Source organism: Pseudoalteromonas sp. UG3-2 (assembly GCF_037120705.1).
Lineage (GTDB): Bacteria > Pseudomonadota > Gammaproteobacteria > Enterobacterales > Alteromonadaceae > Pseudoalteromonas.
The window spans coordinates 749729-807062 of record NZ_JAWLJU010000001.1; the positions used below are offsets into that span (position 1 = coordinate 749729).

The window sequence follows — 57334 nt, forward strand, 5'->3', positions numbered from 1 at the left end:
AATCAACAACTTCACCTAGCAAACGATTTATCGCGTCGCTGTATGCCTGGCCAGCATCTGACTCTTGGTCCAGTACCACTGGTTGGCCAGAGTTTGAGGCGTTTAGTACGGAAGTCGACTCAGGAATAACCCCAAGTAGATCGATTGCAAGAATATCTTTAACGTCTTCAACTGATAGCATTTCACCACTATCAACACGTTCTGGATTATAGCGAGTAAGCAATAAGTGCTCTTTCACTGGCTCTAAGCCCAGTTCAGCTCGCTTCGATTTACTTTGTAAAATGCCCAAAATGCGGTCTGAATCGCGCACCGATGACACTTCTGGGTTGGTAGTAACAATTGCTTCATCAGCGAAATACAATGCCATCATGGCACCGGCTTCAATACCCGCAGGAGAGTCACAAATGATGTAATCAAATTCATCATTCATTTCTTTTAGCACTCGCTCAACCCCTTCTTTAGTGAGGGCGTCTTTATCACGAGTTTGTGATGCCGGCAAAATGTAAAGCTTTTCAACACGCTTATCTTTAATCAGCGCTTGGTTTAAATTCGCTTCACCATTAATTACATTAACAAAATCATACACCACGCGACGTTCGCAGCCCATGATAAGGTCAAGGTTTCTCAGACCAATATCAAAATCGACTATGGCTGTTTTATAACCTTTGAGCGCCAGTCCTGTACCAATTGCTGCACTAGACGTGGTTTTACCAACACCGCCTTTACCTGAAGTTACGACAATAATTTTTGCCATCTGATTTATCCTTTGACCAAAGCTGTAATTTTTAATGATTCATCTTGTTGTGTTATTTGAGCAGCTTGACCCCAGTATTCGCCTTGCAGCGAATCACTGATCCAATAACTCCCATTTATAGACACCAATTCTGCCTCAAGCTTTTGACAGAAAATACTGGTGTCTGGCTGGCCTTGAGCACCGGCTATGGCGCGGCCTCTCAATGTGCCATATATATGAACATTGCCATCAGCAATCACCTCAGCACCATGACTGACGGCACCAAGTACAATTAAGTCGCGGTCTTTTGCGTAGATTTGCTGTCCGCTACGTACCGTGCCATTCACAATCTGAGCAGGTAAATAGACTTGCTTTTCAACCACTTCAGATGACTGAGTAGGCGCTGGGGCATTGGATTGGACGTCACGTGAATAATTTAATACCGACAATCCAGCTTGTTTGGCTAAGTCATGTTGACTCTGAGTGCCACTACAAACCCCCACTGGATTTAATTGTAAATCTTCTAGGGCCTGCTTCAACTCTTTGAATTCTACAGCTTGCTCCTGAACATCCGCTAAATTAACCACAATCGGAGCACCTTGGAAAAACTTTGGCGCTTGCGATATTTTACTGTCTAGTTCTTGTCGTAATTTGGCGATATCAAAAGAAAACAACTGCAATACAGAGAGTGTAAATAGATTTCCTTTTAGTTCGAATGTTTGTTTTGCCATTTATGCACTCAAATTTTTATACAACTCGCTCTAAAGCCTTATCAGCTTTGCCATAGAGCGTAGTAAAACTTTCCACAACTTACTATTAGCATGGTATAGTGAGCGCCACTGATTAGCAAGATTTTATAGGGTTATAATGCTTACAGCTGTATATAAAAGTCCAAAAAAAGCGGATACCTACCTTTTTGTCACGAAAAGAGACGATTTCTCCGATGTCCCCGAACCTTTGTTAAACACTTTTGGCAACCCCATTTACGTCATGATGGTGAACCTTGCTAAACGCCAAAAGCTGGGTATTGCCGATCTGGATACAGTTAAGCAGAAGTTAACCGATGATGGTTTTTACTTACAGCTTCCCCCACACACAGAAAACTTGCTTGATGAATTTAAAAAGCAAAATGGAGTAACCGACGCGTGATAAAAAAAATTTCTCTATTAGTGGCCTCTTTGTGCCTGTCGACGTCAGTATTTGCCAATACCCAAGCCAAATTCGATAGCTATTTAAGTGCCTTAAAAAAAGAAGCCATCGAAAAGGGTTATAGCCAAGAGCTGGTAGACCAAGCCTTCGCCACCGCTAAGTTTAAGAAAAAAGTAATTAGCAACGACAAATCACAACCGGAAGTGGTTGAAACGCTAGAGACCTATCTTCCTAAACGAGTTCCAGAGTGGAAGGTAAGCCAAGCGCGAAAGTTGTATAAAAAGCACCAAGATTTACTAGAAAAAGTCGCCAAAGAATATGGTGTGCAAGCCCGCTTTATTGTCGCCCTTTGGGGACTAGAAAGTAACTTTGGCCGTATCCAAGGTGGCTACCCAGTGATCAGTGCCTTAGTGACGCTGGCATTCGATGGCCGCAGAGAGGCTTTGTACAAACGCCAACTGTGGGCCGCGTTAGACATTTTACGCGATGGCCATGTTAACCTCGATAACTTCAAAGGTTCTTGGGCCGGCGCCATGGGTCAAACCCAGTTTATGCCCACCTCATTTAATGCCTATGCGGTCGATTATGATAACGATGGTCGTAAAGACATTTGGACCACTGAAGCCGATGCCTTTGCCTCCATTGCCAACTACCTTAAAAGCGTAGGTTGGAATGACAACTTAACCTGGGGTCGTCAGGTACAACTACCAGAAAACTTTGATAGCAAGTACGTTCTAAAACGTGGTACTAAAAATCATAAACAGTGGCTAGAATTTTGGGCCAAATCAGAGCGTACACTAGAGCAGTGGCAGCAATTAGGATTACGCCGCATGGATGGCACCGATCTACCAAAAGTAAACATCACTGCCGCATTAGTGATGCCTGATGACATCAATGGTCGTATGTATCTTGCTTATGATAATTACAAAGCACTGATGAATTGGAACCGTTCATATTATTTTGCTACCAGTGTTGGCTATTTATCTGACCGCATTGGCTATCCGAAAATTAAATAATGGCTATCGCCAATATCAATAAGCGCAATAATAGAAAAAAGGCAGTGTATCTCTACGCTGCCTTTTTGGTTGGGCTAATGTAATACCAATTACGACGTGCGTAACGGGTAAAGTGCAAAATTTAATAGTAAGAAAGCGGTTCGACCTTACCCCAAAACACGCGATAAGAAAAAACCGTATAGGCAATGAGCGTCGGCACTACCACCACCACACCATACAATAAAAAGGTAAGAGCAGAAGGGTCGGCAACGGCTTCAAAAATCGTCAGCTTGCCAGGCACTACATAGGGGTAAAAGCTATACACTAGGCCGAAAAAGCACAATAAAAAGATAAATGCTGAAATCATAAAGGGTAACCAAGCACCGGTTTGAGGCGCTTTAGGTAGCTTTTGTAGTACTAGTTCTAATATAACGAATAACACGACGCATATGATGGGTGCGGGAAGTACCACTAAGGCCAATGGCAAATCAAACCAACGGCCATAAATCTGCTCGTTGATCATGGGGTTGATCACCGACACCAAAAGCACACCCAGTAAAGCAACCCAAGCAAAGCGTCGGCACCAGCCAATGGCACTTTGTTGTAACTGACCTTCACATTTCATAATTAACCAAGCCGAGCCAATTAAGCCATAAGCGCACACCACGCCAATACCACTAAACAGTGCAAAAGCGTGGGCTACAAGAGTGTTTTCAAAACCCAGCACATATAACCCGAGCATGTACCCTTGCGCGAAGCCAGTTAGCAGTGAACCAAACTTAAAGACTTTGTCCCAACGTCGCTGGCGTTTAACTCGCGCTTTGGCCCTAAAGTCAAATGCCACTCCACGCATGATCAAGCCAAACAGTAAAAACACCACAGGCAAATACAGCGCTTGTAAAATCATGCTATGGGCTTCGGGAAAAGCGATAAATGCCAATCCCACAGCCAATACGAGCCAAGTTTCATTGGCATCCCAAAACGGGCCAATAGAGGCTATCATGGTGTCTGCCGTATCACGGTCGTCCAGTGGAATAAGCATGCCTACCCCTAGGTCATAACCATCCAAAATGGCATACACCAATACCGCTAATGCCATCAAACCGGCATAAATCAACGATAAATATTCGGCATTAAACACGCGCCACCTCCTTATTTACTTCATTCATTTCATACTCTTCGACTTCAACCGATTTATTGGCAGTATGAAATAGGGTGCGAATATAGGCGTACAGCAACACCGCATAAATACTCAAATAGCCAATTAAGGTAAACAACACGTTGCCACTAGGTAGGGTGGTGACGGCCTCTTCGACTCGCAGAACACCACTGACAATATAAGGCTGGCGACCAACCTCAGTGACATACCAGCCTGCTAATGTCGCAATCCAACCTGAAAATGTCATTGCTACCAGCACTTTTAACTGCCAATCAGGCAGTGCACCTTTACGGTATAAAGTGAAACGAGTCAGCAATGCAACCGCTATCATTAGCATGCCCATGCCAACCATCACCCTAAAGCTGTAAAACACCGGTTTAACCGGTGGATGCTCACCTTTAAATTCATTGAGTCCTTTAATCTCACCATCCATTTCATGAGTCAGGATCAGACTCGCTAGGTTAGGGATCCCGATGGCATAGTCGTTACGACGCTCTTCTTCGTTCGGCACAGCAAACAACAAAAGTGGTGCACCACGCTCGGTTTCCCAAACGCCTTCCATTGCCGCGACTTTTTGCGGTTGATGTTCCAAGGTATTAAGACCGTGTAAATCGCCAACAAACGCCTGCACAGGGGTAAGCAAAGCCGCTACGGTTAATGCCACTTGCAGGGTTTTCTTCGGAGCATGTTTGTCGTCTTGTTTAAGCATCCGATAAGCGCTGACTCCAGCAATTAAGAAAGAGGCCGTTAACGCACTGGCTAACAACATATGCATCAAACGGTAACCAAACGAGGGGTTAAAAATGATGGCAAACCAATCGGTGGGGTAAACGACTCCATCTCTTAGTTCAAAGCCCGTTGGTGTTTGCATCCAGCTATTTAGAGATAAGATCCAAAACGCCGAAAGGGTAGTGCCAACGGCCACAATAATGGTGGCCAAAGTGTGTATTTTTGGCGGCACTCGCTTCATGCCAAACAGCATAATTCCTAAGAAAGTCGCCTCCATAAAAAACGCGGTGAGTACTTCGTAGCCCAGAAGTGGACCGGCGACATTACCAACCTTTTCCATAAAGCCTGGCCAATTGGTACCAAACTGAAATGACATGGTAATGCCACTGACCACGCCAAGAGCAAAAGTCAGTGCGAAAATTTTCACCCAAAAACGATAAGCACGTAACCACACTGGGTGTTGTGTCAGGTCATACTTAATTTTAAAAAACGCGAGAAACCATGCCAAAGCAATGGTAATGGTGGGAAAAAGAATATGAAAACTGATATTGGCCGCAAATTGAATTCGCGACAACATTAATGTATCAAGCATGACGCACCCCGCTTGTTAAGATTTACGTAATAATTTGTCCTTTAAATCTATTACCTTACTCACTGAAGAGCCGAGCTTCATTAATTGCTGCAGTTGCTCAGGAGAGAGTCGTTGAAGCTCTGCCGACCATTTGGTTACGGTTTCCAGCAAGTCGTGAATGGTTTGCATTTGCTCTTGGGCATAAATCTCTTCTGGCGAGTTTGCCGTATCTAAAATTTGATCCCGCAACAGCGATAAGGTAGGGTCGATTTCACGTTTACGACGCTCCTCAAACACCCGATTTGCTAAGTCCCAGATAGAGCCATTAGGTGAGTAGTATTCTTTTCGGTCGCCTGGAATATGGTGCACTTTAACCAGTTGCCACGACTGCAACTCTTTAATGCCCATACTGACATTGCCACGAGATATTTTCAGTGCTTCGGCTATTTCATTGGCAGTTAACGGCGCTTCGTTAATCACCAACAAACCAACCATTTGACCGATAGTACGATTAAATCCCCAACGGCTACCCATTTCCCCGCAGTGGAGAACAAAATTTTCTATTTTTGGTGACAGGTTCATTGTTTTAAACTTTCAGTAATTTTTGAAACTTTAATATAAGGCCGGTATTGATTGAGATCAAGCATTAATTGTATTCAGGGGCATTTGTTTTATTCTTAGTCGCAAGTAAAAAAGTCCCTAGTATCAACACAAATGATGATCCCGCCGAAAATATTTTGTGTTTAAATGGTGGAGCTGGCATTAAGCTAGAGTAACTAACTGAAAACACACGGATCAAATAATGATAAAATACCTTTTATGCGCTCTGCTTTTGGTTCCGACCATAGTATGTGCACAACCACCTAGCACCATTTTAATTTCCATTGATGGCTTTCGCTGGGATTACATTGAAAAACACAACGCCAAACATATTGGCAAGCTTGCCTCTGAAGGGGTGCGCGTAAACAAGCTAATTCCTCAATACCCAAGTAAAACGTTTCCTAACCACTTGTCTCTGATCACGGGTCTTAAACCCATCAATCATGGTTTAGTTGATAACCACTTTTGCGATAACCAGCGTCAGCAATGTTATAAAATGGGCCGTGGCAAGATTGATTCAAGTTGGATTCAAGGAGTGCCGCTATGGAACCTAGTTAAAATGCACGGTTATAAATCCGCTGCGTATTTTTGGCCTGAGTCAGACGCTAGGATCAATGGCATGACACCTGATTACTATTATCACTATGCCAAAGAAGCGGATTACCAAAACCGGTTAGACCAAATTGTCAGTTGGTTACAATTACCACAAGCGCAGCGACCTCTGTTTATTGCCAGTTATTTTTCTCTGGTGGATACCAAAGGTCATGAGTTTGGCCCTGAACATCCACAAACCAAAGCGGCAGTTCACTATATCGATGAGCTCATTGGAAAATTTGTCAGTAATTTAAAATCCAAAGGCATTAGCGCCAACCTCGTGCTAGTCTCTGATCATGGCATGGCTAAGGTCAATGAAGCAGACACCATCGCTATTGAACCATTAGCTATTCCAAAGGGGTGGATGGTGAAAAACAGTGGTACCCGAGTGTCATTATACACCCTTGGCCAACCTAATTTGGATGTCAAAGAGTTGCTGCAACAATTGCGCGACAAAGCACAAGGCCGATATCAGGTATTAGAGAAGTCGCAGCTAGCAAAGCTGTACCAAGGTAATTCACCACGAGTTGCCGACATCGTACTACAAACCCAAGCCCCCAGAGTGTTTAGCCAAACCGGTGAGCTCCACTATCAAGGCACTCATGGCTTTGAATCCAATAATGATATGGCGGCTTTTTTTGTCGCTAAAGGACCAGCGTTTAAGTCTGGAATGGTGATAGAAAGTGCAAGTAATTTAGAGCTCTACCCAACGCTTGCCAAAGTGATGGGATTAACGCCCGTTAACTCATTAGATAGTGACGGCAAGAACTTGCTACAGCTAATTAAATAACGGTTTTGCTGGTGTTCGCTAATGCCAGTGCAATGGCGAACACCAAAGTACTTATTACTTTTTGTTAGACGTGCGAATAAAGCGCTTGGCCAAAGCCGTCACTATGTACACCAGTACTAACGAGTTAAGTACTAGCAAGGTGTCTTTATCACTTATAAATAACCATATAGCAGCCAGAGCTAAAATAGCAATGGTAAAATGACCTACTAATGGATTGCTTTTCTTTTTCATCAAGGTGTCGTGTCGTTCACTTTGCCGTTATTTTACACCGGTTCCATCTGACAAACCAACATTGTTGGTTAAAAACTAACAACTTTGCATTCAGTCTGTATAATAGAGACAAACTTTCGCATTAGCTTAACTGGTCACACCAGATTTGATGTAGATTAATCTATGCCGATACTGCCTCGGCTACACTAGACATGATGGACTAAAGAGAAATTTAAGTGAGTAAAATCAACAAAGCCAAGCATTGGTTAGATCTTAAAAAATTAATACTCATTCTGGCCACCTTGTGTGTATTAACGTCATTATTTAATGCGTTATTTGCAACCTATCAAGTGCAAAAGGAAACAATGATCAAGGATACACTTGAGTCTAACCACGCTTATGCAGCAAAATTGGCCGATGTCACCGATCTTTTTTTGCAATCAGTTTTGGCGCAGCTCAGTAATTCAAGTCAATTAGTAGCTAATAACTTTACTAATAAAGAGGCGGTTAATACTGAGCTTAAACAGTTACTCCAGCGCACCAATAGCTTTGACTCTATAGTGCTGGTTGATGCCAAAGGGCAGATCATCGATGCCTTGCCTGCGTCACTAGACGTCACTGGGACGTTACTCACCAATGAAGTGCTCACCTCGCCACTGCGAGATCAAACTCCAAAAATAATCGGCCCATTTGTCTCACCTGCTGGCAACTTAATGGTCAGCCCAACATACCCTATTTTTTCATCGCAGCAGGAGTTTTTAGGTTTTATTGCCGCAGGAATTTACCTCAAAGGAGATAATATTTTAGGGAAACTGTTGGCCAGCCATCACCATCGCGACGAAACGTACGTGTATGTCACAGGACCCAATGGTAAATTAATTTACCACCACGATGAAACCCGCATTGGCGAAGACGTGTCAGTCAATCAGGTAGTGCAAAAATTAAAAGCGAACCAGTTTGGCGCAGAAGAAATAAAGAATACTTTAGGCGTTGATATGCTGGCAGGATTCGCACCTATAACTACTAGCCAGTGGGGGGTAGTGGCACAACGACCATTACAAATCACCATGTCGCAACTAAACCACACCATGATACATGTGATTAAAACTACCGCACCGTTCACGGTCTTATTATTAATTTGCGTGTTAGGCTTAGGCACCTTAATCGCAAAACCACTCTGGCGAATGGCCAAAATAACTGAGCAAGTACAAGACGGCCGTAATACTACTTTCCCTAGTGTACCAACGTGGTACTATGAAGCCGCTTGGTTAAATCAGGCCATGCAACATAGCGTAAAGAGTCTTGGCGAACAAATTCAGCGCTTTGATGATGAACGCCAGCAAGATCAGCTAACGGGCCTTTATAACCGTCGAGGTATGGAGAAGTGGTTAGCCTCGGCAGCTGAGCATAACATTGCCTTTAGTATCATTGCCCTTGATATTGACCACTTTAAGCAAGTTAATGATAGCTTTGGCCATGATGTCGGTGATGTGGTGATCAAAAAACTCGCTGAATTGATGCGCCAGAATGCTCGTGGCGATGATCATTTGTGCCGTTCCGGTGGTGAAGAGTTCTTGATGTTTTTGCCTCGAGTGGACTTAGAACAAGCCATTAAAATAGCCGAGCGTTTACGAGTGTGCACTGAGCAAACACAGTTTGATGTTGCCGGACATATCACTATTTCGTTAGGCGTTTCCCATTGGCCACTGTGCTCGGAGGATATGCTTCATGCCTTAAAGCTTGCAGATCGGAGCTTATACCAAGCCAAGGCCAATGGTCGTAACCAAGTAGAGCAAGCCGTTGCTGCCAATCACCAAGTTGCTTAGCCGCCGTGAGCACTTAGAATATAATGGCAAAAGCCGTGAAATGTGCGCCGAAAATGGGTAATATGCTGCCCGTCTAATTTTATTTTATTGGAGTTGTACTTTTCATGGCCAACACCTTGAAAGTTCCTCATACCTTAGTGTTGCTACTGGGTATGATGTGTATTGCCCTTATTTCTACTTGGGTTGTTCCCCAAGGTTTTTTTGAGACCGCCACCACCGACTCAGGTCGCCAGGTGGTATTAGCCGGAACCTATCACTTAGCTGAGCAAACCGTAGGCTTAACCCCATGGGATTTACTTAAAGCCATTCCACGCGCTTTTGCAGCAGCCCAAGACGTTATCTTTTTTGTCATGATCGTAGGTGGTGTGTTGGCGATTGCCAGAGCCACAGGCACGGTGGATGCATTAATAGGGCGGCTACTAGAAAAGCATGGCGATAAACCACAAAAGCTGATTTTTATGGTGGTCTTTTGTTTTGCCATTGCCTCAAGCACCATCGGCACCGCAGGGGAATACATTCCGTTTGTGCTTATTTTAGTGGCCTTGTGTAAAGCCATGAAACTCGATGCCATGACCGCCGTCGGTATGATCATTGCCGGTTACGGCATTGGCTATGGCGTGTCTGCATTTAACCCTTTCACGGTATTGATAGCGCAACAAATTGCTGAAGTGCCAGTGTATTCGGGAATATGGCTGCGCTTTGCTATTTTCTTGCCTTTCGTTCTAATTGGTTTTCACCATGTTTGGCAGTATTCCAAGCGCGTACAAGCTAACCCCGAAAAGTCGATGATGACAGACGTCACTTGCCCGTTGGCAGGTCAAGCACAACCCAGTTATCCAACTCTTAATAATCGTCATAAGTTGATTTTATCCTCCTTTATTATCACTTTAGGGGTTGCCGTTTGGGGTATAGCCACCAAAGGCTGGTACTTATATGAGTTGGGTGGTGTGTTTATCGCATGGGGAATAGTCATCGCCATATTAGGTAAGCTCAGTGCTGATGAAGCGGCAAACCGCTTTATTGAGGGCGTGTCTGACCTGGTTACTACTGCCATTTTAATTGGCGTAGCCCGTGGCATCGCATTGATTTTGGAAGATGGACAAATACTTCATACCATTGTTAATGGCTTATCAACTCCACTTTCATATGTTGCTGCAGAAATCTCAGCAGTGGGTATGTTGGTGATTCAAACCTTATTAAATATGTTTATCCCATCCGGTTCTGGTCAGGCTTATGTCACTATGCCATTGATGGTGCCAGTTGGCGACTTAGTGGGTGTACCACGACAAGTTGCAGTACTGGCGTACCAATTCGGCGATGGCTTTTCAAATATGATTGTGCCCACCAATGCGGTACTGATGGGTATTCTTGGTATGGCTGGCGTGCCTTACACACATTGGTTTCGATTCTGTATGCCATTGATGTTTAAGTTAATGCTTGCTGCTGCCACAGTACTGGTACTGGCCGTGATGTTCGGGTACGGTTTAGACGTGCAACCGAAAATAACGTAACCCCCCCGGCAGCTGTAATGCTCTTTACAGCTGCCTGTTAGCTGCTGATCTAAAATAATTTTCATTACTTATCTTACGTGTTTATTGATCTGCGTTTGTATAGCTAGTAGCTTAATAGTCTAAACTAAACGATTAAAGCAAAATTCCGTTATGGTTATACGAACAGCTCACTATGTCATTATCATTTAATCAGTTTTACAACTTAACCAGTAGCAAGCAAAGATATCAATTTGCATTGCAAACCCTTTACAACAGGTTTCAGGCTAGGCACTGTTTTGTGGGCCAGTTTGTCGATGATGACCGCCAAGTAAACACCGTAATGTACTACCGTGACGGCAAAATAGTAGACAACATCACCTATGATTTGCAAGGCACACCCTGCATGGACGCCAAGCAAAGCCAAGGAGTGTGCGCAATATTCGATTGCTTGCAACAGCGTTATCACGAAGATGAACTACTCAATGTGTTGAACATTGAAGGTTACCTTGCTGTTACCTTGAGAGCGCTCGATCATACGCCAATTGGCATTTTAGTGTGTTTATTCGATGAACACACAGCCATATCCAGTGAAGACAAAGCGTTTTTCCAAGAGCTCGGTCACCTGGTAGCCACAGAATTAAATCACAACCTTGAACTTGCCAAACAAGATAGACTGGTAAAACAACTTGCTAAAGGCGAAGAAATCGCACAACTATGCACTTGGTCGTGGCAACTTAAACAAGACAAACATTACTTTTCTAGCCATTTTGCTCAGTTAGTGAAAACGCCGAATTGCGAGGCTTCTTTATCTACGCTGTTAAATGCCTTGGTGGCTGATGACAAGTCTCGTTTACAAGGCGCGCTGGAACGCATTGCCTCAGGTGAGTGTCGGCATATAGATTTGCGTGTCGCCCTTACCACAGCAGATGAGCACTCTGGTTTATTGCACATTAATGGGCAAGTTGAAAACGCCGATGATAATTCAAAAGAGCCCGTTTTCACTGCCACCATCCAAGAAATTAGCTATCTTGCAGCATTAACAAAGCAACTTGAACTCACTAATGTGGTGTTTGAGCATGCCACAGAAGCCATCATGATCACTAACAAGAATAATAAAATTATCATGGTTAATAGGGCGTTTGAGCAGCTCACAGGCTACACAGGTTTTGAGTTGTATGGTCAAGACCCTGGTGTCTTATCCTCTGGCCAGCAAGATAAAACCTTTTATCACAGCATGTGGCAATCACTGATGCGAACTGGGCATTGGAAAGGTGAGATCCATAACCGCCGTAAAAATGGCCAGATCTACCCAGAAGAACTTACCCTGAGCGTGGTTAAAGATGAACAAGGCAACATAGTCAATTACGTTGGCATCTTTCGTGATATCACTGACTGGAAACGTAACGAGGCTCAGCTTACCTTTTATGCCAATCACGAGCCACTCACCGCGTTATTGAACCGCCGAAGCTTTATGCAGCGTTTAGAAGAGCAAATCTCCGAGGCCAGAAGTCAAGGTGGTAGTTGTTCGCTTATTTTTATCGGTTTAGACCGCTTTAAAGAAGTAAATGATGTGTTTGGTCCTGAGGTAGGCGACAAAGTGCTGGTATCTGTGGCCAAGCGACTAAAAAATGCCGTACGACAAAATGACATTAGTGCTCGTTATGGTGGCGATGAATTTGCTATTTTACTGACTAATAGCGATGTTGATAATGGTCTAAGCATCGCCAAAAAACTCTCGCATAAGCTGTCTCTGCCTTATGTCTTCAATGACATTACCATCGAAATTACCGTTTCAACGGGCGTGGCACAACTTGAGCCTGGCTCGAAAATAACGGCGGTAAATTTGCTTCGAAATGCCGCCCACGCACTTAATAGTGTAAAGAAAACAGAGCGAGGGCGAGTGGCGCTCCACGACGTTTCAATTCAAAATGCCTACCTGAACAAAATTAAGCTTAAAGACAAACTTAAAAAAGCGATAAAAACACAATCGCTTAGTGTTCATTATCAACCAATTGTTGATGCCAAGAGTAACCAGATCAGCAAATTCGAAGCCTTAGTTCGCTGGTTTGACGATGAGTATGGCTTGGTTTCGCCTGGTACCTTTATTCCCATTGCCGAAGAGTTTGGCCTGATTCATCTGGTTGGTCAGTTTGTCTTGGAGCGTAGCTGCAAAGATCTGGCCATGCTCCATCGCGCCGGATTTACCCATATTGGTTTTTCAATTAACCGCTCGGTTAGTGAATTTAAAACCTCGACCAACCAAGTCAAGCTTATCACTAAAGCCATTGAAACAGCAGGTATTGATTACTCTGCAATCACCATAGAGGTGACCGAATCTTTAGCATCAGACCGCTTAACTTGGAAAAAGCTCAATGAGATACGCGAGCATGGGGTAAAACTTTCTTTGGATGACTTTTGTACGGGCTACTCATCGTTGAGTAATCTAATTGAAAACCAAGTCGATTACTTAAAGATAGACAAAAGCTTTATTGATAGCTTACTGACCGACCGCAGCAAGCAAGTGATGGTGGATTGCTTGATTGATCTTAGTGACAAGCTAGGGATCCATGTTATTGCCGAAGGGGTTGAGCACTACAACCAACTGCAGCAGCTCAGGGAGCTTGGTTGTCATCACATTCAAGGCTTTTACTTTAGCCCTGCCAAAGACATTGACGCTTGCCTCGCGCTACTGCAGCAGGGCGCGTTTAATGAACAAAGCGAGACTATAAGTTATGGCCAGCAAGGGCGCTAATTACGCGCCCTAATCACCGTTAAAGCAGTGGTTTTAACAATGCGTTAATCGCAGCAATATGGTCATCACGATCGTTAAGCGCAGGAATATAGCGGTAATGCTCACCACCGGCTTCTTCAAATACCTCACGGTTTTCAACTTCCAGCTCTTCTAACGTTTCTAAGCAATCGGCACTGAATGCTGGGCTCAAAATCGCAATGTTTTTAACCCCTTGCTCAGGAAGAGATTCGAGTGTTTTATCGGTATAGGGTTGCAGCCATTCCGCTTTACCAAAGCGGCTTTGGAAGGTAGTGATTACTTTGTCTTTATCTAGGCCAAGCTTTTCTACCACTAAGCGAGTCGTTTGTTGGCAAAAACAATGGTACGGGTCGCCACGCTCTAAAAACAACTTTGGCGTACCATGGTATGAAAACACCCACTTGTCTGGTTCGCCGTGTTGCTTTAAGTCTTCTTGTATCGAGGCCGCCAGTGACTCAATGTATTCAGGCAGCTTATGATAACCGTTTATAAAATGCAATTCAGGCACCCAACGCCATCCGCGCAACACCTTAGCAACTTGGTCGAACGTAGAGCCAGTTGTGGCACTAGAATATTGTGGATACAAGGGCATGACTATGATCCGGGTTATGCCTTTGTCTCTGAGTTTTTCCAGTCCGGATTCGATTGAAGGATTGCCATATCGCATGGCTAATTCAACCTCAATATTGTCATAGCCCTCGGCCCGCAATTGCGCCTCCACTTTGGCAGCTTGTGCTTTACTAATGGCAATAAGGGGTGAACCTACGTCTGTCCATACAGTTTGGTATGCTTTGGCCGATTTTTTTGGTCTTACCCTAAGAATAATGCCATGTAAAATCATCAACCAAATAAGGCGTGGGATTTCAACGATCCGGGGGTCGGCCAAAAACTCGGCAAGATAGACTTTCAGTGCTTTTGCAGTAGGGGCATCTGGGCTGCCAAGGTTGGTGAGCAGAATACCTGTTTTAGCGTTAAATCGTCCTTCATGAGGATTGTCTGTTATTGCAGAAAAGCGAGACACCTAATGCTCCTTAGATTGTCATTGATATACTTGATATTTTACATGAAAAGCCAGTACGTGAGTAAGTCTTAAATCGATCTTACACAAGACAAATCACTTTGCCTCTGACAATAACTCACACTATAGTTGTAATTACGTTGAAAATATACGCTTAACGCTTGCCATTAATGATTTCAACGCGTATTTTCCCGCGCAATAGGGAAACTGTTTAATTTATTGTTTTGGAACAGCCAGATGCGGACCAACCACCCAGTCACTCAACAAGAAAAAACCTTCTCAGTAGATAGCAAGCTTATTTCAGTTACTGATTTGCAAGGCAACATTACCGATTGTAATCAGGCCTTTGTCGACATCAGTGGCTTTTCCAGAGAAGAACTCATAGGCCAACCTCATAATATTGTTAGGCATCCAGATATGCCGGTGGAAGCCTTTCGCACCATGTGGGCGCAGTTAAAAATAGGTAAGCCTTGGATGGGGGTGGTGAAAAACCGCTGTAAAAATGGCGACCATTACTGGGTTGATGCTTATGTCACCCCAATCACTCAAAACGGCAAAGTGGTCGGCTATGAATCCGTTAGAAGTTGCCCTAATCGTGATACAGTAGCAAGGGCAGAAGCGTTATATAAAAGTGTCAAAGCCGGGCAAAGCAGTGCTATTACACTGCCTTCACTACGCATTTTGTGGCCACTATTCAATATTATCACCTCGCTACTGCTGTGGTACTTTGTTTCAGAGTCTGGCGGATTCTTTTGGTTAATGGCCAATATGCTTGGCTATTCAACTTATTCAACTTGGCGTGCAAAGGAACAATTACAACGCATTGAGTCGGAGTTATCGCATAGCTTTTGCGATGACATAGCAACTCAGGTTTACTCTACCTGGGATGGCACCATGGCTTCACTGCAAGTACGCCTTAAAAGCGAGCGCGCTCACCTAGATACCATATTAACTCGTGTTGAGCATGCTGCCGACTCGGTTTCGCAAGGTGCACATTCAGCCAGTAAAGAAGCGAAAACGACTTACTCTGACCTGCAAAAGCAACAAAGTGAAACTGAACTCGTTGCAACTGCAATGAACGAAATGACGACCACTATTAGTGATGTCTCTAACAGTGTGCAACAAAGCGCTAAAGATGCGCAAAATTCATTAGAGTTAACCTCTCAAACAGAGCAGATAGCCAACAAGACCAAAACAGCGTTTACAGATCTGAGTAACACCATCGAAGATATTCGTAATTCAGTGCAAGGGGTGTCTAAACAAACAGACAAAATTGCTTCTGCAGCACAGATCATTGAACAAATAGCTGAGCAAACCAATCTTCTAGCACTGAATGCTGCCATTGAAGCGGCACGAGCAGGTGAGCAGGGTAGAGGATTTGCCGTGGTGGCCGATGAAGTGCGTCACCTTGCCCAACGCACCCAAGAGTCAACCAAGGAAATACATGCCATTATTTCTGAATTAACCGCCAGCACGAAAGCGTCGGTGGATATTGCCGAGCAAGGTCAGGCGGAATCATTACATGGCATTGAACAGCTCAATGAAAGCACTGATATGCTGCAGCAAATCACTCAAGCCGTGATCCAAATCAGCGATATGTCGATGCAGATAGCCACCTCAGTTGAGCAGCAAGCCACGGTTTCAGATGACATCAATCAACAAGTAGTGAATATTGCACAACTAGCTAGCAATAGCTTAACCAGTGCGGAGCAGGTGTCACAGGAGAGTATTGCGCTCGAGCATACCGCCAACGACATGCATGAATTGATTGTACGCTTCAAACGCAAATAAATGGAAGGACTTAGTCCTTCCTATTAAAAACACTCAATCATACTGACAACATTTAAATCTTTCGCTTAAGCCCAGATTTAGCGCGTTCTTTAATGTTGGTTTGAATGTATATTTGATCCGTGGTGGCTATTTTGGCATGACCCAAGTCTTCTGACAAATGCTTGAGCGGCCGGTGTTGGGCATCATGGGTGGCTCCGGTATGACGTAACCAATGTGAGGTTGCCGCCTCTAACTTTTCAGCATCTTCGGTAAAACCGTCTTCGGCGAGCTTGGCCACAGCAAAATCAAAGCTTTGTTGCACAATACGCCTAATTTGTCGCACGTTCATGCCGCCTTGACCACGTAGTTTATGCACCAGCGGGTATGGTTCATCAACACGAGGTAGGGCGCTTAGACCACGGTATTGGCGATAGCGTTTCAGATAACTGAGAAAATCCTCACTGAGTGTCACATCTCTGAGCTTATTTCCCTTACCCATGATCCTAAGATACCAAAAGTTATCTTGATCTTGCCAAAAATGACTCATAACAGGAGACCAGTGAGGGCGATCAGATAATTCTGATATGCGTAAATACAGTCCTTTCAAGCAGGCCAACACAAACAAGTTGCGTTCTAACTCAGGTCGCTTTTCGCTGAGATCTCGTGTCACACCAAAAACGTATTCCCACTGCAAATCACTCAAGGTGTCCGGCAGATTAATTTGCGATTGCACTACTAAGTAAGGACTGTTCTTTTTTACCACAGGGACAAAGTTAGCAAAGGCTTTTTCTTCTAAAATAGCGAACTTGTAAAATACGTTCAGCGCCGTAAACATAGCTGCCAACGTCTGCTGACTAGCGCCATTTTCTTTTACCACAAAAGGGCGCCAATTAGGATTTACTTTGCGTAAACCTTGCACTTGTTTATATCGCCATTGCACTGAGGTTTGCGACCAAGATTTATCCGGCTCCACCACGAAATCGACATAGGCCTCAATGTCTTCACGCTTTAATTCAAATACCGACTTTTCAGCCTGCAACCAAGACCACAAGCAAAAACGCTCCAGCTCATTACGAAAACGGTTAAATGTGGCTTCAGACTTACGACCATAAACGTATAAGAATTGATAAAGAAATTGCAGCTCATCCAATAATGGCACCTGTTGCTCGTGATGTTTTATAAATGCAGCCAACTCTGGATATTCATTTGCCAAAGTGTCATCCTCAAGATGAGCGATTTGATAACGTAGCTGCTTAAAGGTATCAACCAAAGGTACAAGCATGTAAAGTCCGATATTGGTAAGTATTGGACATAGTATAAAAGACAAGGCAAGCTAGATGCAACCACAGCAACACTCCTATAATTTATATTATGTTAAATAGCTAAAAATCCCGCAATTTGACGGTGGTTTATCGGTTCGACCAAAATCACCCCTCTAAGCCTCATTTTTATAAGTTTTCCTCATTTTTGGAATCATTTGAAAAATTGATTGAAAGTAAAACTATCAATCGAAAAATTTCATATAAAAACGTACTTCCGCGCAGGACGCTCGACGCAAAAACAACGTCAAAGGAAGTAAGGAAAAGACGATGGCAGATTTTAAGACGCTTCTTTTTAGAGCGGGATTTATGAATTTTGGGAGGCTTGACCGCAAACAGGTATGTGATTTTTTGCTTGTGCCTGAGCGTACACTTGAACGCTGGCTAAGCAAAAACGCACCATGCCCCCGCGCTGTCAGGTTGTTGGAAATGCGCATTAATGGAAGCGTATCTAATCACTGCGATTGGTCAGACTTTCGCATTTGCCGCGATGGTTACTTGTGGACGCCCAGCGGCAGCAAGTACACCGCCCAATACATAAATAAACTGGATGTTTTGCAAAGGACTAACCGCTATCACGAAGCCCAAGCCGCCGCCCTGAATGCTGAAATAAAACATTTGCAGGACTTGGTTTTGGCACGTGACCAGCTCAAGGAAATGGGCAAGGATTTAATCGAAATGTCAGACCGCTTTAGGTTTAGGGATGCCATGCTTAGGTATGAGCAGCAAAAAAAGGATAAACGCGCTTAATTTAGGGGCTGCACCGTGCAGCCCCCTTTTTTTAGTTTAGCGCCTCATCCAGTGCGGCCACTATTTCATCGTCTAGCTTGTTAGTAGACTTGGTTGCCAAGTGCTTGGCTGTTGATAAACACACCCGCTTAATAAACGCTTCCGTTGCGAGCTTGGTTAGTAAGTATTTTCCGATGGTTGCTAGCATAGCTCCCCCTTATTTAATTTTCTCTTTGATTTCTTTCACTGACTCTTTGAGCCAGCGAATATCCGTTTTATTGGTTGTTACCGCGCCATAGAGAAATATGGCGTTTGCCAATATGGTGATAATGGTGTCTTGACTAATATCCATGCCCTACCGCCTATTAACCGTGGCTATGGTTTTGGCAGACACCTCTTTATCAATAAGCACCCGATACTTAGGCTTTAACTGCTGGTTACTATCAAATATTTCATCAAGCAAGAGCTTGTGACCATCGTTTAACTCATCAATCGCGCGATACCAAAGCGGGTCTTTGATGTAGTAGTCATGAGTGAGCTTTTCAGAGTCCAAGTAAAACCCAGACCACTGGCGGTGAATGGGGTGCGAACCGTTCGCCCAAAGCTGAATTTCAGCCAGAGCATTCCCCGCTGCATCCGTCAGTGGCTTAGTTATGTTTTCGGTGGTGCTTACAAACCGCTGATAAAACCAATAGACCGCGAGCAAAGTTAGGCCAAGACTGGCGTTTTTGCTGATAAAGTTACCCATAAAACCCCCAGTTAAAGCCCTGCTGTATTTGCTCGGGCGTGTAAGGTTGTTCGCCGTTTTCCATCACTATCATGGCTTCGATGACTTTGGGATATTCGTCATCCGTTAGCGCCTTTTGCTTATCAACCCCTGCCCGTTTTGATACAAAGTCAATGTAATTGGCTGTGTCGTTTTCTACTGGCGGCGCCCATCGACTAATGATGCCTGCCACGTTAGTGATGCCGTATTTTTTGGCGTAGGTTCGCAGAATGCGAGCGGCGGCGCGAATGCCGTGCTCGGCGGTTTCGAAAACCGCAAAGCGCCCGTCCGTGCCAGCCAGCCCTACCCAGTTTTCGCCCGCTTCAATGTTGAGCGGGTTATTGTTGCGGATACCCCGCGCGGTTTGTTGAGTCGTCATGTATACCCCAATGCTTAGAACAATTAATGCTGTGATAATGTGTGGTGTGTCGAACTTCATCACACCACCTCTTTTAGCACTCTCAATTTTGAGACTGCGCTGGCTTTCGAAACAGTGGTGTCATAAAGCCGTGCCTTGTAGGTGTCGTCCGCATTCTTAGTGAGTGGTAAAGTTATAAACTTTTCATCCGTGAACGTACCAAGCACCACCCCACTACCAAAATCAGCGGTGTCATTGGGAATAGGCGTAAATGTCACCCCATCATCTTCAGATATGAGCTGTTTGCCATCTTTTATCACATATATAACCCCCCGCGACTGCGCTGACACAAGCTGAATATCTATCAGCTCGGTAATGACACCCGATTGGCGGTTAAAAATTAAACCTTTACCACCGGAATAAACCGTAATGTGTGTGCTGCTAAAGCGCATATCAGGAAAGGTAACAACCGCTCCGAGAGAACCATTAATATCTTGTCCTAGCGCATGTGGAAATGTTTCACAAAGCCCAGACGCCCCCGTGATGTCATAAATGAATTGATACCCTGACTTATCGCATATCGCTAAGACGCGTCTAGTGCTTTTATCGTAGAACGTTTTTCGGATAAGTATTCCTTGGTCTGATGAGAACCAGAACGCCGGTGTAGACGTGTCGCTTGGTGTATACCAGTTCACAGCATCTTCGCCCCAGTGGTAAGCATAAAAACGCTCGCCATCATACATCAACTTTTTCCAATTGAGAGTGGATTTGGCGTAAAGCGCATTGTATTCCGCCACTTTTTCACCCATTTCATACACCATGATTACCCCATTATCATAGAGCATCGCGACTTTATCTCTGTCGTAATCCACAACAACAATATCGTTGATGTCACCTGTTAGATTCAGTAACTTTGCACCACCCACAGAAATACGGATTGCGCCGTAAGAGCGATATTGACCAATGTGGCGCTCAGTAACGTAAACAGCATGAGCTGTTGCTGCGTTTGACCTATAATCAATGGTACTCTCACCATATCCGCCACCGTAGCGACCAACGCCATTATCTAACTCGTTAATTGTGTTATAGGTACTACCTGAGATATACATAGGCGGCTCATCAATCGAAACAAACACCTCCGAGGATGAATTAATCTTTTTTTCAACCCCCGCTCTAACGGGTATACCCGTCTCAGGTGTGCAACCCTTTCCGCCATACCAAAAGTCGTGCGTATCGCTATACAAAACAGCAGATAGCCTTTTTGCCTCAAACGGCAAAATAGACTGTGTTCCACCGTAATGCTCTATCAAAAAGCTGTATGACTGATTACTCCCCTTAGTTGGCGCATCGTATGTTAACTTATGACTTGAAATCCAAACGTCAACAACTTGGTTAGAACTAGAAACAAGCGTTATTTGTTTAAACTCCTCTGTTAACTCCAACTCAAAACCTGCTGTAACAACACTGTCAATTAACTTTTTAGCGCCGCTAGATGCAATCAATCTAAAGTCATACTCGCAGTTCATCACCTTAATATAGCGACCTTCTGTGTGGTCGTCGTTTGGCACACCCTGTTGTAGAATTTTTCTATTTAACATTATTTATCCTTAAGCATGTAAGCAACTAAACCAAACGCAGTCACACCACCGACAACACTAAACACCACCATCATGGTTTTGTTGGTACTTACTGCAAGTTGCTGGTCGTCTGAGCGACTGGCGTGGTCGGCAAATTGAAACGCTTGCTTGTTGGCTAAAATGGATTGGTCGGACGCGGTTTTATAGGCGTCTTGAGTTGCGCTTAACATGGACTCGGTTAAGTCGCGAGCAAGGTTATTGCCCTTGTCGATTGACACATAAGCCAAGTCTGACATGCGAGCGTTTGAATTGTCCGCCGCATCAATTGACATACCCGCCAGCGTGGCTGAATTGTCCATTGCATCCGTGGCAATATCACCCACACGCGCATTTGCATCGTTCAAGGCGTCAGCGGTGGCGCTGATAGCCCCATCAGCGAACCCAATCACTTCACTGCTAAGCCCTGCGGAGTAATCAACCATATCTCGCGCTAAGTCGCCGTTTTGGCTGACCGCTTCAATAGCCAAGTCGGATTGCGCACTAATGCTTGAGTTTGCAAGATTCTCGTTTGATGCAAGCGCATCGCCTGCAAAGTCGAGTGAATCGCTGTTTACATTGCTGATGTGCGACATTGCACTTTCACCGAAGCCTAACGCGCTGTAGAGCGAGTTATCAGCAAAGTCGAGTGAGTCGCGATTGACGTCAGACGCAAAATTAAAGCCGTCACTGGTCATCTGACTTGCGGTGTCAAATCCCGCAATGTTTGCATCAACCAAATTACCGCCGATGGATTCCATCGCTTCCACTAAGCCGTGGTCTGTTTGGGTTATGTTGTAGGTGTTCCCGTCACCGTTGGTTATATAGCCATTATTATCACCGTGCACACCCAAACTTGTGGATGTGTTATTGGTGGTTTGGCTGCTACGGGATTTCGATTTACTTCCCATCAAGCACCATCCTATAAACTAAATACCCATCCGCTTGAGTTTCTGCGTATTCAAACGGATAAGCAGACAAAAGGCGTTTTAGCCCTTTGCGTTTTGTATGAAAGATAATTGACGGGGCGCAAATGCGCTTAGCAAATTCGAGAATAAGCGGGGCGGCGCTCAGTAGCTTTTTTCCTTGAGCACATACCACGCATAAACCATCACGGTCCGCACGTAGTACAAAGTAACAGCCAGCGTGTTCAACCAGCATGGCTTTGCCGTTTTCCACTTCGCTTTTGATTTCATCATAATCACCTGCTGCGGCGGTCTTAACATGATGAAATTCGCTAATGTGAGCTAAGCGCACCCCGCCCCCGTCATTTGTTTAACAAGTAAATACCCAGCAGCACGAACCCGCCGATAATTAGCAGCTGGTTGTTACCGCCGCCATTACCAAAGTTCACACTGCCGCCATGAAAACCAATTTTTTGGGATTGGTCGCCGGTGCCTGATGTTGCCCCCGAACTAATGGGACTTCCCGCCCCATTTTGTAGGTTAGGCACAGCACCCGTTGCCCCCAAAAGACCGCCCAGCATTACTGCGCCGCCTGCTTTCTGGCTTGGTATTTACGATATTGGTCGCGCAACACTTCCGCAGTGAGCGCGCCACATGCCGCAATTGCGACCCCTTTTAAAAATGCTTTGGTATTTTTATCCATCATTTCACCGCCTTAATTACTAATGCCACACCCAGTAAGCCCACCGACCCCATTAGCAAGTGCGATTGCTTAATGCCAAAAATCTCAGGCTCTTGGGGTTTCGCTGGTTGCGCTGTTTGTTTTGGGGTATCGACCACCACGGCCGCGCCGTTGTCCAGCTCGGTGGTGTTGGCCTGCTCGTTTTGTAGCTGCCCTGTCGATGCCTTTTTAGCTTTTATGGCCTCAACGTTCCCCCATACTTCTAAGGCGCGGCCTAGAGCCGAATCAACCGACCCCCAAAAGCCGTTATTTGCTGCTGCTGACATATTGCCCCCTTAGAACGAACTTGATGCGTAGTCGTCCACGTAATGCACCACCACTTCCGCCGCGCCACTTTCATCGGAGTCAATGCGCAAGCGCATATCATGAATGGCGTCTTTGCCTTCGCTTGCGAGTTTAAGCGCTGCAAACACATCGCCTTGCTGCATTAAATCCACGGCAAAAGTGTCTGTGATTGGCTGGCGGCCATTTTGTTTAAGGATGTGTTTGTGCAGTTTCAGCGGTACGCGCTCGCGCCACTTGTTGTTATTCACCAAAAATTCAACTTCGGTTACACCGACTTTGTTGTCCGTGTCTTGCACTTTTTTGTGGATTTCGATTAGCGCAATGTGAGCGCCATCTGGGCGTGGAATGTCTGCCACCTCGTTTGTGCCCTCGGCAAAGTTGAAGCGGAAAACGCGGCGCTTAAATAGCCAACCAGGCATAGTACCCGCCGACTTTTGCGCATAGGCTTTGATTTGCGGATTGGTGGCGGCGCTATCAATATCGAACTTGATTTGTGCAAGGCTCAAACCCACCGTACCAAGGCCGAAAAAGCGTTCAACACGCAAGCTTGGGTGCAGTGCGCTGCGCATTTCTTCGCGAGTAAAGTGCAACGTAACAAGGCCATCTAACTGCTCGCGCTTGTAATAGTTGTTTTCATTGACCAAATCAGCCAAGGACGGGTATTCCGTCAACATGCGACCATTGAGTTCAACACGAAAGTTTGTGATTTGTGCAGGCGTGACGCCCTCTAATTCAAAAAACACCTTTTCATACGTTAGGCCAATTGGCAGGCTAAGCGATGCCGTACCGCCAGATTGAACGCCCGTGATGTTGTTAAGTTTGGATAGTTCTAACATGCTACCCCCTTAACCGATGATGAAACGTTTAACCGAGCGTAGCGCTCGGACGTTACTGATAAGTGCTAGTGAACCTAGCGTGATAGCGACTGGAATAAGAGTATTTTTATCAAACATGTGATTACCTAATTTAAAGTTAACGCTCATTGCGTGTTAAAAGCGCTTATTAATAAATCAGGCGTTTCGCTCTTGGGGCAAACGGTTTTCGCTCCCCCTAGAGCGAAAAGAGCGAAATTTTCGCTCTTTTGGGGCGAAATTCAATGTGGTTTTTTCTTGAATTTACGCTTTTTCTGTTTCTCCTTTGAATTGCTCCATAGTCAATTTGTGCACTTTGCCCGTTTTAATGTCGATGTAACACGGCTCAACTTGCCCAATCCCGCCCTTGTGTTTGACCAGATAGTAAAGACGCTTATCTTCGTATTGCCCGTTCAACACACTAATGCGAATGACGTTCGCCATTTCGGTGGAAAATTCGGTGGCCATTCGCTTGGCGTCCGCTTCCACCTCTTGCGCCCCGAGCACTTTGCGAGGGCTGTTACTCCAGATGGTTTTTGGCACTTCTTGCGAGCGCTGGAAAACCGTATGCAGCACAATGCCATATTTACGGCCACCCGTTGCCAACTCACCCACAATGGTGTCATCTTTACCCACCGAATCGGTTAGCTTGGCTAATTCCTCAATGACCACATCAAGGTCTCGATTACCGTCCGATGCGTTCCACATCAACTGTGCGAACCATTCAAGCTCTCGCTTTCTGGCTTCTTTGAGTTCAGCGCCTTTCAGTGTCACTGGGAACTCTGGGCAGTATGCAACCACGAATGCTTTGCCGCTTGACCACGCATCAATGAAATTTTTAGCGAATGTCTTGCGGGAATTAAAGCGGTAAATCGGACGACCACCCAACCCATTAAACGGCGACTTGCTTCGCCCATCAAAGCTATATTCACCGTACAAATCGAAAATGGCCGCGTGCTTGCCAACCATCCCCATTAACTTAATGGCGGCGGACTTGCCGCCGCCCGTCCCTGCTAGCGTGCAGGAGTGACGCGGCTTTAGTGCATTTTTTGGATTAACTGCCAACTTGCACCCCCTGCTTTTCGCTGCTGATTTCGCTTTGCTTTTCGCCCTTTCGCACTTGGGAAATAATCGAAACCGCCGTGGTCGCGAGCACTAGGCCAAGCTGGAATTCCTCTTGGTATTTCGCCAGCCACGCTGGCATTTTTCCGCCTTTGCAGTGCTTCTTAATCACAGGTAACGCGCGTTCGGTGATGACTTCCCGCGTGTCGTTGTCGATGGTAACAGGCGTATCAAAGCTGGATTCAACAAAGTTGGCTATTTGCTCAACCCCCAGCGCCGTTACGCCTATCATGTCCTCATCGGTGAGCGCTTCCGCTTCCACTGTTTCGGTGGTGTCGGGCTGCGCTTGGTCTAGCTCTGCGCTTTCGCCTTGATAGCTAGCTAGATGCGAGTACTCGAATTCCTGCGACGGCGCAGAGTCCTGCGACAATTCCACGTCCGATTGCGCTCCAATTTGCTCCGCCGTCATTTCGGTTTCGCTCGGGTTCGCTGTTTGTTCGCTCTGCGTTTCGCTCTTGATTTCGCTCTTGCTCATGGCTTTTTTGCTCCTTTTCGCTTAATTGTGGCGTCCACTCGTCAGCCTTTGGTGTGTGTGTAATAACGGGTTGATTTTCGGTTGCTTCAATAGCGAAACTTTCGCTTGTTTCGCCCTTAATGGCTTTTTCCCATTTCGCTTGAATTAGGTGGCCGCTTCGCTTATCCATACCGCAATTTTTACAATGCAAATACAGGTATTGCTTGCCCGTTCTTTGTCTGCGTATTGCGGCCATGCCATTGCAACCATCGCATTCAATGTGGCCTAAATCGGGGTTAGTGGACTTGCTCATATTCACCCCTTGCGCCAGTGACGCCCTCCAACATTTCAATTCGATGCGCCATTTCTGACCACAGCGTGACCGCGTCTGCAATGGCTTTTTCAGCCAGTGCAATTTTGGCGGCGGCTCGTATTGCAGGCATATCTTTAGCCTCATTTATCGTTTCTTTGATGCGTTCAATTTTTTTCAGCATAACTGTTCCTTAAATCGCCTTTTTCATTTTGCCAGTTACCAAGTCACGCGCCATAAATGGCACATGGTTTGGGTTTTCACACAAGAACTCGCACATTTGCCTCACTTCAACTTCGGCGTGTTCCGGTATCCAGACTGTGAGCTTTTTTTCGCCTTTTTGTTTGCGCCCTTGCTCGTAGCGCTGGTTTCTACTCAAAGCCATAAGCGTTCCCCGTCACCAGTGACAACTCATCAAAAGCCATTACCTCATGGGGTTGGACTCGTTCAAATCGGTCATAGAAATTACACAGCGAATCAAGCGAATCGTTCACTGCTTGCTGTGTTTGGATTAGCCATTTATTAACTGCGCTTTCGTCTTGTTTGGCTTGCTCTATGTGGTCGCTATCGGTGCATTTACCGAATGCGGTTTTAAGCCTCCAGCCGCGAACCCCGACCGCCCAATTGATAAAGTCTAAAAATTGATTGTCGCTGGCAAACTGCACCATGCCGCCACGGGCAAAATTGCCGTACACCTCTTGGCCTAGGGCTTTGGTCTTGCTCTCCAATGACTTCATTTTGTCGGTGAGTTTTTCAATGAAGCGCTGGCGCTTTTCGCTGTATTTGGCTTTGTTGAGCCCTTTTTGCTTTTCGCGCTGTGCGATGGTGTCGCGTAGCTTTTTCGATAACTTGGCCTTGCGCTTTTGCTTGGCTTCCAGCCCTTGCATGTATTCCTGAATTAGTCCGTACATGTGCTGTGCCTCATGGGTCGCACAATTCTCCCAAGGATGGGCGCGTGCGCTTTTGCTGATGTTATAGCGGTTGCCTTTAATTTCGCCTTGGTCGCCCTCTTGGCCTTTGGTCATGTAGCCCACGGCTTTGAGTAAATACTTGGCGGCGGCGTTGGCGTTTTGAATGCGCTCAAGCGTGACAAACCCACACCCCCAACGCGCTTCTATTCGTGCCGCCCATTCACGAAAATGGTGCTTTTCAACATTCCAACGCATGAGCATGTGAACGTGATAGTTTTGGTGTCCAAGCGATGATACTTTGCCCCACGGATAAGTGCGGGTTTCGATGACTTTTCGCGGCGCTTCCGCTACCCAGATGTAATCGAACACGGGTTTATCGCTTGCACCGACACACTCAATCACATGGGGTTTGCCGTCCCACTGGTAAATACGTTGGTTTTCATGAAGCACATCGGTGCGAACCTTTTCACCGCCGACAAATTTCACGTGGGTAAAGTCGCCCGAGGCGGCCACCGCTTTTTTGCCGATTTTCACCTTGTCACCCGCGACACCCGCGCCGCCGTTACGACTCACCCAACCGCGCTTGTGCATCTTGCCAAGGTTATCTAAAAACGGGCTGAGTAATTGGCCGATGGTTGTTTGGTTGTTATCGAGCATCTTGCGCGATTGCTCGTTAAAGGTGATGGTCGCAAACGCATTGAACCCGCCTTTTACGGCTTGCATATACAAACCACTATCGACAATTTTGCCGCTGGCGCGGCTGGTTAATTTATCGGTCACTCTATCACCGGTGTTTGATTCGGGCGCATCACTGGTTTGGGTAAGTTGAGTGCACACAATGCGATAGCTGTTATCCCAGTTGCGAGTTTGAAAATGGGCGCGACTCTTGTTGTAGTCCACTTTGCCGCCACGGTAGCCAGTAAACTCGGGGCTAAAGGTGACTTTTTTGCCATTTTTGCGGGTTAGCTCGCGTGGCGTGGTGTCCTGCACAGTGGCATCAAAGTGGTTTGGTTCGATGTAACTAACGGCCTTGGCGGTGATTTCACCTGTTTCAAAGTCCATGCGTTCACCATCGCGCAACCCTAGGCGCTGTAAACGCTGCTCAGGCGTCATTTGGTTAACCGCTGCCGTGTATAGGTTTTCAGCTTTTAGCTTTGTCTGTGCTTGCTGGGCTGCGCTAACGTGCGGTTTTTTGGACTTTTCTAGCCCTGTCGGACTTTTGCGGCCTCTGACAAGCCTAGCTTTTTCCACCCCTTTCGGGGCGTCCGCTTCGCGGTCTTTTCGGTCTTTTGCTTCAATCCACCAAAGGTTTGAATTTTTCGCTACGGGTGAACCAACAAAAGCGCCACTTAGGGCGCTTTCTGCTGCATCTTGAATGATATGCTCGGGGATATTAATTGACATTATCACCCCCAACACTTTTTAGCTGTTGCTCACACCACTCGATACAACCACCACACAACCAAATATCATACTCTTGCTGTGCAACAGTGCATAACTCCAGCGGTACTGTGTAAGAAGCGTAATTGTCTGCGTGTTCGTTTTCGCAGATTTCACAAGGTGAATTCATGTTCACCCCACACGCTACCGATAACCCCGCATCTTGAAACAGTGTCACCAACCAACTCATCTAATTTGTGAGCAATTTGGTGCATTCCACACTCGTGAAAATCATCAACAAGGCTCAACCATAAATCAACTGACGATTCGCAAATAGGAGCTTTTAAGCGTGGCAACCCTACGCAAAGCCCAATCCCGCAATTAAGGGCGTTGTAATACGTGTTCGACTTCATAGCGCCCCCTGCTTGTTCCAATAGCTCGCAGAGTGCAACGCGCTCATGTCGGTATATTCATTGATTTGCTGCGCCGCTGGTTCAGGGCGTGGTTTTTTGGGGAAGTGCTTCGCCTTTAAAGCGCGTACAAGTTTTAACTGTCGTTCCCAGTGCTTAGGGTCGTTTATCAGAGTGTTCAGCATGGTCATCACCTCGGCTAAAAGTTGGTTATTCACTTCGGCTTCATAAAAATGTGACTACTGTATGGCCATACAGCAGTCACGCCGAAGCAATTGTTTCCAGTTGAGAAAACCAGTAACAGGAAAGAAATTACCATCCACGGCGGTGCATAACAACCACCACGGAACATAGTGAATATCGTGGTTACTACGTCTACAATCAAAAACAGGGATTTTTTGATGATGAGAAAACTTATGAAAATTACCAACTCGATTGAGCTGCTTGACTGGTTTAAAAGCGCCATTGATGTTGACTCTGACTATATGGTGGCTAAGTTAACAGGTCTTAGAACACAAACGTTAAGCCAAATCAGAACAGGAAAACGCGAGTTTTCAGAACTTAACGCCTTAAAGCTACTTTTAGTTGGCGAGCACCCCGACCCCTTAGAAATTATGGCTATTCTTGAAGCTCACAAGGCTGAAAGTCGAGGGGATGAAGAAGCGGCAAAAATATGGCGAAAAAGCGTTGCTTAGGCACGCCAAATAACCCCGCCATTTTGCGGGTAAACAAAACGTTAAACCCGCTTAACACAAGGCTTAGAGCAAAACAAACCTAACATACTTTATATTATGTTAAATAGGCAATTTACAGACATTTTGGCGGTAAATTTAGGTTCGTCATGAAAAGTTGCTCTAAGCCCTATTTTTATATGTTTTCCGTAATTTCATGATGCCAGCACTATGTTAGCACTTTATTTTATATAATTTGATACTTTTAAACCGGTTTTGCTAGCGGTTGCTATCTTCTGGTTTGTTGCAAGAACCATTGTTCAAAATCCCCCTTAATAAATGGCTGAACATAAATTAAGTCAATTAATAACTGGTCTATATCAATCTTATAGCATCGATTAGCGGCTTTATAGTTTAATGCTTTCACTATAATCGGCCGTGTTTTATCATTTAGTAGCAAATATGACATCCATACCCAACTACTTGCATAGTTATGAATGGTATCAACGCGGCGCCAAGTTTTCTCACCTTTAGTGAATAGTTCATAAAACTCAAATGGCATTTTGTCTTCTGCTACTCAGTCGTGTCAATTTACCGAGTTAACCCAGGTAGCGCTATTTTCATTCCTTCTTAATGCGCTTAAATAGGTTGCCAGGCCTTCCCAAAATTGACATGTAAAATGGCATGGATTGCCTCGTGAACTGCAGTATTTATAGTTTCATTGTCATCATCGCTCATTAATACAAATGATTTGTGATAGTAATGGGAATAAACACCATACGTTTGGACATAGGGGTTGTCCTCTATCTCAATTCTGTGATCTTTTAGGGCCTGAAGAAATGCGCTCTTGTCATAATAAAAATGTATTTTTATATCCGTAAAGTATTGGATATTTATGTCGCTGGAATGAAAGAAGCTAAATATTCGATGGAGGTTCTCTCCTAACCCTTCATATATAAACTCCTGTTGTGGTTTTAGTACATCTCCGTGATAAGACAAACTTAAACGGGCATTGGTGTTTTTTATTTTTTTCCATGAGATACGGCTGTCGCATCCTCTAGTATAAACCTAATTCACTGTAATCCCCCTTTACACCATCACTATCCAATAGTAGCTTTGTTCAAAACCAGTGCTAGTAATTCACAGTGCAAGTATCGGAATTTTTACTATTACAGTAATGAAAGTCTAAGTAATATTTTTCCTGTTTAGGCTTTGTCCCATGCTTTATTACATCATAAAGCAACTCGGCCCCTAGCCTGCCCATTTCAAATGGATTTTGACCAATGTTAATGGTGGAGAGTTGCTGCTTTAATGCCGCTAGCTGAACCTTTTCGGTGTCGGCAGAGATAATAATTTTTTCTTGCTTGGCAATGTCTGCATGAAATGGCTGCATGCGCTCAATGTAGTTGGGATGAAATTGTGCGAAGCCCGCTACGGCGATAAAAATAGGGGGATTAGGATAAGCCAGAAGGTTATTAAGCTGGGTGATGGCATCTTCTCTTCTGCCCATGGTGTATAGCGGGCAGCGAGCATGTTCAATCCAGCCACTGGCACCAGATAATCGCTCAGTGCTTTGCCCTGAAAGCGCCTGTCTCACGCCAGAGATGCGTTTATTTAAATTGGGGGTGGTTTGGTGACCTGATTGAATGCAGATTGGCTGCGGCTCGGTGGTTTTGTATATTTTTGCTGCTTCACCAAGGGCTTTGCCGAATTCAAAATTGTTGGTACCTACGTAGGCAAGACGGTAGGCCTGCTCTGGTTCGAGTAAGTCAGAATCGAAGGTGATCACCGGAATATTTTGTTGCTTGGCATATTTTAATGCGCGATTGGTAAGGTAGGCTGAATCCGTTGTTGAAACCATTATGCCATCTACTTGCTGTTTTACCAGCTCCCTTACAATTAAGGCTTGAGTTCTCACGTCTTGGTAGTCGTCAGCACCGTCATAGATGCAATTTAACTCTGGATGCTCTCGGGCAAAACGCTGACAGCCTTTATAAGACTGCTCATAAAAGCTATCGTTTTTGGTTTTGCCAACCACGGCAATGGTCACTTCTGCTGCAGTTAGCGGATTAAACAGCAGCATCATTAGGCACCACGGCCAAAGTGCTAAACGCCTGTTTAATTTCATCTTTATCATTATTTTTAAGTCTGGCTAACGTCTTAGATAAGAGCATAACCGAATTGCCTATTTACGCAAGTCAAACCTTCATTTGCTTTAAGCTATATCAAAGTACACTGATATTATTCATCCTCCTATTTGGCTAAATTCGATTAGAGTTTGGATCTAATCTAGGTAATAATAGCGGTTTCGCGTCAAACGATATGGATTGTCTCTGCTATGAAACAACTTCTTTTATTAATGGCTCTACTATTTAGCCAAATTAACTACGCCAAGCTGCCTGTAGAAAGTTACGCTCAGTTGCCCGATATCAGCAAAGTGAATTTGTCACCTAATGGCAATGCCGTGGCTTTTCTAAAAAATTACGATGGTAACTTGGTGCTCACGGTCTTGGACTTAACCACCAATAAGTCGCGCATGCTGCTCAAAGCCGACAATAAAACGGTGACCTTATCTTGGTATAACTGGGCCAACGATGAGATTTTGTTGATTGGTGCCAACTATACTAACCGCCACCGCACTGTAAAGTATTCCACATCGAGGTTATTTAAATTCGATTTAAGCGATCCCGATAATGACTTAGAGCGCCTTAATACACCAAAAAGGCATGATAAAGACGCGCAGTTCCAAGCCAGCCTTATCAGCTTACTACCAGAAAAGCCTAATAAGGTGTTAGTGCAAACGGCGTTTGATGTCGATAATAAGCCCACGGTATACGAGCTGGATATCAATAAAAACCGCCGTAAACGAATTGCGCGAGCAAACAGCAAGGTACAATATTGGCTCGCCGACCGTCAGGGTAATGTCCGCCTTGGCTATGGTATTGATGAGCTGCACGCCAGTTACTACCTCTATGATGACGATAGTAATAAGCTCACTGAACTATATACATTTCAGGCCCGCGGCCCAGAGGCCATCAGAATTTTAGGGTTTGATAAAGACCCCAATATTGTCTACCTCACTGCCCTTCACAATGGCAAACAGGCCTTGTTTAAAGCCGATATTACTCAAAAGCCCATGCTGCCTGAGTTGATATTCTCTGATCCGGATTATGATTTCGATGGCCGCATTCATTACTCTGCAAAGGATGGTCGCGCCATAGGCTTTAGCCACTCAAACTTAGATAATTCCAGAGTATATTGGGATGAAGATCATCAACTACTGCAGCGCTCTTTAAAAGCGGCACTGCCAGAGTATGATGTGGTGGTAATTGATATGAGCCGAGATGGCAAAAAGTATATCGCTTACGGCAATTCTGATGCTGACTCAGGTACTTACTTGCTCGGAGACCGTGAAAATAAATCATTAGTCGGTTTTGGCCGCCTATACCCTGACATCATCGGTGAAAAACTGTTAGGTAAAACCAAACTCAATTTCCAAGCGCGTGACGGTCTTGAAATTGAAGCCTATTTAACACTACCAAGCGATTTTAATGCCGCCTCCCCAGCTATTATTCTTCCCCATGGTGGCCCTCATGCCAGAGATTACAGTGGCTTTGACTATTGGTCAGAGCTCTTTGCCAGCCGTGGCTATGTAGTTTTGCAGCCTAATTTTCGCGGCTCTTTTGGCTATGGCTTTGATTTTCTTCGTGAAGGTGAAAGGGGTTGGGGAGGTAAAATGCAAGACGATTTACAAGATGCGGCAACCTACCTAATTAAAAATGACTATGCCTTAGCAGATAAAATCTGTATTGCTGGCGGCAGTTATGGTGGCTATGCGGCGTTAATGGCCGTGGTTAAACACCCAGAAACCTTTCAATGTGCAGCCAGCTTTGCCGGCGTCACTGACCTAGAAGACATTGTTCAGCGTGCTCGCTATTTTACCAATAAAGAGCTTATTCGTGATCAATTTGGTCAGGACTACGATAAACTAGAGCAGCAATCTCCGGTTAACTTTGCTAAAAACATAACCCGCCCTGTGCTGTTAGTGCATGGCGACGATGATAAGATAGTTGATGTTTCCCACAGTCGCAAAATGGCCGATGAGCTTGAAGATCACGACAAGCCTGTGACTTATATCGAACTGGAAGACGGTAATCACCATCTGAGTTATCAAGGTCATCGCATTGAAACCATGGAAGCGTTTTTAGCATTTTTTGAAAAGCACCTGATGTGATCAACTTGCCAACGGCTATAGTTAATAAAGCCGTTGGCGTCACTATCATGTAAAACTCAGCGGCTAAAGTGAGCGCTATATTATAAAAAGCTGGTCTTCTATGTTTATGGTGTTGTTGTTCTCTTTGTTGGGGCTTAGTTTTGCTACTCAGGCGCAGTCGTTTAGCTTTCTGGCTTATGGTGACATGCCCTATTTTGCTGCTGATAGCGCCTTACTGCAACAAGGTGGTAAATTACAGCAAGCAGCCAGCAACACAGAGCATCAATTTGTGGTGCACGTTGGCGACCTTTAAGCGGGATCAGACCCCTGCACTAACGCTCTTTTACAACGCAATTACCGCTTGATTTCATCCTTAACCAAGCGGCCATTTATTTATACCCCTGGCGATAACGACTGGACTGACTGTGACCGCAAAAAACTGACTCCTCGCTATGACGAGTTAGAGCGCTTAGCTTATGTGCGCCAAAGCTTTGCCAGTAAACCTGTCGCGCTTAGCGACTTTGCCAGACAAGCTGAGCAGCCCGAGAATCAACGTTGGCTAGAGGGTAATACGTTATTTTTAACGCTACATATTACGGGTACCAATAACGGCCGCCGTCAAATACTACTTTCTGATAAGCAAACGGCACTGTCTGCTGCAACAGTTCGCGATCACAACAACCTAACTTGGTTAAGCCAAAACCTAAACGGCAAGTTCCAGGCAGCAGTGATATTTTTTCAAGCCGATATTTACCAACAAAGCAAACACACTAGTGCTTGCACTGCCAACACCGCAAGTCAGTGCGACGGCTTTAAACAGTATCGTAAGCAGTTTTCCAGCCTCGCCGAGCAATCAGATTTTCCCATATTATTGGTCCATGGCGATACTGGGCCTTATTGCGTTAACTCACCAAGTAACAACCTATGGCGGTTAAATGCCCCTGGTGACTATCAGCATCTTGATATTGCCAAAATTACTGTGGACGTTACGGCTAACCAGCCATTTGCCATTGAAGGGTTACTAGCCAAACAGCCACCAGAGGTTTGCCAATAGCGCTATATTGTTAGGGTGATAGCAAGGTGGTTTTGCTGACGAGTATGAATCACATTTCGTTGTGTTTTAAATCATGGTTTTGCCCTATTGGCCACACGCTATTGCTGTGGCCAATTTGCATACAGCAACAATTTAATTGTTTGCCATCAGCTCACGGCTAACATTATGACTGTCGAACTGCTCACTGGTAACGGTATCAACAAAGTGCCACTGACTATCCACTTTTTCTCGAGTAAAGTTCAGGGTTAAGTATCCGCGCTGATGGATATTGGCGTAATCTAGATCATCCACCAACAATTTCAGAGCCTCAGCAAATTGCATTGCTTGCTCATCAGGTAGGCCTAAGTATGACTCAAGACCAGGTGAGCTTACAGAGGCAGTGGCGTATTCATGGCCGCATACTTCACCGTTGACGCTGCACAACTTACCCGACCAAGCATTGTGGGTATCACCGGCCACTACTACGAGGTTTTTATTCATTGCTTTTGCCGTTTGCAAAATCACTTCGCGCTCCACTGGGTAGCCATCCCACGCATCGAGGTTATAAGGTGCAGTCATGGTAACCCGCGCCTTTTCTTGCTCGGTTAAGGTTTCATCCGCTGCTTGCATTCGCGCTTTAATGTGCGCCAGTTCCGCCACTTGTGTAGACATTTCTGCATTTGGTGCAGCAAGAGTTTGTAGTAGCTCTGCCGGAATATTCATCTTGGTCATTAGCACTTGCTGACCAAGTACCTGCCACTTGGCATTAGACGTTTTAATGTTATCTGTAAGCCAAGTTAACTGCTTAACACCAAGCAATTGTTGCGATGGCGCGGTTAAATCAGCTTGAAAGCGGTTGAAGTCAAGCATGCCCGACACCGGATCCATGTAATCTTGGTAATCCAGTGGTTTTGCTCGGCTCTCATTGCGAGTGTCCAACATATACAAAGACAGCAAATCACCAAACTCAAACTTACGATATAGACTCTCGAGCTTGTCTTTTACCAGCGGTCGAATGGGCATCCACTCGTAATATGCTTGCAGCGCTGCAAGCTTCCTTTGACTAAAGTCGCCTTCACCTTGGTTATGGTTCTCAGCGCCATCAACATAGCTGTCATTGCATATTTCGTGGTCATCCCATACGGCGATAAATGGCGTATTGGCATGTAAGGCTTGTAGCCCAAGGTCGGTGCGATACTTAGCGTAACGTTTGCGATAATCTTCTAGGGTAATGGTTTCTTGGTTATTGTCTGGGTCTAGTTCTCTGCCCAAAGCAGTGGCTTGCTCTGTGGCATAGCCGCCCATACCATACTCGTAAATGTAATCGCCTAAATGCAGTACCGCATCTAAGTCGCTGCGTTTAGCCGCCTCGGCATAGACATGAAAATGCCCAGCAGGATAGTTAGCACAAGACATAACCGCCAATTTAACTTGTGTTACGTCATTGGCTGGTAGTGTTTTGCAGCGACCAATACTGGAGTGAGTGTCTTTGGTGACAAAACGATAATAATACTGACTATTTGGGCTAAGGCCACTTAAATCCACTTTGGCGGTGTAGTCATTTTTAGCCAACGCCGACACGGTTTGACTTTGCAAGAGCACACCAAAGTCCTCACTATCAGACACCTGTAAAGTCAGATCAACACTGGCTGGACTGCCTTGTGGGGTTACCCGGGTCCACAAAATAACGCTGTCTTGCAGTGGATCGCCACTGGCCACGCCATGGTTAAACGCCACAGCAAAGTCATTTTCTGCGACACTTTCTCCACTGCTACTACCACAACCTACGATGGAGACAGAAATAGTAGCGGCTCCCAACCCCATAATAGAACGTTTTATAAACTCGCGACGAGAGATAGATGACATTTTCTTATTCCTTAACGACAACATGCGCCCTCTTAGACGCATCTTAATTACTGCTTTAAGGAATTAGATTAGTGAGGGATTATGACAGCAATACTACTGGTCTAATCACTGTAATATAAAAATAACACAACTGTCACCTGCGCTATTGGCAGTCTGGATTAACTCGGTTTTTACCTTCTGCTTTTGCTCTTTGTAAACGGCTATCGGCACTATTAAGAATGTCTTCAATAGTTAAACCATCCACGCCCACTTCTGCCACACCAAAAGATGCCGTAATATCAACTTCCTGACCAACAATTGCCGCAAAAGGAGTCCGCCCTATGAGCTTACGCTCTCGCTCTGCCACAAACACAGCCCCTTCAAGATTGGTATTGGGTAAAATCAGCGCAAACTCATCGCCACTGAGTCTGGCAATAAGATCCGTATCACGTAGCTTGTCGGTCAACATCGCAGCGCAGTTCGCCAGCACTAAGTCAGCGATTTCATGGCCAAAATCGTTATTTAGGTTACGAAAATTATCTAGCCCCATTAACACCACACTGGCAGACTCTTTGTAACGGTCATATAAGCGTATTTGCTGTTGTAGCTTTTCACTGAATAAGCGGCGATTACCCACCCCCGTTAATGGATCGGTTTGGGTGATAAATTCGACTTCTTTAGTGAGGTGAGCAATTTCACTCTTAAGAGAGTTAAGTTCGGTAATGTTTTTGCCACACACAAGGAACTCCCCGGTAGAAAGCTGAACCGCGTTGAGTTTGAAAAACTGCTCTTCTAATGAATCTATTACAAAAGAATCCACATTCCCTGAGTGCTCCACTACCCCTAACAGCCATTGTGAAAGCTCTTCTGGGTCTAGCCTGTCACCGTTGTAATCCTCTACAAAAAGCGAGTTAACGGTTTTACCCACTACTTCAGCTTTACTCTCTCCCAAAATGCTTGCCATAGCGTCATTACAAAAAGTGAAAGTGGCTTTGGCGTCTAAAATAGCAATGGCATTTGAGGTTTTTTCAATGACCTCAAGCAATAAAGCGGTGTTGGGGCTGGTTTGCGTCATACTTCTAAGCACCTTTGGCAAAAATAGTTACCCTTCATTTATAGGGTAATTTATTAAAAAATAACACTTCTTTTTGTAAAAAGTCTGCTTAAGTATAACCCATGTTATTCACCTAGGCTTCAGGCAATGAGGTTAAATTTAACCATATTATTGAGCTTAATTTAGAGGGGCCTATGTTGCACACCGTTAAATTGCTGACGTTATTCTTGTTACTCTCGTTGTCTGCCTGTAGCGAATTGCAACCGTCTGCTACTGACAATGCAGGCTCAACGCAACATTACCTATGTGATAAAAACAAAACCCTGACGGTGACTCACAACTCAGCGGAAGAGATAACCCTTGGATACCTTAACCAAGCTCACCGTTTAACTTTGATGACAGCTGCAAGTGGCGAAAAGTATCAAAATGAGCAATATATCTGGTGGGCCAAAGGACAAAAAGGATTACTTCTGTTGCAACAACCAAACCAAACTGATCGTATCGAGCTTAGGTGCAAAAGAGCTTAACAGAGTCACCCATGAATGGGTTAAATAGCTTTTTGTTGTAACTGTTGAAGATGAGCAGCAATGAATTGACAGGCAGAATCAACGTCTTCAAATAGGACAGACTCTAATGGCCCATCAAACCCTAACTCCGCGCGCATTTTTTCAATTTGCCGCTTAGCAATAGGGTTGCCTAAAATGTAAGCCCCACAAGCGCAGCCACGCTCAATACAAAAGCGCGCAATGTCTAAAAACTGTTGGTAGGCGTCAGGCGTAGCTGCAATGGCACCTTTAGAGTGGCTGATGTAACCCCAATATTGTCCTTCAACTTGGTCAAGACAATGTTCTAAAGCTCGGCGAAAATAGCTAGTCATAGAAGCATTAATATTGCCCTCGAAACTTGCGATAACAATATTTCCCCTTACTTCTAATGCGACCTTGCCAAAGTTACTCTGGTAACTGTACTTGCTCATATCACCACTCATGCTTTTGTGTTGCGTTATTATAACGCAATCTCACCTAGTGATGGCAAGTTATGTTATTTATATCGAAATAAATAAAACAGCATATCCTGCTACTGTGTGCGAATAAAGTAAGCTCATACCTTACTGTGCATTTTAGGGATGGGAGTTCAATCAAGAGTTGCCGAGAAAACAAAAAGCCCCTTCAGGGGCTTTTTTTAAATAGAGTAACTAATACTAAAAGTAATTAGTTTACAGTGTCTTTTAGCCCTTTGCCGGCTTTGAACGTAGGGATGTTCGCCGCTGGAATTTGGATTTCAGCACCTGTTTGAGGGTTGCGACCAGTACGTGCAGAGCGCTCTTTAACAGAGAAAGTACCAAAACCAACTAAAGCAACTGAACCGCCGTCTTTAAGCGTGTTTGTTACTGCGCCAGTGAATGCTTCTAAAGCGCGAGATGCCGCTGCTTTTGAAATTTCTGCGTCTGCCGCCATCTTTTCAACTAGTTGAGCTTTATTCATTATTAGATTCCTATAACTTTATAATTTGCCTAAGCAAAACCTATGTTTAAGCATTTTGCGTTGTAGTGCAACCCCCAAAACGCGAAATTAGACGAAATATTTATTATTTTCGTTCGATACGCCCCGTTGTTTGTGGGTTTGTAATTAAAAGCTACCAATTTGCATTGGCCTGTGCAAGCTTTGTACCCTTTAACGCTTCATTGATTTTAACAATCAATAAGAAGCCTACACTCCATATGGCGCCAAAACTGAGCCAAAATTGCCACCAAGGCAATTGCAACTCAATTACGCCCACTTGAGCAGCCGCCAAATAACTCGGTGGTGCGCAAAACCAAAAAATAATAAACAACAGTAATGGTTTTAGGCTCAATAACCGCGATAACGCTTGGTTTATGGTTAAGACCAAGGCCAACCACAATACGACCAACCACAAGGGGATGATATTCGTGTCTTGATAATTGTAGAGACCAGCTTGTATGGCTAAATACTCAGCGGCTATACCCACAGCAGCGCCAATGATTGCCAATATCAGGTTTAAGCGCTTGTGGCTGTGGCCAGCCAACATCAAAGCGCAGCCGAGTAACATCCAAGGCAACGCTTGATATTGATAAAAAAACGCTAAAAACCAAACGCTTTGAAAAACGATGGCATTAGTAATCCAGTGTTTTAATACAATCACGAGATTGATACCTTGGTTTGCGAGCAACGAGGTGCACAGCACTGGTCGCTCTGCGTTTGAACGCCCCTTCGCAATAACACAAATAAAATTGCCACAAACGATAGAATTGCTCGTCAAAACGTTTTGAATCCAGGCTTGGCCAAGCTTGCTCAAATCGTACACGCCAATCGTACAAGGTACGGGCATAATGTAGGCCAATGTCATGCAGCTCATGCACTACCATATCGGTTGAGCGCAAAATCTGTTGTGTCATTTCAGACACCGAGGGCAAACACCCGCCTGGGAAAATATACTGTTGAATAAAGTCAGATTGCTTTAAATAATGCGTGTAACGCTGGCAAGCAATGGTAATGGCCTGTATCAACATGGCACCATCTGGTTTAAGCAGCTCACTGCACTTTGTAAAAAAACCTGGTAGATAGTCGTGCCCCACCGCTTCAATCATCTCTATCGACACTAGCTTGTCGTACTGCCCGGTAAGATCGCGATAATCTTCCTTGAGCAAGGTAATTTTATCTTGCAGTGACTCTCGTTTAATAAGCTCAGCAACATGGGCGTGCTGCTCTTCAGAAATCGTCGTGGTGGTAACATGACAGCCATAGTGCTTGGCGGCATGAATCGCAAAAGCGCCCCAGCCGGTGCCTATCTCTACTACTTGGTCTTGTGCTTTTAAATCTAAGCGCTGACAAATGGCTTCCAGCTTAGTGAACTGAGCTTGCTCTAAACTGGCGTCTTTACTTGGGTAAATGGCACTGGAGTAAAGCATTTCCTCGCTAAGGAAGGACTCATATAAGTCATTTCCTAAGTCGTAGTGGGCTGCAATATTACGCTTAGAGCCTTGTTTGGAATTGCGGTTTTTAATATGTTTGAGTTTGTTAGCAATACCAGACAATATGGCAAACTTGTTTTCAAAGGCATCAAGCTGCGCTTGGTTTAGCACAAATATTTCAATTAAACCCGTTAAGTCACTGCAGCGCCAGTGTCCTAATATAAAGGATTCACCGGCTCCCACACTGCCGCCCAAAGCGAACAACTTATACATTTGTGGGTCAACCACGGTTATCTCAACACTCAATTCGCTGCCAATGTCACCAAACTGATGTTTTTCATTACCTTCGATTAAGATAACCTCACCGGACTCGAGTGAGTTAAGGGCCGTAAAAACCAGCTTGCGATACAGTTTGTCAAACCAAGATAATGAATTCGATGATGTATATGTTGTGGTATTTTCCATTTTAAACTCTTCCGGGATGTCCAACAAATGGGACTTTTTTTAGAAATAATTTCAGCGCCTGCCAATAAATACCTTTAGCAATGCTCCACGTCATTGCGGGAAATCGGCGCAATAACGCCGAGACATTGGCAGCACTTAACGCCTGCTGTTTCAGTGTCATGGTGGCATCAAAAAGCAACTCTTCACCACGACGGTTTTCGATATGCACCAGCGCACTACTGCCAGGTGGACGCACTTTCCAGTGGTAATGCATATCTAAATTCATAAATGGTGATACGTGAAATACTTTTTTAAGGTTCACTTCTTTATTCAGTTCTACTAAGTAATAATGACGCTCGTTCCACGGTGTGTTGCTCACTTCAGCCACCATATGACTAAAATGTGCCTCGCCTGGTTGACGATAAAAGTAAAAGTTAACCGGGCTAAAATAGACGCCAAAACAGCGTAATTGCGCCATCATCATCACATTAGTATGCGGATCGAGCTCAAAACCCAACTCTGCACTTTTTGCCAGAGCGCGACTATGTAGATCGCCATCGAGGTCTTTAATGTAATCAGACTGATTAAAAATGAGTGGTTTAATGCCCTCGGTACCGAGCCAAGGGGAAATGTCATTGAGCTTATCCAGTTCAGCTAAGTCAACCCACATCATGTACATGGGATAGCTAAACTGGTGAGAAGCATGGCTATAACGCCGATGCCTCACTTTGCCAACGAGCAAGGCGCTGTTCAAAACGCTACCCCGAGTTTTTCTGCCACATCCACGGCACTTTTAACCCCGTCCTCATGGAAACCATTAAACCAATAAGCGCCACAAAAATAGCTATTTTGCTCACCATCAAGCTCGTCTTTACGCTTTTGCGCGGCGATGCTGGTAGTATTGAATACGGGGTGATGATAAGTGAAGCGCTTAATTACTTTGTTCTCAGCTATCCCTTCATCGTGATTCAAAGTGACACAGTAATCATGTTTGGCGTTTAGCCCTTGCAAAATATTCATCTGATAGGTGACCACCGCTGCTTTATCGGTGGCCTCATTAAGTAAATAATTCCAGCTCGCCCAAGCCAGCTTTCGTTTTGGCAATAAGCTGGTGTCAGTATGCAACACCACCGAGTTGGCGGTGTATGGAATGGCGCCTAAAATGTCTTGTTCTGCTTGAGAGGGCTCAGCTAACAGCGCTAGGGCTTGATCGCTATGACAAGCAAACACCACTTTATCAAAGCGTTGCTGCTCACCATTATCATGGCAGACCGTCACTCCATCAGCATCACGGCTAACGTGTTTGATCTGAGCGTTGAGTACAATATTGTCTTTAAACTGAGCCACCAAAGGCGCAATATACTCTCGCGAGCCCCCTGGGATCACATACCACTGCGGGCGATTGGTAATATCCAGCAAGCCATGATTGTAAAAGAAGCGCACAAAGAACTTAGCTTCAAAGTCGCGCATTTCCTTGATGCTGGTTGACCAAATTGCAGCTCCCATAGGCAAAATATAGTGCATCTTAAAGAAGTCATTAAATTGGTACTTATCCAGTAATGCACCTAGGGTTTCAACCCCTTGATAATCGTCGCTTTGATGTAACTCCTTGCAGACTTTGTTAAAGCGCACAATATCATTGAGCAAGCGCCAAAAGCGCGGACGAAATAGGTTACGCTTTTGCGCAAACAAAGTGCGTAACGAGTGGCCATTATATTCAAACTGAGTTGCGGTGTTGTGGACGCTGAAGCTCATTTCTGTGGCTTGCCTGTCGACACCGATTTCAGCCAATAGTTTTTCAAACTTAGGGTATGTTCTGTCGTTAAATACAATAAAACCAGTATCAATGGCGAGTTGCTCACCTTGGTAATCAACGTCGATGGTGGCAGTATGACCGCCAATATAATCGTTTTTTTCAAAAACAGTGACTTGGTGTTTTTTACTTAATAAATAAGCAGCAGTCATGCCTGCAATGCCACTGCCAATAATTGCGATGTTAGCCACGTGCGATCCTTTTTGCGATAGGCGACCATAATGCAAACGGTAACAACCTAAATAGTTTTAAAATCCAAGTAAATCGTTTAGGAAAATGAACTTCTTTATCACGCTTTGCCACGCCATGAACAATGCGCTCTACTGCTTCGTCGACGGACACTTTGCATGGCATGGGGAAATCATTCTTGTCGGTTAGTGGGGTTTCAACAAAACCTGGGTGTACCACAGTGACGTCGATGTTTTTCAATGTCACAGACAAGGTTCTTGCTAAATAGCTTAACGCCGCTTTCGAGGCACCATAAGCTTCCGCCCTAGGTAGAGGTAGATAGGAGCTGCTAGAGCTGACAATGCAAAGTTGACCATGTGGTTTGATTTTCGGTAGCAATACCTCTAAGCAGTGACCCACAGAGATAAGATTGATGCGCATGATGCGCTCGAATAATTTGCCATCAAATTCATTGGCATTATCAATGTATTCACAGCCTCCAGCGTTGAGGATAACGAGGTCAAGTTCATCGACATCAGCGAAGTTACTTTTAATCGCTTCAGGGTCCGTTAAATCAAATGCCTTCGGAGTCATGGCAAAGTTACGCTGCAGATCAGACAAAATCTCTTGGTTTCGGCCACAAGCGATGACCTCATCACCGCTATTTGCATAATGTTTAGCAAGCCCTTCACCTATGCCAGAGGTAGCGCCGGTAATAACAATCTTACTCATGCTGACATCCTTTTATCTAACAGTTTAATCAACCATCCTAGCACCGGAACTTGACGGTACAACATTTGTGCCGTATCAAGGTAATCTCGATGGTGACTGACCTTATCACCGTCAAAGCTCAAGCGACTGTGTCCGTCAACCAAAGTCGGGTTGCCTTTGTTTAAGCGCGGATGAACAAAGGTCATTTGCCAATAAATAAAGCTGACGTCGCCCTTTTCATAGGATTTATGAACATGAAACTCGATTTCTGAGACGTTCTCATACAAGGACTCAAAATAACGAGTTAACGATGTAAGCCCAGAAATTTCATGCATAGGATCTTTAAAGTGGACATCGTCAGTGTAGATTAAAGCCAATTTATCTAGGCTATCTTTATTTATCTCGTTGTAAATAGAGACAAACCTTTGCGTTCTCTGTTCCATATCACGTTATACCTTAAACGCGTCAAGTGCCCTCGCCCTTGCCGCTTTGTGTTCAACTAAAGGCGCCACATACTCACCGCCAAACGCTGCTAAGTAATCATGGGGGAAGTGAATATGCTTCGCCGGAACATCTTTTAATTCAGGAACATATGTACGGATAAAAGTACCGTCAGGATCAAACTTTTCGCTTTGGGTGATGGGGTTAAACACGCGAAAATAGGGCTGGGCGTCGCAGCCCGTGCTCGCTGCCCATTGCCAGCCACCATTGTTACTGGCTAAGTCACCATCAATGAGCTTTTCCATAAAGAAACGCTCACCTTTACGCCAGTCAATTAGCAAATGTTTGGTTAAAAAGCTGGCCACAATCATGCGCAAGCGGTTATGCATCCAGCCGGTTTTATTTAATTGTCGCATTGCCGCATCGACAATGGGATAACCCGTTTTTCCCTGACACCAGGCTTTAAATTGACTGTCATCCTCTCGCCATGCCACGGCATCGTACTTCTCGTTAAAGTTAACACCCATACACAGCTTTGGATACGCCACAATAAGATGACGATAGAACTCACGCCAAATAATTTCGTTAACCCAACAAAACTCCGCCTTACTGGGATTTTCTAATACTTCTGGAAAGTGCAGCTGCACCTGAGCGAGCAACTGCTTGGCTGACACAATGCCTAAAGCCAAGTAAGGGCTTAACCCTGAAGTGCCTTTGATTGCAGGGAAATCGCGGTACTCCTGATATTCAACCAATTTGTCACTTATAAAGCGATTGACAATGGCGACAATGGCTTCGTCATCAACCGGCCATTTGTGCGATGACTCACTGATTGAGAAAAAGTCAGGAGCAGTAAACTGACGCGGATGCTGCTTATCCAACGGCCACTGTACAAATGAAAAGTGTTGCTGACTGTGCTGCTTTAACCATGCTTTTTTAAACGGAGTAAACACCTTAAACATGTCGCCAGACCCGGTTAATACGGTACCAGGCTTGGCAATCACATCGCCATCAAATAGCGTCAGCTGGATACGCTCACTGCAGGCGGCATCGCGCTTAAGCTCATTTACTTCGTATTCTTTGTTAGCGTATAAGCTGGTAATGTTGTGGCTATCACAAAATTTGCTGAGTGTGTCTGGGACTTGCTCAAAGTCTTTGGCATCGATGATATGTAAGCGAATGCCAAACTCACTTAGCATGCCCCCTAACTCAAGCACCCGGCGCTTTAACAGATCCAACTGAATTTCAGCGACACCATGTTGCTGCCACTGCTGCTCACAATACAAAAAAAGCGCATCACGTGCGCCTTGTTCAACGGCCGCTATTAGCGCCTCGTTACCGTAAACCCTAAGATCTCGGCGAAACCAAAATGCTTTTTTCATACTAAATTCCAAATCTTAAGCGCAGTTCATTGGGGTAAGGGTCAAAATAGACTTGGCTTTGCAAATACTCTTTAGGGTGTACTTTTAAGTGATGCTTTAAGAGCGTTAACGGCACATACAAAGGCACTATGCCTTTGCGATACTCGTCAATGGCCTCACACATTTCTTGCTTTTCGACTTTGCTTAAGTCGTCTTTAAAATACCCCTGGAGGTGAGTCAAGGTGTTTGCTTGATTCTTACGGTTTGCAGGTTTGCTAAGCGCCGTCATCAAACCGGTTATGTATTTGTCTTTGAGTTCAGCCAGAGGATATTGCTTACCGTCACCAAGCAGACGACCTAAGTCTTTGTAGGCTTGGTAATTATGACTCATTAATAAATATTTGTGCTTGGCATGAAAGGTGGTGAGCTCATGCAGGCCAACGTCGCTGTTGTGGTTAAGCTCTTGCCAGCTTTTGTAGACATAAACCCGCATGACGAAGTTTTCACGTAAATGAACATCGTTTAAGCGGCCATTTTCTTCGCAAGGTAGCAAAGGATTGTGCTTCATAATTTGCTCAGCAAACACGCCAACGCCCTCTGAGGTATTGCCTGTACCTGCTTCGTTGTAGATTTTTACTCGCTCCATACCACAACTTGGGCTTTTAGCACAAAAAACAAACCCAGATAATGGCTCCGCATGCTGTGTGGCTATTTTTTCTCCGTATTCTTTGAGTTTCGGCGCCACGTCTTCCTCACCGTCGGGACGACTGACTTTTATCACATCACCAACCCGAATTTGTCGGATGGTGGGCCGTGGGATGGGAAGACCGATTGCAACCTCAGGACAATAGCGAACATAATCAACGTGTTCGCTAAGTTCATCCATACAAAAATTCGAACGCTTGTGGCCAGAGTCAAACCTAACTTTGTCACCAGCCAAACAAGCGCTAATGCCAATTTTTATTGGAGATGAAAAATTCATGTCCGATATAATTCCTTTAATATATTAAATTACCGATGGGATTCAATAATTTGCTGATCCCTTTATTAAAGTGTAATGCACTACTGACCACTGTAAAGCACAAACAACCTGATTTTGTTCTAGGTGAATGATTGTGTTGCCCATCTTGCCAAATAAAGTCGCCAGGCACGTACTCTCCAGCCTCGTCTTCAAAGTCGCCATCGAGTAATAAGGTAATTTCAAAACCGGTGTGGGTGTGTTCAGGGATCTCCCCTTCTGCTTCAATTTGCAACAAGCTTGAACGCAGTTCACCATCGTCTAAAAGTAAACGTGAACGCGACACCTTGCCAACCCCTGCAAAGCCAGAGCGATCAACATTAGCAATTGCTCGAGGTAGCTTAACTTCTCTGTCAAGGTAGGTAAAACTAGGTTGCACATATTCTTTAACTTCATCCAACGATGGATCCATAGTAATGAAGTTCATCATCGCTTCTAAGTCAGAATCAACAAAGATTTCTTCCTCACCGCCGAGATGAGTGTTGGCCTTTTGCGCTTCTAATTTCTCAGTTTTTTGCTGGCAATGCGGACACATTTCAACGTGCGCTGCAACCGCTATACTGATACTTGCAGGCAAATTACCCTCTACAAACTGAGATAATAGTGTGTCGTTAGGGTGATGCTTTATCATTCTCGCTCTCCCATTTCTGCGCGTAATTTCTGTAAAGCCAATCTCAATCGAGACTTAACCGTTCCCACCGGAATATCTAAATGTTCCGCAAGTTGTTCTTGCGACATTTCCTGAAAATAAACCCCTTTCACAATATCCCGTTGAGCCGGAGGTAATTTATTAATGTACTTTTGAATTTGAGCTGTTTGCAGGTGGTCCTTGTAGACCTCTTCTTCAGCTTGTGAGTCTTGGATAATAGGCCAAATGTCTTCACTGATGTGCTCTTCTTTGTTGCTTTTCATTTTTCTCAAAGCATCAAAAGAAGCGTTTCTCATCACCGTGTAAATCCAAGTCGTTGCCGCCCCTTTATCGTTATGATAAAGGTGGGCCTTACGCCACACGGAGGTCATGGTGTCTTGCACTAACTCCATTGCTTGCGCGTCGTTGCCAAATTGCTTAACGCCAAAACGACGGATCTTAGGCGCGAAATATTCAAACAAATAAGCAAATGCCTTTCTGTCTCTTTTTTCCGCCACTTTAATAAGCGCCTCTGACAACGCTTGAGAAGGAGTTTCTTGCACTTTATTACGTGTTCCTGCTTGAACATGGCAATCATTTGACTGCTGTAGGCCTATCATAGCTCACCTTCCAATTTTCACTTATTACAGACTTTACGTAATGGCGACGGCATCGGATCACTAATCTTCGTCCAATACAGTATGTAAGAAGTTTGCTACCTGTTCAAATGTTTGTGCTTGTTTTACCTTTTCTTTTTGCATCATAGGTATAGGTAGTAATTCCAACCATCGATATGCCACCCAAATAGGATCCGAAAAATCTTTCTCACGATACAAGTCATCGAGTACTGGGTTGGCATAAAACACGTGTTCCAGTTTGTGCTGTAAGTTGTTATCAATCAAAGACAACCAAGCATCATGGCATTCCCAAGGCGGACCATCGAGCTTTTCACACTCGCCATAACGTAATTGCTGGTTATCGCAGTGAACGTCGTTGATGCTAACTCGAGACTCGCCAACCACATCAATTAATAATTGGCCATTAGGGTCTTGGGAAAAGTCCACTATTTTCACTAATACCCCCTCGCCGGGGACATTGTATTCAGCGTCTTCCACATAGTTGCAAAGCACAAAGCCTTGGCCCGTTTTACTGGCTTCTTTCACCATGTGTAAGTATCGTTGCTCGAATATCTTTAATCGCGTGTAGCCGCCAGGCAATAAAAATATTGGCAGTGGAAATAAAGCGAGTTTCATAATTCCCAGTTCATTGCTTAAAACTATCGATAATTACGACTTGCAAAAAAACTAAGATCAATTTATCGACACTTAATTCCACAGGTATTGCGATAGAATGAGGTTACGCGCAGAAAAAGTGACGCCTTCAGCCTCTAATTTTTGCTTCTGCTCAGCGAACTTTTTGCTTTCTTCAGGGAAAGAAATCCGTCGCTGACTGTTTACTACTCGATGCCATGGCAAGGTTGAGTCATCGGGAAGCTGGCGTAGTAACTGCCCGACCTTTCGAGCATGGTTAGGGTAACCTGCTAAAGCAGCTATTTGACCATAAGAAGCCACTTTGCCACGGGGAATACTGCCGATTAGGGTATATACCCGTTCAGCGAGTTGTTGCATTGCGCTCATAGTGCTCACTTAATTTGGTTAATTGTTGCCAAAAGTAGCGTGCGACCGGCCCATGATGTGAAATGTGTAACCGGTATGCATGAATTTGGGCTTCAAATTCGTCTTTTCTATCAACCACCCGCACGCGTTGCAGCGCCCCTGATTGTAATTCTTCGCGGCACAGATTGAGTCCAATTAAGCCATACCCGAGCCCTTGTAATAAGTAACGCTTAATCGCCAAGGGATCATCCAACTTCATGACCTTGGTGCTATTTCGATAGGCTAAGCGTTCGCTGTCAAAATTAAACTTACTTTCCTTCATTGCTAATGACGGGTATTTGGCTAACTCATTAAAGGTCATCTCACTGGGCATGTAACCGGCTTTCGCCACTAGGCCTAATTTCACTTTACCGATTGGCATGGACTCTAAGTCTCCGGTGGAATGAAATAAATCAAACCAAGGGCCTATCCCTAAATTCGCCAAACCTTGCGTCACTTGCTCAAGAGCAAAGAAACGCTTACCGCTGGAAATATTCATTTCCGTGGCAGGAAAATGGCTAAAACCGTCGGCCAGGATCTGATCAATTTGGCTTTGATACACAATGGGCTCATAGCAAATATTGAAGCTTGGCTCATTCCCCGCGGCAAACTCATTGGCCAGCGACGATAAATCACGATGATGGTTAAGTAGCTTTTCTGCTTCAAAATAAAAGCGTCGACCTTGCTCAGTTAACACATTACGATATTTTTCACGCTCAAACAGGGCAAAGCCAAGGGATTGTTCTAATCTCTTAATAGATTGTGACACTGCAGGTTGGGTTTTGTGCAGTTGCTGAGCGGCATCCGTTAAGCTTGGTGCTTCAGCAACGGTGCAAAAGACCATAAGGTCAGAAATCTTCATAAATATTTTTTATAATGTAGAGAACTTTTTATAATTTTTATTTTATATCTATTTCCTATATTCTGCACGCAGAAAAAATCGACGTTTTCATGGAGAACAAAATGCTAAGAGTGTTTTCTGGACTTGTACTGGCGCTCATATTAACTGGCTGCCAAGACCAAGCAGAGCAAGGTAAAAAAGAGTCACCTAACCGCCCGGTAAAAATCCATACAGTGTCTGATCCCAACAGCAACACTTTACGAAGCTTTCCTGCAGAAGTCGTTGCCAATCAGGGGTCTTATTTAGCATTTCGAGTCAACGGTGAACTTACCGAGTTTCCGGTAAGAGCGGGTCAAGAAGTGCAAAAAGGCCAGCTTTTAGCAAAGTTAGACCCTGAAGACTTCAATCTGCAATACGAGCAGCGCAAAGCTCAGTTTGAATTAGCCAAAGCCCAGCTGTCACGGATAGAACCTCTTTATGACAAAGGCATTGCCACCAAAGCCGAATTCGATAAGGCCTTAGCCGATAAGCAAGTGGCGGAGTCCGCGTTCAAGATAGCCAAAACCAACCTTGAATACAGTGAACTGAGAGCCCCTTTCAGTGGCACAGTGGCCAAGGTATTTGTTAAAAACTATGAAAACATCCAAGCCAAGCAAAATATTCTGCGTTTAGAAACGCGCGATAGAATGGACGTGGTGATTCAAGTGCCTGAAAAAATCGTCGCTCGTGTAGACAGAGACACAGACTATCAACCCACCGTTGTGTTTGACGGCTACCCCAGTAAGTCTTATCCGCTCACCATAAAAGAGTGGGACACTCAGGCAGACCCTGCCACACTCACTTACAAAGTGGTGTTTAGCTTACCTATCCCTGAAGATTTTAACTTATTCGCCGGGATGTCTGGGCATGTCTATATTGACCCCAGTAAAATCACCAGTCAGAAAAACACCGCCATTATTGTGCCGAATCAGGCGGTGTTCTCTGACAAGACGCAAACCCCTAACAACAGTTACGTCTGGGTGTACGATGAAAGCAGCCAAACCGTGACTAAGCGTGAAGTCAGTGTTGGCCAATTAAACCACACAGGTATTGAAGTGAAGGCTGGGTTAAACCCTGGAGAAAAAATCGTCGCAGCGGGTGTGCACTATCTCAGTGAAGGCGCAAAAGTGAGACCATGGACGAAAGAAAGAGGCCTGTAATATGAGTTTAGCGAAATGGTCGATTGAAAATAAAGTCATCAGCTGGATGTTTGCCCTGCTGTTACTCATCGCCGGTGTGGTGTCGTATTTTGGCTTAGGACAACTGGAAGACCCTGAGTTTACTCTGAAAAAAGCCATGGTGGTGACCATGTACCCTGGCGCCTCGCCACAGCAGGTCGAAGAGGAAGTCACTTTTCCAATTGAAAACGCCATTCAATCCTTGCCCTATGTGGATTACGTCACCTCTATCTCGTCACCAGGCAAGTCACAAATTACGGTGGAGATGAAAAGCAGCTACCGTAAAAATGATTTAAAACAGATTTGGGATGAGCTGCGTCGTAAAGTCAACGATTTGTCGCCAAAGCTACCACCTGGCGTGATGGCGCCAAGCGTCATTGATGACTTTGCCGATGTTTATGGCGAACTCTATGCCATTACTGGTGAGGGCTATTCTTACGACGAGCTGAAAGACTATGTCGACTTCCTCAAGCGTGAACTGGTGTTGGTGGATGGTGTTAGTAAAGTCACCGTTGCCGGTGAACAGCAGGCGCAAGTTATCGTTGAGATTTCAACCCAAAAACTGTCGCAACTGGGCATTTCCCCAGACTATATTTTCTCTTTATTGCAATCGCAAAATACCGTTTCCAATGCTGGTAAAATTCGCGTTGGGGATGAGTCTATTCGACTCCACCCCACAGGCGAGTTTAATGATGTTGCCGAGCTAGAAGGACTGTTGATTTCTCAACCAGGTGCCAACGAATTGATCTATTTAGGCGATGTTGCCACTGTGTCACGAGAATACGCCGAAGTACCTAAGCACATCACCCGCTATGACCAACAACGGGCATTATTAGTCGGGGTTTCATTTACCTCTGGCGTTAATGTAGTAGAGGTTGGCCAGCGTATTTCCGCCCATCTAGAGCAGCTAGAATATCAACGCCCGTATGGCATGACCATTAATACGGTTTATAACCAACCCAATGAAGTAGAAACCTCAGTGGATGGTTTTATCATTAGTCTACTTGAGGCCGTTGCCATCGTTATTGTGGTGCTGCTGATTTTTATGGGCGTGAAAAGCGGTATTTTAATTGGCGGGATCTTGCTGTTAACGGTGCTAGGCACCTTTATCTTTATGAAGATATTCGCCATCGATTTACAACGCATTTCTCTTGGCGCGTTGATCATCGCCCTAGGTATGCTCGTGGACAATGCCATCGTGGTTACCGAGGGCATCTTAATCAACATTAAGCGCGGACAAACCAAACTCAAAGCTGCCGTCAATATCGTCGAACAAACCAAATGGCCTCTGCTCGGTGCCACGATCATTGGTATCACTGCTTTCGCCCCCATTGGCTTAAGCTCAGATGCCAGTGGTGAATTTGCCGGCTCGTTATTCTGGGTATTGTTGATCTCGCTGTTATTGAGTTGGGTTACGGCGATCACCTTAACGCCATTTTTTGCTCATCTGATGTTCCGTGAAACAAAAAGCAGTCAAGAGCAAAACGCATCACAGCAACAAGACGAAGATCCTTATCAAGGAGCGATTTTTACTGTCTATAAGTCGTTGTTATCGTTTTGCTTAAAGCACCGTGTGATGACGCTGATTTTTATGGCGCTATTATTGGTGGCCGCAGTGGTTGGCTTTAAGCAAGTGAAGCAGTCTTTCTTCCCCGCTTCTAATACGCCGATGTTTTATGTCGATTATTGGCATTATCAAGGGGCCGATATTCGTAGCACCGCACATAATATTGAAAAACTCGAAGCCTTCTTACTTGAAGACCCTTTAGTCAACGAAGTGACCACTACTATTGGCCAAGGTGCACCACGCTTTATGCTGACCTATTCACCGGAAAAACAATACGATGCCTATGGCCAACTAATCGTTCGAGTTAAAGACCGTGAAGCCGTGGTTACCATGATTGCGAAGTTACGCGATTATGAGCGCAACAACGAGCTCGATGGTCAATTGAAAATTAAACGCATGGAAATTGGACCATCCACCGATGCCAAAATCGAAGCGCGTTTCTCAGGCCCAGATCCAGTAGAGCTGCGGCGCCTGGCTGAGCAAGCAAAAGCCATCATTGGCGAGGATGACAAAGCCTTTAATATTCGCGATAACTGGCGTCAACGCATTAAAGTGATACGACCGCAGTTTAATGAACTTAAAGCGCGCCGCCTTGGGATCAGTAAGTCCGATCTTGACCAATTGCTGTTGACCTCGGTAAGTGGCAAAAAGGTAGGGTTATATCGCGATGGTACGCAATTGTTGCCTATCATTGCCCGTTCCCCTGAAGAAGAGCGCCTTAACGTCGAGAACTTAGGCGACCTACAGATATTTAGCCCAGTGCTTAATGTCTACGTACCAGTGTCGCAAATTGTCGATAATTTTAGTGTCACTTGGGAAGACAGTTTAATCATGCGTCGCGACCGTAAACGCACCATTACCGTGATGGCAGACCATGATGTTATTGGTGACGAAACCCCAGCCAAGCTGTTTAACCGCATACGCGCTGACATTGAAGCCATAGAGCTCCCACAAGGCTATGAAATGCAATGGGGCGGCGAATTTGAATCCTCGAGTAAGGCACAAAAAGCCATCTTTGGCTCATTGCCACTGGGTTATCTGGCAATGTTTATGATCACCGTATTGTTATTTAATTCAGTGAAAAAACCACTGGTGATTTGGTCTACGGTGCCACTGGCGATTATTGGTGTCACAGCTGGGTTAGTGCTCTTACAAGCGCCATTTAGCTTTATGGCGCTGCTGGGGTTATTGAGTCTGTCGGGGATGTTGATTAAAAATGGCATCGTGTTGATGGATCAAATAAACATAGAAACCGCATCCGGTAAAACTCCTTATCAGGCAGTGTTTGATTCCGGTGTCAGTCGTGTAAGGCCTGTCTCTATGGCGGCGATCACCACCATTTTAGGCATGATCCCCTTATTATTTGATGTCTTCTTCCAATCAATGGCGGTAACCATCATGTTTGGCTTAGGCTTTGCTACCATTTTGACCTTAATTGTTTTGCCTGTCTTACACTGTGTGTATTTTGGCATTAAACAACCGCAAGACTAGCAAACTTTGGCCCCTAGTATCTATTAGGGGCCATTCACTCTTCAGATAGAGTGTTACTTTTTAAGTGACAGCGTCCCTTTTACGCGCTTCGGCTTGTTATGCTTAGCGTTTGTTGTCGGTTTAGCATGACGGCCTCTACCGCCATTACTTCTTGGCTTGGCACTGCGTTCGGATACGGCTTTTGCGGCTGATGCAGCCTTAGCATCGCTTTTAGGACTGCCTGCACCTGCGGATGCCTCTTGCGTTTTACTCGACGCTTCAGTGGCCTGATTAATCGCCCGCATTTCTTTGTCTGATAGATGACGCCATTGCCCGGCAGCCAAGCCAGACAAATCAACGTTCATTATTCTAACTCGTTTTAGCTTGGTCACTTCATAACCAAAGTACTCACACATACGGCGAATTTGGCGATTTAGACCCTGAGTTAACACTATGGTAAATGATTTCGCGCCGCGCTTTGTGACTTTACAGGGCTTAGTTACCGTGCCAAGAATTGGCACGCCAGCAGCCATACGTTTTACAAAGCGTTCATCAATGGGTTTATCCACCACCACTTCATATTCTTTTTCGTGATTATTGCCAGCACGAAGAATTTTATTCACCATATCGCCCTGATTGGTAAGAAAGATTAGGCCTTCTGAGGGACGGTCTAAGCGACCAATGGGGAAGATCCGCTCGGGGTAGTTGATAGCACTGACAATGTTGCTTTTAATTTTGCGCTCAGTTGTACAGGTAACGCCAACGGGTTTGTTGTAAGCAATAAATACCGCCTTGGGTTTGGCTTTTAATGGCTTATTATCAATAGCAACGGTGTCCGCATCTGACACTTTAAGTCCCATCTCGGCGACTTCGCCATTGACTTTAACGCGCCCTGAAGAGATTAAAGTATCTGCTTCACGACGGCTACAGAATCCAGTTTCGCTGATGTATTTATTTAGGCGCTTTTGCTCAGTCACGATACAACCACTTTGTGTAAAAAACCGCTATTGTAAAGCTTCTCGAGCCATTAGACTAATAAATTCAGTACTTTCATAAAGCAAAGTTACTGCCCAGCCTTTACTGATGGTGAAGAGTTGGCCGCAAGCCACGCTAAAGAAAACTGATACGTCTGCTGCGACTGAGTGGCTAAGCTCATACTGGTATAGTCAAGCCTTTGCCAATCTAGCTCGTCAGCAATCCATTGATATTGCGTAATGTTGTATTTGGTAACCACTCTTAAGTCAAAGGCTATTTCATCATGTTGCGACCAAAATGGATGGCCATGAAAGTGGTCGTACGCGCTGATTAATGCCCACGCCCCCATCATAAAATGACCGCCAACGGAGGCGTTAAGTTTGCCACGATGAATTAATGCAAAACTATCTGAAAGCCAATCAAACCCACCTACCACCACCTGTTCGCTCAGGTTTGGCGCTGCAATCGCGCCCATGGCCATTAAATCTGATGCGCTCCAAATCAGGTTAGTGTCAGGGTAACGCTTAAGTAACTTGGTGGCTTTATCCATCGCCTGCTTTTTCGACCAGCCAGCATACACCACTTGTTGGATAGCAATGTTTTGCTGCTTAAAAAAACGCTCAGCCCCAGCTTGGCGTAATTCTGACTCTGCGCCATAGTGGCCATTAATCAAAATAGGGTAAATCTGATTATGCCCTTTGTTTTTTGCCTGCTGATATAAAGCCTTGGCTAAATCAAATCCAGCTTGTTCATTATTATGATGAATTTCACCCAACCAGTATGGGAAACGCTGTTTTGGCTTGCCCACTGCCTGTAATTCGGGGCCAGACAGAGTACGCTCCAATGTAATATGTTTGACCTTGTATTTGTCTAGTAAGGTGAGGGTTTGCTCAGCGCCACTGGGGTAATTAATTAATAATACATAATCTGGCGTAGCGCGGTAAGCTAAGTACTTTTCTAACTGTTGTAGCTGGATAATGCGATTGCCTTCACCGTAAATGACCTCAAGCTCAACGCCGAGTTCCGCCGCAGCCGCTCGAGTAATGGCTTCAACCCGTTGCCAAAATGGCTCACCTGGCAGTGAAGGGTTAACAAACAGCATACTAATAGGCTGCTTAGCCAGAACTGGCTGTGAACATAGCAAAAACACAAAGATGATCAGCAGTCTAGTCATTTGTTTTAGCACTTTTGATAATGGCTTTTTGCAGTAAGTATTCAAACGGCCCTTGCTGGAAAACACGGAAATAAGCCAATGACAGTAATACCTGAATTATAGCTGCCCCGACAAAAATGGCGAAGTAGTCGATGCGATTGTAATGACTTACCGCCTCAGGCTGAATAAACATAAAAAAGCTGACAAAAACAATGGAGTGCAGCAAATACCAGGTTAAGGCCATGCGACCAACCTTTTGTAAGCCCTGAAGTTTACTAATGCCTGCTCGAATTAGAGACTTAATAATAACCAAATAAAACAAAGAAACCGGCACCGCACACAGCCAGTTTAACCCCGCAAAAAAGTCACTGGCGACTTTTTTCTCAATCACAAAACCAAGCAGTGCAACAATCAACGCGGTAATGGTGAACAACATTATTTTGTGGATAGGCTCTTGCCGCTCCAGCGATAACCAGCCACGACGATAGATAATCATGCCAAGCAGCATGAGGCCTGCGGTGTTCCAGAGCGTGATAAAAGGTATTAGAAGGCTCATAATGATGAAGTACAGCGCATTCATTTCGAGTAGAGCCCAATAGTTCTCAGGTAGTTGTTGTAAGAAAGCAGTAAATTCTGGTGATTGACGATTAATCTCAGTGTTAGGTTCAATTATATTTAGCAAAGTTAACAACAGCGCCGGAGCAACAATAAAAATGGTGGCATAACGCTTTAGTTTACTTATATTGTTGTGCACAAAATGTAACACAAAAAAACCAGATAAAGCATAGCTAAATAGGATGTCACCAGGCCATATCAGTGCACCATGGAGTATGCCAATAACCATTAACCATCTCAAACGTACGACTACATGATTATGGTTAGGGTATTTTTTTAATTGAATTAATAAAGCCGCGCCAAATAGCATGGCAAATAATGAACGAAATCGGCCGTCAAAAAATAAAGTATTCACGGTAGCAAATAAAGGATCTAGGTAATTCTTTGGTGCATCGGGGACATAGCCATATTCGAAGTTGGCCATATGGATGAGATTCATGGATAATAGGCCAAGCACAGCAAGACCTCGAACAGCATCCATGACAATATTTCTATTCATTAATACACACGGTTCTTGTACATATCGGCCCAATTAATGGCAGCGGCATGAAAGTCTGGCAAATTCTCATCTTTATAGTTTAGAAAACTACACGCCTCTTGTAATTGCCACCAGCTACCCGACTCATAGGCTTTAACAATATTTAGAATATAAAACAAAGTATTGGGTTTGCCAATCAAGGCATCGTGAAGTTGTTCTGGGAAAGGCAGTTTGTTAACCACCTGCTCCATTGGCCGGTCTAAAATAGCGTCAAGCAGAGAAAATAACCCCGTCATAAAGCTCATATTGATAACGCCTGGCGCAATTTGTTGTGCGATAAGCTCACAAAAGCGCGAACGCACTATGGATAAACGGGTTAATTCAGTCGGCTTTCCTTCAGCCACGTGGGCGGTCATGATTAGATTAACGAACTTTTTCACCCGTTCGTTGCCAAGATACACCAAGGCTTGTT

Annotated in this window: 63 protein-coding genes (2 of these 63 cut by a window edge); 15 read left to right on the forward strand and 48 right to left on the reverse strand. The window is 44.8% G+C overall.

Features of this window, described 5'->3' with window-relative positions; genetic code table 11:
* Both minD and minC read right to left on the reverse strand, forming a co-directional pair.
* Window positions 1-754: the 5' portion of a septum site-determining protein MinD gene (gene minD, locus R3P39_RS03000; protein ID WP_336565536.1), read on the reverse strand. 56 nt of this gene lie to the left of the window's left edge; the window shows 754 of its 810 coding nt (coding positions 1-754); the start codon lies at window positions 752-754; the stop codon falls past the left edge of the window.
* A gap of 5 nt (window positions 755-759) precedes the next feature.
* Window positions 760-1464: a septum site-determining protein MinC gene (gene minC / locus R3P39_RS03005; protein WP_336565537.1), complete on the reverse strand. Its 705-nt coding sequence runs from the start codon at window positions 1462-1464 to the stop codon at window positions 760-762.
* Window positions 1465-1600: 136 nt separating this feature from the next.
* On the opposite strand from minC, the gene R3P39_RS03010 reads away from it, so the two are divergent.
* A complete protein-coding gene (locus R3P39_RS03010) occupies window positions 1601-1882 on the forward strand; it encodes a YcgL domain-containing protein (RefSeq protein WP_336565538.1) in 282 nt (93 codons plus the stop codon).
* Window positions 1879-2898, forward strand: coding sequence for a lytic murein transglycosylase (locus tag R3P39_RS03015; protein ID WP_336565539.1), 1020 nt, complete (start codon window positions 1879-1881; stop codon window positions 2896-2898). The genes R3P39_RS03010 and R3P39_RS03015 overlap by 4 nt, the downstream gene beginning before the upstream one ends.
* Before the next feature lie 121 nt (window positions 2899-3019).
* Here the strand turns inward: R3P39_RS03015 and R3P39_RS03020 are convergent, their stop codons facing one another.
* From R3P39_RS03020 to R3P39_RS03030, 3 genes are read right to left on the reverse strand one after another with little or no spacing between them, the layout of a single operon-like run.
* Complete coding sequence (locus R3P39_RS03020; protein ID WP_336565540.1) at window positions 3020-4018, reverse strand: cytochrome d ubiquinol oxidase subunit II; 999 nt, start codon at window positions 4016-4018, stop codon at window positions 3020-3022.
* The gene (locus R3P39_RS03025; protein ID WP_336565541.1) at window positions 4011-5357 is read right to left on the reverse strand and encodes a cytochrome ubiquinol oxidase subunit I; all 1347 of its coding nucleotides are present in this window, start codon (window positions 5355-5357) and stop codon (window positions 4011-4013) included. The genes R3P39_RS03020 and R3P39_RS03025 overlap by 8 nt, the downstream gene beginning before the upstream one ends.
* A 15-nt stretch (window positions 5358-5372) precedes the next feature.
* Window positions 5373-5918: a GbsR/MarR family transcriptional regulator gene (locus R3P39_RS03030; protein WP_336565542.1), complete on the reverse strand. Its 546-nt coding sequence runs from the start codon at window positions 5916-5918 to the stop codon at window positions 5373-5375.
* A gap of 220 nt (window positions 5919-6138) precedes the next feature.
* Between R3P39_RS03030 and R3P39_RS03035 the strand changes: the two genes are divergently transcribed.
* Window positions 6139-7320 (forward strand): alkaline phosphatase family protein, encoded by a 1182-nt coding sequence (locus R3P39_RS03035; RefSeq protein ID WP_336565543.1) that lies wholly within the window; start codon window positions 6139-6141, stop codon window positions 7318-7320.
* 54 nt (window positions 7321-7374) lie between these two features.
* Here the strand turns inward: R3P39_RS03035 and R3P39_RS03040 are convergent, their stop codons facing one another.
* Complete coding sequence (locus tag R3P39_RS03040) at window positions 7375-7551, reverse strand: hypothetical protein (protein WP_336565544.1); 177 nt, start codon at window positions 7549-7551, stop codon at window positions 7375-7377.
* A gap of 215 nt (window positions 7552-7766) precedes the next feature.
* Between R3P39_RS03040 and R3P39_RS03045 the strand changes: the two genes are divergently transcribed.
* From R3P39_RS03045 to R3P39_RS03055, 3 genes are all read left to right on the forward strand, one after another.
* Window positions 7767-9356 (forward strand): sensor domain-containing diguanylate cyclase, encoded by a 1590-nt coding sequence (locus R3P39_RS03045; RefSeq protein ID WP_336565545.1) that lies wholly within the window; start codon window positions 7767-7769, stop codon window positions 9354-9356.
* Between the two features lie 104 nt (window positions 9357-9460).
* A complete protein-coding gene (locus R3P39_RS03050) occupies window positions 9461-10867 on the forward strand; it encodes a YfcC family protein (RefSeq protein WP_336565546.1) in 1407 nt (468 codons plus the stop codon).
* A 277-nt stretch (window positions 10868-11144) separates the two neighbouring features.
* Window positions 11145-13598, forward strand: a complete 2454-nt coding sequence (locus tag R3P39_RS03055) for a putative bifunctional diguanylate cyclase/phosphodiesterase (protein ID WP_336565547.1) — start codon at window positions 11145-11147, stop codon at window positions 13596-13598.
* A gap of 19 nt (window positions 13599-13617) precedes the next feature.
* Here the strand turns inward: R3P39_RS03055 and hemH are convergent, their stop codons facing one another.
* Window positions 13618-14637: a ferrochelatase gene (gene hemH, locus R3P39_RS03060; protein WP_336565548.1), complete on the reverse strand. Its 1020-nt coding sequence runs from the start codon at window positions 14635-14637 to the stop codon at window positions 13618-13620.
* A gap of 234 nt (window positions 14638-14871) precedes the next feature.
* Here hemH and R3P39_RS03065 point away from each other — a divergent pair, with 234 nt between their 5' ends.
* Window positions 14872-16425, forward strand: a complete 1554-nt coding sequence (locus R3P39_RS03065; protein ID WP_336565549.1) for a methyl-accepting chemotaxis protein — start codon at window positions 14872-14874, stop codon at window positions 16423-16425.
* A gap of 52 nt (window positions 16426-16477) precedes the next feature.
* Here R3P39_RS03065 and R3P39_RS03070 read toward each other — a convergent pair whose 3' ends face one another.
* Complete coding sequence (locus tag R3P39_RS03070; RefSeq protein WP_336565550.1) at window positions 16478-17686, reverse strand: tyrosine-type recombinase/integrase; 1209 nt, start codon at window positions 17684-17686, stop codon at window positions 16478-16480.
* 307 nt (window positions 17687-17993) lie between these two features.
* Between R3P39_RS03070 and R3P39_RS03075 the strand changes: the two genes are divergently transcribed.
* The gene (locus R3P39_RS03075) at window positions 17994-18473 is read left to right on the forward strand and encodes a hypothetical protein (RefSeq protein WP_336565551.1); all 480 of its coding nucleotides are present in this window, start codon (window positions 17994-17996) and stop codon (window positions 18471-18473) included.
* Window positions 18474-18504: 31 nt separating this feature from the next.
* On the opposite strand, the gene R3P39_RS03080 is transcribed toward R3P39_RS03075, so the two are convergent.
* The 18 genes from R3P39_RS03080 to R3P39_RS03165 form a co-directional block, all read right to left on the reverse strand.
* Window positions 18505-18660: a hypothetical protein gene (locus R3P39_RS03080; protein ID WP_336565552.1), complete on the reverse strand. Its 156-nt coding sequence runs from the start codon at window positions 18658-18660 to the stop codon at window positions 18505-18507.
* Window positions 18661-18669: 9 nt separating this feature from the next.
* A complete protein-coding gene (locus R3P39_RS03085) occupies window positions 18670-18804 on the reverse strand; it encodes a hypothetical protein (RefSeq protein WP_336565553.1) in 135 nt (44 codons plus the stop codon).
* Between the two features lie 3 nt (window positions 18805-18807).
* Entirely contained in the window at window positions 18808-19200 is a 393-nt protein-coding gene (locus R3P39_RS03090) for a hypothetical protein (RefSeq protein ID WP_336565554.1), read from the reverse strand.
* Window positions 19193-19657, reverse strand: coding sequence for a virion protein (locus R3P39_RS03095; protein WP_336565614.1), 465 nt, complete (start codon window positions 19655-19657; stop codon window positions 19193-19195). The genes R3P39_RS03090 and R3P39_RS03095 overlap by 8 nt, the downstream gene beginning before the upstream one ends.
* Complete coding sequence (locus R3P39_RS03100) at window positions 19657-21174, reverse strand: hypothetical protein (protein WP_336565555.1); 1518 nt, start codon at window positions 21172-21174, stop codon at window positions 19657-19659. The genes R3P39_RS03095 and R3P39_RS03100 overlap by 1 nt, the downstream gene beginning before the upstream one ends.
* Window positions 21174-22100, reverse strand: a complete 927-nt coding sequence (locus R3P39_RS03105; RefSeq protein ID WP_336565556.1) for a hypothetical protein — start codon at window positions 22098-22100, stop codon at window positions 21174-21176. The genes R3P39_RS03100 and R3P39_RS03105 overlap by 1 nt, the downstream gene beginning before the upstream one ends.
* The gene (locus tag R3P39_RS03110) at window positions 22090-22446 is read right to left on the reverse strand and encodes a hypothetical protein (RefSeq protein ID WP_336565557.1); all 357 of its coding nucleotides are present in this window, start codon (window positions 22444-22446) and stop codon (window positions 22090-22092) included. The genes R3P39_RS03105 and R3P39_RS03110 overlap by 11 nt, the downstream gene beginning before the upstream one ends.
* A gap of 10 nt (window positions 22447-22456) precedes the next feature.
* Window positions 22457-22675, reverse strand: coding sequence for a hypothetical protein (locus R3P39_RS03115; RefSeq protein WP_336565558.1), 219 nt, complete (start codon window positions 22673-22675; stop codon window positions 22457-22459).
* A complete protein-coding gene (locus R3P39_RS03120; RefSeq protein WP_336565559.1) occupies window positions 22675-22800 on the reverse strand; it encodes a hypothetical protein in 126 nt (41 codons plus the stop codon). The genes R3P39_RS03115 and R3P39_RS03120 overlap by 1 nt, the downstream gene beginning before the upstream one ends.
* Entirely contained in the window at window positions 22797-23102 is a 306-nt protein-coding gene (locus R3P39_RS03125; RefSeq protein ID WP_336565560.1) for a hypothetical protein, read from the reverse strand. The genes R3P39_RS03120 and R3P39_RS03125 overlap by 4 nt, the downstream gene beginning before the upstream one ends.
* Before the next feature lie 9 nt (window positions 23103-23111).
* Window positions 23112-23957 (reverse strand): major capsid protein P2, encoded by an 846-nt coding sequence (locus R3P39_RS03130; protein ID WP_336565561.1) that lies wholly within the window; start codon window positions 23955-23957, stop codon window positions 23112-23114.
* A 279-nt stretch (window positions 23958-24236) separates the two neighbouring features.
* Complete coding sequence (locus R3P39_RS03135; protein WP_336565562.1) at window positions 24237-25037, reverse strand: hypothetical protein; 801 nt, start codon at window positions 25035-25037, stop codon at window positions 24237-24239.
* Complete coding sequence (locus R3P39_RS03140) at window positions 25027-25569, reverse strand: hypothetical protein (RefSeq protein WP_336565563.1); 543 nt, start codon at window positions 25567-25569, stop codon at window positions 25027-25029. The genes R3P39_RS03135 and R3P39_RS03140 overlap by 11 nt, the downstream gene beginning before the upstream one ends.
* Before the next feature lie 275 nt (window positions 25570-25844).
* Window positions 25845-26042 carry a hypothetical protein gene (locus R3P39_RS03145; protein WP_336565564.1) on the reverse strand — a complete coding sequence of 66 codons (198 nt, stop codon included), beginning with the start codon at window positions 26040-26042 and terminating at the stop codon, window positions 25845-25847.
* A gap of 9 nt (window positions 26043-26051) precedes the next feature.
* Complete coding sequence (locus R3P39_RS03150) at window positions 26052-26243, reverse strand: hypothetical protein (RefSeq protein WP_336565565.1); 192 nt, start codon at window positions 26241-26243, stop codon at window positions 26052-26054.
* Window positions 26230-28173 carry a hypothetical protein gene (locus R3P39_RS03155; RefSeq protein WP_336565566.1) on the reverse strand — a complete coding sequence of 648 codons (1944 nt, stop codon included), beginning with the start codon at window positions 28171-28173 and terminating at the stop codon, window positions 26230-26232. The genes R3P39_RS03150 and R3P39_RS03155 overlap by 14 nt, the downstream gene beginning before the upstream one ends.
* Entirely contained in the window at window positions 28163-28387 is a 225-nt protein-coding gene (locus tag R3P39_RS03160; protein WP_336565567.1) for a hypothetical protein, read from the reverse strand. The genes R3P39_RS03155 and R3P39_RS03160 overlap by 11 nt, the downstream gene beginning before the upstream one ends.
* 171 nt (window positions 28388-28558) lie before the next feature.
* On the reverse strand, window positions 28559-28777 hold the full coding sequence (locus R3P39_RS03165) for a hypothetical protein (protein ID WP_336565568.1): 219 nt from the start codon (window positions 28775-28777) through the stop codon (window positions 28559-28561).
* Between the two features lie 183 nt (window positions 28778-28960).
* On the opposite strand from R3P39_RS03165, the gene R3P39_RS03170 reads away from it, so the two are divergent.
* Window positions 28961-29254 (forward strand): hypothetical protein, encoded by a 294-nt coding sequence (locus tag R3P39_RS03170; RefSeq protein WP_336565569.1) that lies wholly within the window; start codon window positions 28961-28963, stop codon window positions 29252-29254.
* A 1108-nt stretch (window positions 29255-30362) separates the two neighbouring features.
* Here the strand turns inward: R3P39_RS03170 and R3P39_RS03175 are convergent.
* Window positions 30363-31358: a substrate-binding domain-containing protein gene (locus R3P39_RS03175; RefSeq protein ID WP_336565570.1), complete on the reverse strand. Its 996-nt coding sequence runs from the start codon at window positions 31356-31358 to the stop codon at window positions 30363-30365.
* A 210-nt stretch (window positions 31359-31568) separates the two neighbouring features.
* Between R3P39_RS03175 and R3P39_RS03180 the strand changes: the two genes are divergently transcribed.
* The 3 genes from R3P39_RS03180 (at window position 31569) to R3P39_RS03190 (ending at window position 34497) form a co-directional block, all read left to right on the forward strand.
* On the forward strand, window positions 31569-33464 hold the full coding sequence (locus R3P39_RS03180; RefSeq protein ID WP_336565571.1) for an alpha/beta hydrolase family protein: 1896 nt from the start codon (window positions 31569-31571) through the stop codon (window positions 33462-33464).
* 100 nt (window positions 33465-33564) lie between these two features.
* On the forward strand, window positions 33565-33756 hold the full coding sequence (locus R3P39_RS03185; protein WP_336565572.1) for a hypothetical protein: 192 nt from the start codon (window positions 33565-33567) through the stop codon (window positions 33754-33756).
* 48 nt (window positions 33757-33804) lie between these two features.
* A complete protein-coding gene (locus R3P39_RS03190) occupies window positions 33805-34497 on the forward strand; it encodes a hypothetical protein (RefSeq protein WP_336565573.1) in 693 nt (230 codons plus the stop codon).
* A gap of 132 nt (window positions 34498-34629) precedes the next feature.
* Here the strand turns inward: R3P39_RS03190 and R3P39_RS03195 are convergent, their stop codons facing one another.
* On the reverse strand, window positions 34630-36342 hold the full coding sequence (locus R3P39_RS03195; protein WP_336565574.1) for an alkaline phosphatase D family protein: 1713 nt from the start codon (window positions 36340-36342) through the stop codon (window positions 34630-34632).
* A 142-nt stretch (window positions 36343-36484) separates the two neighbouring features.
* On the reverse strand, window positions 36485-37396 hold the full coding sequence (locus tag R3P39_RS03200; protein WP_336565575.1) for a sensor domain-containing diguanylate cyclase: 912 nt from the start codon (window positions 37394-37396) through the stop codon (window positions 36485-36487).
* A 173-nt stretch (window positions 37397-37569) separates the two neighbouring features.
* Between R3P39_RS03200 and R3P39_RS03205 the strand changes: the two genes are divergently transcribed.
* The gene (locus R3P39_RS03205) at window positions 37570-37902 is read left to right on the forward strand and encodes an MliC family protein (protein ID WP_336565576.1); all 333 of its coding nucleotides are present in this window, start codon (window positions 37570-37572) and stop codon (window positions 37900-37902) included.
* A gap of 20 nt (window positions 37903-37922) precedes the next feature.
* Here the strand turns inward: R3P39_RS03205 and R3P39_RS03210 are convergent, their stop codons facing one another.
* The 15 genes from R3P39_RS03210 to R3P39_RS03280 all read right to left on the reverse strand — a co-directional run bounded on the left by R3P39_RS03210 (window position 37923) and on the right by R3P39_RS03280 (window position 49408).
* Complete coding sequence (locus R3P39_RS03210; RefSeq protein ID WP_336565577.1) at window positions 37923-38351, reverse strand: hypothetical protein; 429 nt, start codon at window positions 38349-38351, stop codon at window positions 37923-37925.
* Window positions 38352-38586: 235 nt separating this feature from the next.
* Entirely contained in the window at window positions 38587-38859 is a 273-nt protein-coding gene (locus R3P39_RS03215; protein ID WP_336565578.1) for an HU family DNA-binding protein, read from the reverse strand.
* A gap of 151 nt (window positions 38860-39010) precedes the next feature.
* Window positions 39011-39538, reverse strand: coding sequence for a DUF2878 family protein (locus tag R3P39_RS03220; RefSeq protein WP_336565579.1), 528 nt, complete (start codon window positions 39536-39538; stop codon window positions 39011-39013).
* Entirely contained in the window at window positions 39510-40772 is a 1263-nt protein-coding gene (locus R3P39_RS03225) for a cyclopropane-fatty-acyl-phospholipid synthase family protein (protein WP_336565580.1), read from the reverse strand. Before R3P39_RS03225 ends, R3P39_RS03220 begins: the two co-directional genes overlap by 29 nt.
* Before the next feature lies 1 nt (window position 40773).
* Complete coding sequence (locus R3P39_RS03230; RefSeq protein ID WP_336565581.1) at window positions 40774-41505, reverse strand: DUF1365 domain-containing protein; 732 nt, start codon at window positions 41503-41505, stop codon at window positions 40774-40776.
* Complete coding sequence (locus R3P39_RS03235; protein WP_336565582.1) at window positions 41502-42755, reverse strand: NAD(P)/FAD-dependent oxidoreductase; 1254 nt, start codon at window positions 42753-42755, stop codon at window positions 41502-41504. The genes R3P39_RS03230 and R3P39_RS03235 overlap by 4 nt, the downstream gene beginning before the upstream one ends.
* Complete coding sequence (locus tag R3P39_RS03240) at window positions 42748-43464, reverse strand: SDR family NAD(P)-dependent oxidoreductase (RefSeq protein WP_336565583.1); 717 nt, start codon at window positions 43462-43464, stop codon at window positions 42748-42750. Before R3P39_RS03240 ends, R3P39_RS03235 begins: the two co-directional genes overlap by 8 nt.
* Complete coding sequence (locus R3P39_RS03245) at window positions 43461-43886, reverse strand: nuclear transport factor 2 family protein (RefSeq protein WP_336565584.1); 426 nt, start codon at window positions 43884-43886, stop codon at window positions 43461-43463. The genes R3P39_RS03240 and R3P39_RS03245 overlap by 4 nt, the downstream gene beginning before the upstream one ends.
* Before the next feature lie 6 nt (window positions 43887-43892).
* Complete coding sequence (gene phrB / locus R3P39_RS03250; RefSeq protein ID WP_336565585.1) at window positions 43893-45266, reverse strand: deoxyribodipyrimidine photo-lyase; 1374 nt, start codon at window positions 45264-45266, stop codon at window positions 43893-43895.
* Between the two features lies 1 nt (window position 45267).
* The gene (locus R3P39_RS03255; protein WP_336565586.1) at window positions 45268-46227 is read right to left on the reverse strand and encodes a YbgA family protein; all 960 of its coding nucleotides are present in this window, start codon (window positions 46225-46227) and stop codon (window positions 45268-45270) included.
* 16 nt (window positions 46228-46243) lie between these two features.
* Entirely contained in the window at window positions 46244-46894 is a 651-nt protein-coding gene (locus R3P39_RS03260; RefSeq protein WP_336565587.1) for a ChrR family anti-sigma-E factor, read from the reverse strand.
* The gene (locus R3P39_RS03265; RefSeq protein ID WP_336565588.1) at window positions 46891-47511 is read right to left on the reverse strand and encodes a sigma-70 family RNA polymerase sigma factor; all 621 of its coding nucleotides are present in this window, start codon (window positions 47509-47511) and stop codon (window positions 46891-46893) included. The genes R3P39_RS03260 and R3P39_RS03265 overlap by 4 nt, the downstream gene beginning before the upstream one ends.
* Before the next feature lie 60 nt (window positions 47512-47571).
* The gene (locus tag R3P39_RS03270) at window positions 47572-48144 is read right to left on the reverse strand and encodes an LON peptidase substrate-binding domain-containing protein (RefSeq protein ID WP_336565589.1); all 573 of its coding nucleotides are present in this window, start codon (window positions 48142-48144) and stop codon (window positions 47572-47574) included.
* A gap of 72 nt (window positions 48145-48216) precedes the next feature.
* On the reverse strand, window positions 48217-48528 hold the full coding sequence (locus R3P39_RS03275; protein WP_336565590.1) for an MGMT family protein: 312 nt from the start codon (window positions 48526-48528) through the stop codon (window positions 48217-48219).
* A complete protein-coding gene (locus R3P39_RS03280) occupies window positions 48503-49408 on the reverse strand; it encodes a LysR family transcriptional regulator (protein WP_336565591.1) in 906 nt (301 codons plus the stop codon). The genes R3P39_RS03275 and R3P39_RS03280 overlap by 26 nt, the downstream gene beginning before the upstream one ends.
* Window positions 49409-49509: 101 nt before the next feature.
* Between R3P39_RS03280 and R3P39_RS03285 the strand changes: the two genes are divergently transcribed.
* Together R3P39_RS03285 and R3P39_RS03290 are read left to right on the forward strand one after the other, a co-directional pair.
* On the forward strand, window positions 49510-50586 hold the full coding sequence (locus R3P39_RS03285; protein WP_336565592.1) for an efflux RND transporter periplasmic adaptor subunit: 1077 nt from the start codon (window positions 49510-49512) through the stop codon (window positions 50584-50586).
* A 1-nt stretch (window position 50587) separates the two neighbouring features.
* Entirely contained in the window at window positions 50588-53662 is a 3075-nt protein-coding gene (locus tag R3P39_RS03290) for an efflux RND transporter permease subunit (RefSeq protein WP_336565593.1), read from the forward strand.
* A gap of 53 nt (window positions 53663-53715) precedes the next feature.
* On the opposite strand, the gene rluF is transcribed toward R3P39_RS03290, so the two are convergent.
* The 4 genes from rluF to R3P39_RS03310 form a co-directional block, all read right to left on the reverse strand.
* The gene (rluF, locus tag R3P39_RS03295) at window positions 53716-54618 is read right to left on the reverse strand and encodes a 23S rRNA pseudouridine(2604) synthase RluF (RefSeq protein WP_336565594.1); all 903 of its coding nucleotides are present in this window, start codon (window positions 54616-54618) and stop codon (window positions 53716-53718) included.
* Between the two features lie 86 nt (window positions 54619-54704).
* Window positions 54705-55790 carry an ABC transporter substrate-binding protein gene (locus R3P39_RS03300; RefSeq protein WP_336565595.1) on the reverse strand — a complete coding sequence of 362 codons (1086 nt, stop codon included), beginning with the start codon at window positions 55788-55790 and terminating at the stop codon, window positions 54705-54707.
* Window positions 55783-56883: a DUF418 domain-containing protein gene (locus R3P39_RS03305; RefSeq protein ID WP_336565596.1), complete on the reverse strand. Its 1101-nt coding sequence runs from the start codon at window positions 56881-56883 to the stop codon at window positions 55783-55785. The genes R3P39_RS03300 and R3P39_RS03305 overlap by 8 nt, the downstream gene beginning before the upstream one ends.
* Window positions 56883-57334, reverse strand: the final stretch of a protein-coding gene (locus R3P39_RS03310; protein WP_336565597.1) for an EAL and HDOD domain-containing protein. Its footprint extends 766 nt past the window's final position; only the last 452 of its 1218 coding nucleotides appear in the window; the start codon falls outside the window, past its right edge; its stop codon occupies window positions 56883-56885. Before R3P39_RS03310 ends, R3P39_RS03305 begins: the two co-directional genes overlap by 1 nt.

Excerpts from the sequence above, each read along its gene's own strand:
- R3P39_RS03115 (WP_336565558.1), bottom strand. The coding sequence starts at position 22,675 with ATGCTGGGCGGTCTTTTGGGGGCAACGGGTGCTGTGCCTAACCTACAA.
- R3P39_RS03185 (WP_336565572.1), top strand. The coding sequence starts at position 33,565 with ATGTTTATGGTGTTGTTGTTCTCTTTGTTGGGGCTTAGTTTTGCTACT.
- minC (WP_336565537.1), bottom strand. The coding sequence starts at position 1,464 with ATGGCAAAACAAACATTCGAACTAAAAGGAAATCTATTTACACTCTCT.
- R3P39_RS03025 (WP_336565541.1), bottom strand. The coding sequence starts at position 5,357 with ATGCTTGATACATTAATGTTGTCGCGAATTCAATTTGCGGCCAATATC.
- R3P39_RS03075 (WP_336565551.1), top strand. The coding sequence starts at position 17,994 with ATGGCAGATTTTAAGACGCTTCTTTTTAGAGCGGGATTTATGAATTTT.
- R3P39_RS03225 (WP_336565580.1), bottom strand. The coding sequence starts at position 40,772 with ATGGAAAATACCACAACATATACATCATCGAATTCATTATCTTGGTTT.
- R3P39_RS03065 (WP_336565549.1), top strand. The coding sequence starts at position 14,872 with ATGCGGACCAACCACCCAGTCACTCAACAAGAAAAAACCTTCTCAGTA.
- R3P39_RS03285 (WP_336565592.1), top strand. The coding sequence starts at position 49,510 with ATGCTAAGAGTGTTTTCTGGACTTGTACTGGCGCTCATATTAACTGGC.
- R3P39_RS03080 (WP_336565552.1), bottom strand. The coding sequence starts at position 18,660 with ATGCTAGCAACCATCGGAAAATACTTACTAACCAAGCTCGCAACGGAA.
- R3P39_RS03070 (WP_336565550.1), bottom strand. The coding sequence starts at position 17,686 with ATGCTTGTACCTTTGGTTGATACCTTTAAGCAGCTACGTTATCAAATC.
- R3P39_RS03210 (WP_336565577.1), bottom strand. The coding sequence starts at position 38,351 with ATGAGCAAGTACAGTTACCAGAGTAACTTTGGCAAGGTCGCATTAGAA.
- R3P39_RS03255 (WP_336565586.1), bottom strand. The coding sequence starts at position 46,227 with ATGAATTTTTCATCTCCAATAAAAATTGGCATTAGCGCTTGTTTGGCT.
- R3P39_RS03195 (WP_336565574.1), bottom strand. The coding sequence starts at position 36,342 with ATGTCATCTATCTCTCGTCGCGAGTTTATAAAACGTTCTATTATGGGG.
- R3P39_RS03305 (WP_336565596.1), bottom strand. The coding sequence starts at position 56,883 with ATGAATAGAAATATTGTCATGGATGCTGTTCGAGGTCTTGCTGTGCTT.
- R3P39_RS03245 (WP_336565584.1), bottom strand. The coding sequence starts at position 43,886 with ATGGAACAGAGAACGCAAAGGTTTGTCTCTATTTACAACGAGATAAAT.
- R3P39_RS03290 (WP_336565593.1), top strand. The coding sequence starts at position 50,588 with ATGAGTTTAGCGAAATGGTCGATTGAAAATAAAGTCATCAGCTGGATG.
- R3P39_RS03040 (WP_336565544.1), bottom strand. The coding sequence starts at position 7,551 with ATGAAAAAGAAAAGCAATCCATTAGTAGGTCATTTTACCATTGCTATT.
- R3P39_RS03030 (WP_336565542.1), bottom strand. The coding sequence starts at position 5,918 with ATGAACCTGTCACCAAAAATAGAAAATTTTGTTCTCCACTGCGGGGAA.
- R3P39_RS03150 (WP_336565565.1), bottom strand. The coding sequence starts at position 26,243 with ATGGCTTTGAGTAGAAACCAGCGCTACGAGCAAGGGCGCAAACAAAAA.
- R3P39_RS03270 (WP_336565589.1), bottom strand. The coding sequence starts at position 48,144 with ATGAAACTCGCTTTATTTCCACTGCCAATATTTTTATTGCCTGGCGGC.
- R3P39_RS03300 (WP_336565595.1), bottom strand. The coding sequence starts at position 55,790 with ATGACTAGACTGCTGATCATCTTTGTGTTTTTGCTATGTTCACAGCCA.
- R3P39_RS03180 (WP_336565571.1), top strand. The coding sequence starts at position 31,569 with ATGAAACAACTTCTTTTATTAATGGCTCTACTATTTAGCCAAATTAAC.
- phrB (WP_336565585.1), bottom strand. The coding sequence starts at position 45,266 with ATGAAAAAAGCATTTTGGTTTCGCCGAGATCTTAGGGTTTACGGTAAC.
- R3P39_RS03260 (WP_336565587.1), bottom strand. The coding sequence starts at position 46,894 with ATGATAAAGCATCACCCTAACGACACACTATTATCTCAGTTTGTAGAG.
- R3P39_RS03085 (WP_336565553.1), bottom strand. The coding sequence starts at position 18,804 with ATGGATATTAGTCAAGACACCATTATCACCATATTGGCAAACGCCATA.
- R3P39_RS03240 (WP_336565583.1), bottom strand. The coding sequence starts at position 43,464 with ATGAGTAAGATTGTTATTACCGGCGCTACCTCTGGCATAGGTGAAGGG.
- R3P39_RS03035 (WP_336565543.1), top strand. The coding sequence starts at position 6,139 with ATGATAAAATACCTTTTATGCGCTCTGCTTTTGGTTCCGACCATAGTA.
- R3P39_RS03095 (WP_336565614.1), bottom strand. The coding sequence starts at position 19,657 with ATGAAGTTCGACACACCACACATTATCACAGCATTAATTGTTCTAAGC.
- R3P39_RS03170 (WP_336565569.1), top strand. The coding sequence starts at position 28,961 with ATGATGAGAAAACTTATGAAAATTACCAACTCGATTGAGCTGCTTGAC.
- R3P39_RS03200 (WP_336565575.1), bottom strand. The coding sequence starts at position 37,396 with ATGACGCAAACCAGCCCCAACACCGCTTTATTGCTTGAGGTCATTGAA.
- R3P39_RS03145 (WP_336565564.1), bottom strand. The coding sequence starts at position 26,042 with ATGCTGAAAAAAATTGAACGCATCAAAGAAACGATAAATGAGGCTAAA.
- R3P39_RS03090 (WP_336565554.1), bottom strand. The coding sequence starts at position 19,200 with ATGGGTAACTTTATCAGCAAAAACGCCAGTCTTGGCCTAACTTTGCTC.
- R3P39_RS03130 (WP_336565561.1), bottom strand. The coding sequence starts at position 23,957 with ATGTTAGAACTATCCAAACTTAACAACATCACGGGCGTTCAATCTGGC.
- R3P39_RS03265 (WP_336565588.1), bottom strand. The coding sequence starts at position 47,511 with ATGATAGGCCTACAGCAGTCAAATGATTGCCATGTTCAAGCAGGAACA.
- R3P39_RS03215 (WP_336565578.1), bottom strand. The coding sequence starts at position 38,859 with ATGAATAAAGCTCAACTAGTTGAAAAGATGGCGGCAGACGCAGAAATT.
- R3P39_RS03175 (WP_336565570.1), bottom strand. The coding sequence starts at position 31,358 with ATGAAATTAAACAGGCGTTTAGCACTTTGGCCGTGGTGCCTAATGATG.
- R3P39_RS03120 (WP_336565559.1), bottom strand. The coding sequence starts at position 22,800 with ATGATGGATAAAAATACCAAAGCATTTTTAAAAGGGGTCGCAATTGCG.
- R3P39_RS03155 (WP_336565566.1), bottom strand. The coding sequence starts at position 28,173 with ATGTCAATTAATATCCCCGAGCATATCATTCAAGATGCAGCAGAAAGC.
- R3P39_RS03125 (WP_336565560.1), bottom strand. The coding sequence starts at position 23,102 with ATGTCAGCAGCAGCAAATAACGGCTTTTGGGGGTCGGTTGATTCGGCT.
- R3P39_RS03100 (WP_336565555.1), bottom strand. The coding sequence starts at position 21,174 with ATGTTAAATAGAAAAATTCTACAACAGGGTGTGCCAAACGACGACCAC.
- R3P39_RS03050 (WP_336565546.1), top strand. The coding sequence starts at position 9,461 with ATGGCCAACACCTTGAAAGTTCCTCATACCTTAGTGTTGCTACTGGGT.
- R3P39_RS03205 (WP_336565576.1), top strand. The coding sequence starts at position 37,570 with ATGTTGCACACCGTTAAATTGCTGACGTTATTCTTGTTACTCTCGTTG.
- R3P39_RS03275 (WP_336565590.1), bottom strand. The coding sequence starts at position 48,528 with ATGAGCGCAATGCAACAACTCGCTGAACGGGTATATACCCTAATCGGC.
- R3P39_RS03105 (WP_336565556.1), bottom strand. The coding sequence starts at position 22,100 with ATGGGAAGTAAATCGAAATCCCGTAGCAGCCAAACCACCAATAACACA.
- R3P39_RS03010 (WP_336565538.1), top strand. The coding sequence starts at position 1,601 with ATGCTTACAGCTGTATATAAAAGTCCAAAAAAAGCGGATACCTACCTT.
- R3P39_RS03140 (WP_336565563.1), bottom strand. The coding sequence starts at position 25,569 with ATGAGCAAGAGCGAAATCAAGAGCGAAACGCAGAGCGAACAAACAGCG.
- R3P39_RS03280 (WP_336565591.1), bottom strand. The coding sequence starts at position 49,408 with ATGAAGATTTCTGACCTTATGGTCTTTTGCACCGTTGCTGAAGCACCA.